We start from the raw sequence: 49,364 nt of genomic DNA, 5'->3' as shown, positions 1-49,364 counted from the left end.
AAAAGGCCCACCCGGACGTGTTCAACACGTTGCTGCAGATCCTCGAAGACGGCCGGCTCACCGATGGTCAGGGACGCATCGTCGACTTCAAGAACACGGTGATCATCCTGACCACCAACCTGGGCACCCGCGACATCACCAACAGCCTCCCCGTTGGTTTCCAGGCATCCACCGTCGATCACACGCACAGGGTCCACGACGCGCTGAAACAACACTTCCGGCCGGAGTTCCTGAACCGGATCGACGATGTCGTCGTATTCCCGCGGCTCACCCCAACCGACATGCTATCCATTGTGGACATGATGGTCGAGCGGATCGAGACCCGACTCCACGACAAAGGCATGGGCCTCGAGCTGACCGACGACGCCAAGAAGTACCTGGCAGCCAAGGGCTTCGACCCGGCGCTCGGCGCCCGACCGTTGCGGCGCCTCATCCAGCGCGAGGTCGAGGACGCGCTGGCGGAACGCATCCTCTTCGAAGAGCTGAAGCCCGGCCACATCGTGGTTGTCGACCTCGACAGCGACCGCCTGGCCTTCACCGTCCGTGACAAGGGCAAAATGTTGGTGTGAACCCGAAGCATCTGGCCGCAGCCGAGCTCACGTACCCCGAGCACGGCGCCACGCGTGCGGAGACGCTGCCCGCCGGGTACCACCACGTGCACCGCGACGTGCCCGTGGGTACCGGGCGGGCGGCGTTCACCACCGCGGCCGAGGCCCTGCTCTCCTGGCGGATGCACCGGGCCGCTGGACTTTCGGTGTCCGCTTCCGCCCCGACCGCCGAGCCCGGCGCGGTGGTCACCATGCGCTTCGGGCCGAAGCCGATCGGCCTGCTCGTGCCCTGCCGCGTCGTGTACCGCGTCGACGAGCCGGACGCGCGCGGCTTCGCGTACGGCACGCTGCCGGGGCACCCCGAGCGCGGCGAGGAGGCATTCGTCGTGAGGTTGGATGGCGACGGCACGGTGCGGCTGGTGATCAGAGCGTTCTCCCGCCCGGCCACCCTCCTCACCCGCCTGGGCGCCCCGGTAGCCCGCCGCGTCCAGTCCCTGGTAACCGACCGCTACGCAGCCGCCCTCCGCTCCCTCCTGTAGCGGCTACTCCCAGCGGGGGAACGCGGGGCCGGACGCTTTGCCGATCAGTTGGCGGCGTAGGCGCTCGGCTCCCGCGGGGAGGAACGGCGCCAGCTCCGTCGCCAGCACCCGGCAGGTGTGCAGCAGGGTGCCCAGCACGGCATCGACATCCTCAGCGCCTTCCCACGGCCGCCTCGCCTCGATGAGCCGGTTCGCCTCGTCGACGGTCGCCGTCAACGCCCGTGTCGCGGCGCGGAAGTCGTACCGCCGCAACGCATGGTCGATCCGCTCGGGCAGGCCGGTGCCCACACCCGGCACCTCGCGCACACCCCCACGCCGGCGCACAAGGCTGGTCGTGCGGTGGACCAGGTTGCCGATCCCGTGCGCCAGATCCTGGTTGGCGCGACGGATCAGGCGCTCGATCGTGAAGTCGGTGTCACCGACCGGAGCCACGTCGGCCAGTAACCACCACCGTAGGGCGTCGCCGCCGTACCGGTCGACCAGCGCGGCCGGGTCGACCGCGTTGCCGGCGCTCTTGGCTATCTTCGCGCCGTCGACGGTAAGGTAGTCGTGCACCACGATCGTCGTGGGCAGCGGCTGGCCCACCGACAGCAGCAACGCCAACCAATATACGGCGTGGAAACGGACGATCCCTTTACCTATGACGTGGACCCGCTCATCAGCGTCTGTCCACCATGTACGGTACGCGGCGTCTCCGGTGCCGTAGCCCAGAGCGGTGACGTAGTTGGCGAGCGCGTCCCACCACACATACACGACCTGCGACGGGTCGCCGGGCACGCCGATTCCCCAGCTACCGGCTCGGGCGGCCGGGCGAGACACGCTGAAGTCGACGAGTCCACTCCGGACGAAGGCGAGCACCTCGTTGCGCCGCGCCTCCGGCACGACCCGCACCCGCCCGGACTCCAGCGCCCCCAGGACCGCGTCCTGATAGCGGGACAGCCGGAAGAACCAATTCTCCTCCTCGACCGCCTCGGGCTCGGTGCCGTGCTCCGGGCACACCCCGCCGGCCAGCTCGTCGCGCTGGTAGAACTGCTCGCATCCTCCACAGTAGAGACCACTGTAGGCACGCCGGTAGAAGTCGCTAGCCTCCGCGCACTCGCGCCACAGCCGGCGTACCCCATCGGCATGTCGCCGATCGGCGCTGGTCGCGATGAAGTCGTCGAACGACAGCGCGAGCGGCTCGCGCAGCGCCGCGAAGCGCGCCGCGTTGGTCTTGACGAACTCGCCCACCGGCACGCCCGCGGCGCGCGCGGCCTGGACGTTCTTCACGGCGTTGTCGTCCGTACCGGTCAGGAACCGCACCTGCTGGCCGCGCAGCCGCCGGTGCCGGGCCAGCACGTCGGCCTGCACCAACTCCAGCGCGTGCCCGAGGTGCGGGGCGGCGTTGACGTACGGGATCGCGGTAGTCACATAGAAACGCATGATGCCTCCTGCGCCCCACGACGGCGGGAGGCCACGACCAGACGCCCGCCGAGCGGGGTCTGGTCGTGGTGAGTCGCGCTAGCGCACGCCGAGCAGGCCCCAGAAGGGGCCCATCATCCGTTCGTGGCGTGGCCGCATACCCTCATCGTGACACCGGCGCTCGCACCGGGCCAAGCGGATAACCGAACGTGTACGGCGTCAGGAAGCGCGGCACCAGGATGCGGGTGCGGGGCGCGAACTTGCGCACGGCGGCGAGAAACGTGTCCAGCCGGGCCTGGTCGTTCGGCGCGACGGTTGGCGGGTTCGTCAGCGCCGTCTCGAAGTTCTCCCAGTGCACCGGCACCACGGTCGCGGGCCGGTCGAGCGCGTCCAGCAGGCGCGGCACGTAGTCGTGGGTGGCGTCGGTGCTCGGTACCGCGATCATCGCGACATCGGGTGCCAGGCCGGCGAGGTTGCGCTCGGCGAAGTCGCTGGCGCCCATGAAGAACACGGACGGCCCGCCGCGCGGGGTCACCTGGAAGGCCAGCGTGTCGCCTTCGGGCAGGTCGGCGATCGTCTCCGGCTTGGCCGGCACGGCCACGCGGACGCCGGGGAAGGCCATCGAGTATGAAGGGTTGCGGCTGTGTAGCGACGACACCACCTCGACGGTGTAGTCGCCGAAGTCGAGCACCTCGCCGCCCTTGACCGGGCTGAGTTGGGAGGTGGGCAGACCGTAGGCCAGGCCGAGGTGGTACGCGGTGAGCGTGCCGAAAACCCGTGCGCCCGACTGCGTGGCGATGTGCGGAACGTCGTTGTAGTGGTCCCAGTGCGTGTGGGTGACCAGGATCGTCTGCGGTCTGCCTGGGTGGTCGGCGATTCGGATGGTATCGACGGTCAGCTTGGTGGCGGGTTTGAAAACACCGTCGAACAGCCCGGTGTCGAATCGGCTCAGATAGGGATCCACCAGTACCGTCTTCGCGCCGATGTCGATCCGCCAGCCGGAGGTGCCCAGCCACCGAAACGTGGCCGTGGGGCCGTCAGTGTCGCGGCGGCGGGGTGCGGCGTTCGCGGCGGACGGGATCGAAGTGGCCACGGTGGCCACGGCCGCGCTGGTGGCGACGCCCAGGAACCGGCGGCGGTCGAGTGGTGAGTCGGTCATGGTGCGACAGCGAAGCACCACACGACGCGGCGGGTCCAAGACGATGCGGCCACGGGCTTCATACGCGATCACGTATCGGTCCAGCCCAGCGGCGCCCGTCCGCACCGCCGTCTGAGGTGTTGATCACATCGCGCGCAGCGCCTCGACCGCCTCCCGGGCCGCCTCGCCCATCGCGAGGTCGACGTCGATCTGGCGAGTGTTCAGGCGCTGGGTCCGCGCGAAGACCGCGATCGCGTACCGGCCGCCGTCCGGGTACTCCGCGACACCGGCCTCGATGTGCAGCCCGGGCAGGGTGCCGGTCTTGCCCGCCACGCGCACCTCGGGCGGGAAGCCGGACGGCAGCCGGGTCCAGAACAGCTGCCTCGCCATCAGGTCCCGCACCATCGCGCACGCGGCGGGCGGTCCGGCCTCGTCCCGCCAGATCAGGGTCAGCAGCCGGGTGATCTCCCGCGCGGTACTGGACGTGGTGTGATCGGGATCGAAGACGCGCAGGCCCCGCACCCGCTCGGCGGGCAGGGTGGAGAAGGTGTTGGCGAACTCCGCGGCGTCCCGGACGTCCAGGTCGGCGAACATCGACTCCAGCACCTGCCGCGGCCCGCCGATCACCCGGGTACGCGTGAGCCCCAACTCCTCCGCGAGCAGCGCCATGACGTCCGGGCCGACCCGGCGCAGCAGCAGGTCGGCGGCGGTGTTGTCGCTGACCGACATGGCGAAGAACGCCAGGTCACGCAGCGAGATCTCCACGTCGTCGGCGCACCCGGCCGTGCCCCAGCCGCCCAGCCGGTCGGCGGCGCGCACGAGCACCCGCTCGGTGGGGTCGAGTTGCCCGGCCACGGCCTGCCGCGCGAACTCCAGGACCAACAGGATCTTGAACACCGACGCGATCACGACCTGTTCGTCCTGCCGCGTCCCGATGTCGCGGCCGGTGTCGATGTCGACCGCGTGCACGCGCGCGTCGACCCCCACCTCGTCGAAGATCCTGGTCAGCACGCCGCCACGGTAGCCGGTGAGGGTCGCGTACCGTCGGGTCGTGGATCTCTTCCGGCACCTGCGCTACTTCGTGGCGGTGGCCGAGGAGCTGCACTTCGGCCGCGCCGCCGAGGTGCTGGGCATCGCGCAGCCGCCGCTGAGCCAGTCGATCCAGCGGCTGGAGCGGGAATTGGGCGTCGAGCTGTTCGACCGCTCCCGGCGCCAGGTCGAGCTCACCACCGCCGGCCGGCTGCTCCTCGACGAGGCGCGCGGCCTGCTCGCCGGCGAGGTGCGGATGCGCGCGCTCATGCGCATGGTGCGCGACGGTGAGCTGGGCACGCTGCGCGCCGGCGTACCACCCGAAACACCCGCCGTCACGCTCCAGACACTCCTGCGGCGTCTCGCTGACGAGCTGCCCGGGCTCGACATCGACCTGCGAGAGCTGACCACCAGCGAGCAGTTGCGGATGCTCACAATGGGTCAGCTCGACGCCGGCCTCGTGCACCATCCGGTCGACGTCCCCGGCCTGCGAATCGGTCCCGCCGCTCAGGTCCGGCTCGGCGCGGTCCTGCCGCGCACGTCGCCGCTGGCGAAGCGCGCCGAGCTGGCGCTGGCCGACCTCGCCGGCCACGATCTCGTCCTGCCCGCCCGCGCCGCCGCGCCGGGCTGGCACGACCACCTCCTCGACGCGTGCCGGAGGCACGGCTTTACCCCGGCACGGATACGCCACGCCCGCAACACCGAGTTCCTGCTCGGCCTCGTGCTCGCGGGAGACGGCGTCGCGTTCGAACCGGAAAGCACCGCCCGCCGCGAGCCCCGCGTGGTCTGGCGCCCCATCGCCGGCGACCCGTTGCACCGCACCACATCCGCCGTGTGGCCGGCGCGGTCGCCTCATCCCGCGGCGGAGCGCTTCGCCGACATCGCCGCGGCGACGCTGGACGACGCGGCTCCGTCGATGGCCGTCCCGCAAGCAGACGCGGCCCGCCCGTGGAGCATCGTGTTCGCCCCACACGCGGCCGGCAGCGGCGGCTGAACCCATGGAGATTTAGAGCTGGAGATTTAGAGCTGCCGCGACGCTCGTCGCGGGCGAGACCGCTGCTCCCGCGGCCTCGCCCTCCGCGTCCCCACGCCCCAATCAGCAACCGGCCGCGGCGTATGGGGTTTCGATGTCGTTGGTTACCGGTGCCGCGTCGACCGTTCCGGTGACTTTTACGGTCAGCGTGCCGGCCGGCACGCTCGCCAGGCGCGTGTTGAACGACTGGTAGGCCGACTTGCCGGGAGCGACATCCGTCACCGTGCGCGAGCCGTACGGCGTGACAAGCTCGATGGTGAGCGGCACCTCGTCGGTGTTGCGCACACTCACCGACAGGTAGGCGTTGGCGCCAACGCATTGCGTGCGGGCCTGCACCTCGACCGCCCAGGTGGCCGGCGGTGCGAGTTCCCGGGCCGCGCTCGCGGCGCGGGCGACGACGGTGTCCTTTTCGGCCGTCGTGAAGACGCCAGCCGCGACGAACGCCTCGGCGACTTGGGTGACGGTCGCGACGAATACACCGTGGTTGGGGAATGGCGCATGGTCCCAGACCAGGTCGAGGAAGGTCGGTCCGTCGGTGCCGGGCGACGGGATGCCTGTCACGGGTACGTCGTAGTTCGGCAGGCCGTCATCGCGCTTGCGGTTCGGCACGCCGGTGTCGATGGAGCCGAACACGATCGTCGGTTCGACCCGCCGGAAGTACGAGGAGACGGGTTGGGTGTCGCTGATGTGGTACGGGCGCAGCGTGAACCCGTGCGTCGTGAAGTACGGATCGCCCGCCGCGGTGGTGCTCTGGTGCGTGATCGCCGCCCGGGCGTAGTCACCGTCGCGCTTCAGGTGGCGATAGAGGGTCAGCTCGCGGAAAGCGCCACCGCCCGGGTTCCCCAGTATCTGCAGGAGCACCGGCCCCCAGAAGACCGCCTGGGTGTCGGGGCGGTCGATGGCTCGCTCGATGCGGATGCTGAACGGCATCCGGACCTCGATGGTGTCGCCCGGCGCCCAGGTGCGGCTCAGCGTCAGGTAGCTGCCCGGCTGGGCGGCGACGGTCTGCGCCACGCCGTTGACGGTGACGAAGAAGCCCTTGCGCGCCCACCCGGGCACCCGCAGCTTGATGTCGAGCGGCCCGCTGCCGTCGACGGTCAGCTTGGTGCGATCCTCGCGCGGGTACGCCGTCTGCTGCGTGACGGTGAAGCCCTTCTCGGCCCAGGTGAGCGTCGAAGGCGCGTAGAGGTTGACCCACAGCGTCGCGCCGTCCGCCGACTTGAGGTAGATGGTCTCCTGGTACTTGGTGTGGTTTTCCAGGCCGGTGCCGCCGCAGCAGGTGCCGGTGTTGCCGTAACTGCGGGCGGCGCCCGGCGTCAGCGGCTGGAAGTACGTCAGCTGCGGGTCGCTGTTGGTGGCAGTGTCGGCCCGCGATCCAGTGATCATGTTGAGCAGGCCACGCTCGTAGTAGTCCATGTACGCCGGGTCGTGCTCGTGCAGGAACAGGTTGCGGGCCAGCTTGATGAGGTTGTACGTCGTGCAGGTCTCCGCGCCGCCCTGCGCCATGGCGTTGGCGACGTTGCCCCGGTTCTGAAACAGCTCGACGTTGTTGTTCGAGCCGGGGTAGTTCCCGCCCGCCCCGCCGTGCGCGAACATCCGATGTGGAACCACCATGCCGAAGAAGTTTTTGGCGGCCGTGAAGTACTCCCGGTCACCGGTGTGCTCGAAGACGCGCATGTACCCGATGAACTGCGGCACGTGCGTGTTGGCGTGCAGGCGTTCGGGGCGGCGCCGGCCGGGCCTGTTCTGCGGCGTAACCACGAGGATGTCGCGGTTTTCGACGCAGGCGCCGAACAGCGACTCCCGGTTGTCGAAGGCTTTGGCCGTCTCCAGGTGCTTCGCTTCACCGGTGAGCGCGTAGATCTCCGGAAACACCTCGTTGGCCCCGCCGAACTCGCCGGCGATGTAGAGGTCCCACATGTAGTTGAGGTTGTCGCGGGTGATGGGGCCGGTGTAGTCGGGGTGGTTCTTGTCGCCGACGGTCAGCGCGAGGTGAGCCCAGTCCGCCATCTTGACGACGACGTCGCGCGCCTGCGTGTTGCCGGTGTGGTAGTAGGCGTCGAGCAGCCCGCGCATGATCTTGTGCTGGGTGTACCACGGCGCCCAGGTGTTGGTGTCGGCGTTGCCGCCGTAGACGGCCCAGCGCGGCGGGCCGAGCCGCAGCACCGCGTCTTCCGGGATCGCGCCCACGTAGCCGGGGAACGTGGGGATCCAGTCGCCTTCACCACCCTGCTGTGCCGCCACGATGCCGCCGTCGCGGCGGTTGGGCGAGGCGTCCAGCAGCGTGGTGCCACCGGCCTCGTCGAAGCGGTACCAGGCGATGCTCCCGCCGCCGGTGCTGCCAGCCGCCGAGTCCATCATGGACAGCAGCTCCTGCTGACTGAGCGCACGGTCGAAGATGTGGAACTCGTCGACGGTCGCGTCCAGGAACGGGTCGCCGTACTGCGAGCGCCCGATCCACCGGTTGCCCGGGTTGCCGAGGCTGACCGGGTTGAGGGTCATGTTCGTGTTCGTGCCGACCGCCTGGCCGTCGACGTACAGCGTGCCGGTGTTCTGCGACAGCGTGACGGCCAGGTGCACCCACTGGTTGGTCGGCAGCGCGGCGGTGCCGCTGATTCGCTGTTCCTGGCCGGATCCCCCGATGGTGATGGCGAACCGGGGCACGTTGCCGGTCACACCCGCGCGCGGCGTCAGGAACATGTTGACCGTGGTGCTCTGTCCAAAGTCGAACAGCCGGCTCCAGGTCTGCGTCGAGGCGAGGTTCACCCAGGCGGCGATGGTGAAGTCGGTCAGCTGGTTGATCGCCTCCTGGGGCAGCGTCACGTACTGCGCCATGCTCGGCCCGTTGAGGCGCAACGCGCTGCCGTACCGGCCCGGCACCCGGTCGATCTGCGGCTCCGGCGGCTCTTCGCCACCCGGTCCACCGGTGCCCATCCGGGCGGTGATGGCGGCCTGGCACGCGGCGAGCTCGCTGACCATCCGGTCAAGCTTGTCCTTGTAGACGGCTTCGCCCTGGTCGGCGTACGCCTGCGCGAGCGCCGTCATGTAGTGGCCGGCCCAGTGTCCACTGAGGAGCCCGCCGTCTTCCCAGCCGCCCGGCACCGATACACCCGCCGGGTTCGGCCGGCCCGCCTGGTTGTTGAAGAGCACGAGGAAGCGCCGCTCGTCGTACTGCCGCAGGAAGTTCTTCATGCGGTCGCGCTTCTCCTGAAGCAGTCCGCTGCCGAGCCGCACCTCGCTCAGCTCGAACGGCCGCACCGGCGCGGTGGCACCGGGTCCGAGGGCGGCGACGCCCACGACAGCCGCCGCACCAGATGTCGCCGCACCAGAGTCGGCCGCACCGGAGTCCGGCGCCGCCTCGGCGGGTGTCGCGGTGAAAGCACCGGCGCCCGCGACCGCGCCGATGGCCGATGCCTGTAGGAGTTGACGCCGGTTGACCTTGACCTCGTCGAACTGAGCCACTGGTGGTCGTCCTTCCACGGAAGTTGTACCGACAAACCGCCCGGAGGTCGCCGCTACGTCAGGAGTGCTTTTGTTCTAGAGCCTTGTCGGAACGGGCCTCCGCCCGGCCCTCGTCGCGGGCGTCGGCGAGCAGGCGCGCGAGCCGCTGCCGGCGGCGCCGGTCGACGGCGCGGATGGCGAATGCCGCGGCGACGAGCAGGGCCGCGAGGAGCAGTTGTGACCACGGCAGCGTCCACACCGTCACGGATGCCGATGCCGGCCGGATCTCGGCGCCGCTCTTGTCGTCATCGAGGACAGCGGGCGTCAGGTCCACAGTGGTCCGCAGCCGTCCCAGGCCCCAGACGCCGTCGACTCGGATGTCGACCTGCCGGGTGCCACCCGGAAGCGTCTGTTCGACCTGGGACCGCGCGCCGCTCTCGGTCAGGCCACCCAGCTCGGCGGTGGCGACCTCGCCGGTACCGGTCACCGCGACGCTGCCGTCGTTCTTCGTGGTGTACCGGACCCGGACGCTGCCGGCGGCGAACGGGTTCCACGAGTGCCGGTACGTGGCGGTCAGGTCGTCGACGGTCAGCGCTGCGGTGACCGTGCCGCTGACCCGCATCATGACCCGGAAACCGACCCGGCTCTCGACGGCGACCGTACCCCCGGTGGCGGTGACCGTCGCCGCGATGCCGGCCGGGTGGTCGCCGGGTTTGGCGTCCCGCGGCACCGTGATGGTGAACGGCACCACCTTTGTCTCGTTGGCTCCGACGCTCACCTTGTCCTGGACCTGGATCCAGGTGCCGCCGTCGACCGACGCCTGGTTGGACGGGAGCATGTTGAAGCGCCCGTTGTCGGTGAGGTAGCCGTCGGCCGCCTTGAGGGAGAACACCGCGGCGCGGTTGCTGAAGTTGCGTACCGCCAGGCGCTCGGTCATCACCTGACCCGCGTCGAGCGTGTGCGTGATCCAGCGCCGGCCGTCTGGACCCTGCTGGTTGGCCGGCTGCACCGCCCAGGTGAGCGTGGGCGCGGTCGGTGTCGGGGCCGCCATGGCACCGGAGGGCGCGAGCGGCACGGCGGCGAGTACCGCGCCCAGCGTGGCGAGCAAGCTTCGGAACATGGCGAGTCCTTCGTGCCCGGGGGTGGTGAGGGCCGCGGTGCCGCGGCCCTCACCAATGTGTCACTCGAACAGGGAGAGCGTCAGGGTCGAGGTGTACGTGCCGGCCGCGACCTCCGCGGGGGCGCGCAGGAACAGGTTGGCGTTGACGGAGTACGCGTCACCGGCGACGGCCTCCGAGTCGAAGGTCGACACCAGCAGCTCCTGGTCGACCAGGCCCACGTTGTTGCCGGGCTGAGTCGGGTCGTCGAGGACGGTGACCACCTCTTCGCCTTCGGTGACCAGGCCGGTGTCGCCGCCGTCGATCAGGTTGGGCCGCCAGCCGAGGTGGCCGGCGCTGATCGGTGCCTGGCCGGCGTCGCCGACGAAGTCGGTCGCGCTGCCCAGTACGGCCCACGCGGCGCCGTCGGGCACCTCGTCGGCGGTACGGGTGTCGGTGATGGTCACCGTTGGCAGGGTGCCGACGAACTGGCGGACCAGCAGGGTCGAGCCGTTCTCAGCCAGCGCGACGGAGTCACCGGCGATCGACATGGCGAGTACGCCCGGTTCGTCGATCTCCTCGATGTCGACCGTCACGCGTACGTCGTCGCTGTCACCCGGCGCGGCCAGAGCCGGCGACGGCAATGCCATCGCCCCGGCCAGGACCGCGCTGGCGGCACCAGCCACGGTCAGCCGCTTGCGATTCAATATGCTCATGCGAGTGCTCCATTGTCCAATGTGGTTAATGATCAGGCGCAGGCCGCGCTGGAATACTCCGCCGTGTATACAGTCGTCACCTCCTTGCCACCCACCGTCCCGGTGGCGCGAACGGTGACCGAACCCGCCGCTGCCGTGGCCGCCCGCGTGGCGAACGACTGGTACGCGTTGGCGCCCGGCGCGACGGCTGGGAACGACCGCTCGCCGTAGCCGGTCTCGATGTCGATCCGCACCGGCCCATCGTGGTCGTTGCGGCCCTGCACCGCGACGTACGCCTTGCCGGCGATACACCGTGACTGGGCAGTGACGGTGACCGGTACGCGGGCCGGGTTGGTGCCCGGGTCGTCGGCGAAGACCCGCCATTCGGTGACCGCGACTGCGGAGTACGTGGTGCCGTTGCCGTTGGCCTGTATGGTGGCGCGCACCCGGCTCGTGGTGACCGGGTCGAAGGTGACGGTGTTGAAGGCGGTGCTGCTCGTGCCGTACCCGGACGCGCCGGGCACGTCTCGCCAGGCGGCCGTCGCCTCGTCCCAGTACCGCAGGATCCACCCGTCGGGTTCGGCGACGCCTTCGCCGCTGCCCTGATCGGCATCGCGCCAGAACTTCAGCTCGGTGCCCGTCAGGCGGACTGGCCGGGTCCAGTCGTACTGGATCCATTGGCTCTCCGGACGGGTGCCCGACCAGGTGCCCCAGATCTGCGCCTGCCCCGGACTCGGCGGGTCGGCGCCGTCGTTGAGGGCGGTGACGCTGTTCCATGGCGCGGTGTACGAGGCGGTCGGCGTGCCGATCGGCCCGATGTTGCCGGTGAGCGGCCCGGAGATGTCCGCCGGGATGGTGACGCTCTTGGCGGTCTCCAGGTTTCCAGCCACGTCGAGCGCCCGGAACGACACCGTGTGCTTGCTGGCGTCGGGTGCCGCGATCGGGCCGGTGTAGGTGGTCCAGGCGCCCGCGCCGATGGCGTACTCGATGCGGCCGACCCCCGAGGTGGCGTCGGTCGCGACCACCGTGACCGCCCTGGTGGCCGGGTCTACGGTGCCCGTGCTGGCCGGCGCGGTGGCGTCGATCCTCACGGTGAGGTTCGCCGGGGTGGAGACGTTGCCGGCGCGGTCGGTCGCGGTCGCCGTGACGGTGTGCTGCCCGTCCCCCGATACGTCGACGTCCGCGTACCTGACCTCGGTCGCGACGGCCGGTCGTCCTCCGTCCACGGTGGACTGGATGGTCATCCGGCCGCCCCGATCGTCGACGCCGGCGGCACGCACCCGCACGGCGGACCGGAACCAGCTCGCGCTGCCCGCGCTGCCGGTGGGCGTGAGCGTCAGCACCGGCGGGGTCACATCACCTTCGGTGTCACCCGGAGAGATGACCCGGACCTGCGCCGACACGCGGCCGGCGGCGTAGCCGAGCACGGTGCCCTGGATCGTGAACTGGCCGGGCGCCGCCACCTGCTCGGCGGTGACCGGGTCCCAGTACACCGGCACCTGGAGCGTGTCGGAGCCGAACGCGACGCTCACGGTGCCGGGCAGTTCGCGCTCTCCCACCTCGACCGTGATGGCCGGCGGTGTGACGGCGGTTGGCTGCGCGGCGAGGATCTTCCACTCCTCCACCGCCACCGCCGAATAGGTGCTGCCGTTGGTGGACGCGTCGAACGTCGCGCGTACCTGCGTGGTGGTGACCGGGTCGAAGGTGGTGTTCTGGAAGCCCTGCGTGCCGGTCGGATACCCGCTCGGGTTGGGCACGTCGACCCACTGTCCACTGTCGAGGTTCCAGTACTGGATGCGCCAGCGCGCCGGTGCCGCCACGCCCACGCCGGTGCCCTGCGGCTGGTCGTTCCAGAACTCGATCTGCGAACCGGTGATCCGCATCGGCTGGTCCCACCGGTACTGGACCCACTGCTGCGGCGGGTTGCTGCCCGTCCAGGTGCCCCACATGTCGGGCGGCAGCGGGTTGGAGCGCACTATCTCGTCGTTGAGCGCCTTCACCCAGTACTGCGTGGGCACCGGCTCGTTCGAGACGGTGACCGTCGCCTCCTGGGCGATGTTCGGTCGCGGGGTGAGGTCGCGGCCCTTGACCGGTGTCGGCGTGACGAGCTTCATCCGGGGCGGCGTCTGGGTGTCGTCCCACTCCAGCTTGTCGATCGCCACCGACCGGCGGAAGTGGCCGCCACCAACGGCGTCAGCGGTGTGGTACGCCAAATACCACTGGCCGTTGAACTCCAGGATGCCCGGGTGGCTCGTGGTCGAGGAGACCGGCCGCAGCACGGTCCCCCGGTAGGTCCACGGGCCTTCCGGCGCCGCGGCGGTCGCGTAGGCGATGCAGGCGTGGTAGTTCGCCGGGGTGCACGCCGAGGTCGGGCCGGCGTTGTTGCCGGCGTACGCCATGTAGTAGGTGCCGCCGCGCTTGAAGATCCAGGCCGCCTCGAAGAAGCCGGTCAGCCCGGTGACGGTGCGCTGGGTGCCGACCGGTGTCTTCATGTCGGCCTGGAACTCCAGCATCCGCAGGTTGCTGAACGAGCCCCACCACACGAAGACCCGCTGGCCCTCGACCAGGATCGTCGGGTCGATGTTGTGGATGTTGTTTGTCGTGGGCACCCGCTGGGAGATGATCGGGCCGCCGGCGTGGTCGGTCCACGGGCCGGTGGGGCTGTCGGAGACGGCCACACCGATCGCGAACTTGTCGGTTGCCGTGCTGTCCCGCTCGTTGATCGGGACGTACCAGTAGTAGCGCCCGTCGACGCCCCGCACGACCTGGCCGGCGTAGGCGCGTCCGGGTGTCGCCCAGGCGAAGACCTGTTCCGGGCGCATCAGCGACGGGTAGTGCGTCCACTGTCCGGCTTGGACGTCGTTGGTGCGGAACGCGCCCCACTCGTTCATGATGAAGTCGTTTGTGGACGGTCCGGCTTCGTCGTGTCCGGTGTAGATGTACAGCTCGTCGCGGTCACCGGTGTTGCCGGGGGCGCCGGCCGGCACCACGAGCGGTGCCGGGTCGGCCGAGTAGTAGCTGCCATCCCCGAGGATCGGGTTGGTGGTGTTGGTGAAGGTGACCGGGTCGGCGGCCTGAGCCGGGGTGCCGGCGCCCACAAGGGCGCCGGCGAGAAGCCCGGCGACCGCCGCGACTCTTGTGGCGATCTTCATGGGTCGGTCTCCTAACCACACGTGATCGCGGCGTAGGGTGCGGTGATCTGCGCCGTCACCGGCTGCTCGCCGACGGTCCCGGACACGTTCACCGTCGCGGTTCCGGCCGGCACCGAGGCGGTGCGCGAGTTGAACGACTGGTAGGCCGACTTGCCCGGAGCCACGCCCGGCACCGTCCGCGACCCGTACGGCGTGACCAGCTCGATGGTGAGCGGCACGTCCTCGTCGTTGCGGGCGCTGACGGCGACGTACGCCTTGCCGCCCACGCACTGGGTTCGTGCCGTGACCGTGACGTCCCACGCCGGGGCGCCCTGGCCAACGGTGAGGGTCAGCGTGGTCTGCGTGGTGCCGGCCTGGCTGACGTAGTCGGGGAGGATCAGGTCACCGACGATGGTGTACCGGCCGGGAACGTTGACGATGTTCTCGTCGAAGTCCCAGTCGACCCCGATGGCCTGGTTGTCCCGGGAGCCGTCGTTGTAGGACACCTCCACTCTGTCCGGTAGGTACGGCAGCTCGCCCACGTCGACGCTCTGCTGGAACGACTCGGCACCCTGGATAGAGATGCCGCCGGGCGCGGTCTCGGGCCGCACGTAGATCCGGGCCTCGGCGATGAGGCCGTAGGCGTCGTTCGTGCCGTAGACCACGAACGGGTCCACATTGGTCTCGGCGACCATCGCTGGCGTGATCTGCTGCCACTTGAAGCCAATCTTGCCGCGGGCGCCACTGGCATACACGCCGTCGAGCTCGGCCGGCAGGGCCGGCACCTGTCCCACGGTGGTGCGGATGAGCACCGGCGAGCGCACCGAGTCGACGGTCTCGCCGTTGGCCCGCCAGCGCAGGATGCCCGTGCCGGCACCGTCGCCCATGACGCCCCAGATGCGGACGCGCAGGTAGCTGGTCATGATCGGCTGGAACGTGAGGCGGTTGTAGGCGTTGGTGTTCAGCGCGTTGGCATACGCTGAGCCGTCGGTCAGGGCGACCGGGGTCCACGTAGCACCGTCCGTCGAGGACTCGACGACGTACGTGTCGGCGTTGGGCCTGCGGGTGCCGCCGTTGTCGTCGTACCAGTAGATGTCCGTCGACGACAGCCGCACCGGCGCGTTCCACTTGTACTGGATCCACGCCTCCGCCTCCGGGCTGGTGCCGTTCTGGGTCTGGCCCCACGTGCCCCAGCCGTTGCCGGCACCCGGGGCCGAACTCGCCGGAGTGGTGGCCTCGTTGACCCGCAACGGGTTCTCCCACGACGCGCTGCCGCTCGTGGTGACCGCCGCCGAGGAGCCGAACTCCGCGACGACCGCCTTCGCGGTGAGGGTCACCGCGACCGTCGCCTCGGTGCGCTTCTCCCCGTCGCCCGCGACGAACCGGAACACGTAGTCACCCGCGACCGTGCCGGTCACCCGGGTCGACAGGGCCTTCGCGTCGGCGAAGATGACGCCCGCGCCCGCCGGCTTGGAGACGGTCTCCCAGCCCAGGACGAGGTCGCTGTCGTACGGGATGCCGTCGTCGGTGGCCGTGCCGACCAGCCTGGTCGACAGGTTACCGTCCGCCGTTGCGTCGCGCGCGGCGGTGACGACCGGCGCCTGGTTGGACACCGGCGGCACATCCCGGCCGGAGTTGAACACCTGGATCTCGGCGATCGCCGTGTAGAAGGAGGGGTTGTTCGTGAACGCGACGCGCAGCTTGTTCGACGTGACGGTGCCGAACAGCGCCTCGTTGAACTTCGCCGACGTGACGGTCGGGTTCTTGAACTGGTTCGGAATCTCCTTCCAGCCACCGTTGCCGTCGGGCACCTGCACCCACCATCGGGCGGGTTCGCGGTAGCCGCCGGCCTGCCGGTCGCTGACGAACGTCACCTTCACGTTGTCGAACGCCTTGGCCGAGCCGAGGTCCAGCTCGATGTAGCCGTTCTTGTCGGTGGTGCCGTAGTTGCCCCAGTAGGGCTCGTTGGCGGTGACGCCGTCGGTGACCGCCGCCAGTGACACCGGCCGCTCGGTCTCCTTGATGGCACCGGGTGTGTAGTTCATCGTCGAGGTGCTCCACCCGGGCGTGTGGAACTGCCGCCACGGCGTGGGCCGCGCGCCCTGCTGGGTGTACGACGAGCCGAGGGTGGCGCCCGACGCCAGGTTCGGCGCGTCCTCGGTGAGGTCGATGCCGGCCGTCTTGAGGTAGTCGACGACCCGCTCGTCCTGGATCGGGGTGTTCACCGCGCTCGGGAAGTCGGTGCCGGTCGACGCGGTGAAGGTGACGTTCAGGCCGTCCTGCGCCTGGACCTGGTTGGTCTTCGGGTCGTAGGTGAGCTTGCCGAGCTTGTCGGTGCTGACCTTCTTCTGGCCGTTGAGGAACAGGCTGTAGCCGGCGCCGAGGCCGTACTTGCTGCCGTCCGGGTCCCAGACGATGGTGACGTCCTGGCCGTGGTACCGCAGGTTGTTGACCATGAAGTGGTCGTAGCCGAACGCGATCGGCCACAACTCGATCTTGTCGTCGGAGCGCGGCTGGATGCCCGCCATGTCCTCGACGAAGATGTAATTCTGGTTGCCCAGCATGATGTGGTTCGGGTTGTTGCGGTTGTACGTCTTGGTGGTCGGGTTCCAGCCGGAGTAGTACTCCGCCTGGTTCGCCACGCGCATGTCCGCGTTCGGGTAGACGCTCCAGGCCATCCAGTCCAGCAGCCGCTTGGCGTACGCCGGCGTGACGTACTTGTGCTCCGGGTCGTAGTGGCGCAGGGCCGAGCGGACACCGCGGTACTGCACGGTGAAGTTGATGTTGGAGAAGTTGTTCGAACCGCCGATCCCGTAGGCGGTCCGGTCGTACTGGTTCGCGGTGTAGAAGGGGAAGATCGGGAAGTTGTCGCCGTACGTCAGGAAGCGGAACCCGTCCACATAGGTCTGCCACTGGTCGAACGGGATGAGGTTCTGGGCGTAGACGTCGTAGAGGTTCGACTCCTTGGCCGGAATCAGGTCACGTGCCGACTCGGGCAGCGGGTTCGCCCGGCCGTTGGAGCTGGCCGCACTGGTCGCCCCGTGCGAGGTGCCGGCCAGGAACATGCGCGTGTCCGGGCTCCACAGGCGAGAAAGGACCGCGTCGCGGATGCCGTTGGCGCTGGACGCCATCTGGTCCACCTTGGACTGGTCGGCGCCGGAGATCTGGTACAGCTGCCGGGCAGCGTCGAACGCGCCCCACACGTAAGCCGACTCCGGGCGCTCGATCGTGTCGGCGCCGGGCGCTCCGGCGTTGACCTTCGGATAGCCGAAGGTGATCGCGTCGGCGTCGTTGCCCGGCATGAAGTTCGTGTCGTACGCGATGAGCTTGTCGTCGTTGCCGTCGTAGTGCTCGAGCTGGCCGACGCCGTCGCCCTCGAAGTAGTGCGCGAACTTGCGGGCGATGTCCGCACCGCCGCCGTGCACGTTGTACGCCTCGAGGCCGGCCGTGCCGATGTACTGCGAGTAGTGGTTGTTCCAGCTCGTGTGGCCGGGACTGTCCAAGAAGGCCGATGAGCCCGACAGCTCGCCGATGTTCAGGATCTGGCCGTACGGCAGGTATGGCGTGCGCAGCCACTTGGTGTCCTGCAGGTGCATGGGCTGGGTCAGCGCGACGGCGTTCTGGTAGAGGTTCACTCCCTCGATCGTCGTCGGGTACTGGTAGACGTGACCGGTCGCGTTCGCGTCGAGGGTGTTGTAACGCTCGCCCCACCAGCGGTAGACGATGGCCTTCTCCAGCGCCGGGTCGGGGACGTTGATGTACGGCACGTCCTGGGCCCAGCGGCGGTTGAACGCGGCGACGCCGGTGCGCACCGCCACGGCCGGCGAAAGCCCGGCGTAGTCGCGGTAGCTCGGCACGGTCGCCGGCAACGTGGCCGAGGAAACCGCGCCGACGACCGACAGCGACACCGAGCCGCCGGCGGGCACGGTGATTTCGCGGTCGAGGTTGGTACCGGTACGCGTGAAACCGGTGCCGGTCAGGTGGGTCCGGATCGTGTCCCACGGGGTGTCGATCGTGCCGTTGTTGGAACCGCTGGTGATGACGCGGGTACCGGTCAGCTCGGCCGTGCCTTCACCGGCCTGGGTGGCCAGCGGCGAGGCGGCCCGGACGGTGAACGTCGCCGCCGAGGCGCCGGGGTTGTTGAAGGTGAGCGCGGTGACGGCGACGTTGTCGTAGGTGATGAACTTCGTCAGGTCGGCGGTGACGCCGGTGCCGCCAATCGTGTACCGGCTCTTGGCGTGGCTCGGCGCGTTGAACCGGTTGGCGTTGACCTCGGTGACCGTCTGCCCAGGAACGGTCACCGTGTACAGGTTGCCGAGGTTGTTGGGGCCGCCCACGAAAGCGCTGCCGGCGAAGCCCATGACCGTGAAGTTGTTGTTGCTCGCGCCGCGCATGTAGAGGGAGCGGCCGCGGGTCATCAGCACCGGGGAGCCGAGCGCGCCGGACACGCCCAGGACGCGGTCGAGGTAGTAGTCGGTGCCGCCGGCGGCCAGGTCCTTGTCGAAAATGGACTGGTGCATGTTTCCGGCGGTGTAGGGGACGCCTGGCTTGAGCTGGTTGGCGACGTCGCCGGTGTTGCTGTAGGTCGGGTCTCCGATGTCCATGACGTGGCTCTGCCCATCGGTGTAGACACCGACGTCGCCCTCGTTGCCGGGAAGTATGGGACTGCCAGCGTGGGCCGGCGACGGCACGACGAGCACTCCTCCCACCAGCGCGGCGAGGGCGGCCCAAAGGCGCACCTTCATGTCGCTTCCTCCTCGATATATGGAAAGCGGTATATGTAATGTGAGCGCTAACACGACGGGCGGCCCTCAGGCCGTCGTCGGGAGCCAGACGCGCATCGTGGAGGGCCCGCGGTTGGCCCACGCGTGGTATTCCACGAGCGGCACCTCGTCGAGCACCTCGTCCGCCACCGGGGCGGACCCGTTCGGACCGGTCCAATATGGCCAGCCCCTCGCTTGCTCAGCGTTTTCGTCCGCGCGCACGTGCTCGCAGCGCACGGTGACCTGGCCGTCGACCAGGCGTGGTGCTTGGCTGGTGTCGACGCGCAGCTCGTCGACCGTCTCGATGCCCGGCACGTCCACGGATTCCAGCGCGTACACCAGTGGGCCGCGCTCGACCGCGACACAGCCGCGGACCGCGTCGATGCGGGCATGCGGGTACGTGAACCGCGGCGCCATCGGCAGGCACAGCACGACCTCGTCGCCGCGTTGCCAGGTGCGGCGCTCGGTGACGACCCCTGGCTCGACCGGGCGGGTCTCCCCCGCGACGGTCAGCGTCGCGCCCTCGGTCGCCCACCCGGGCACCCGCAACGACAGCGACCAAGGATCGTCGGAATCGCTCTCTGTCTCGTCTTTGTGGATACGCACCCGGATCTCGCCGTCGTACGGGTAACCGGTCACCACGCTCACCCGCAGGTCGCGCCCGTCGGCACGGCGGTGCGTGACGGTGCCCGGCATGTACTGGTGCAGTTGCAGGCCCTCGTCGTCGGACGTGGCGACGTACGCGGTGAGGCTCGCCAGGGTGCGTGCGACGTTGGTCGGGCAGCAGGACACCTCGAACCAGGGCGCGCGCAGCGAGGCGGCCGCGCGCAGGCTCGGCTTGTCGGCGTCGGGCAGGGTGCCGAGTTCGCGGCGGTGCAGCGTGTTGGTGTAGAAGAAGCTTCGCCCGTCCGCCGAGGGCGAGGTCGATACGACGTTGAACAGCGTCCGCTCGATGAGGTCGGCGTACCGGGGGTCACCGTCGGCCAGCAGCAGGCGCCAGGCGACCATCACCGACCCGATACCGGCACACGTCTCGGAGTACGCGCGGTCGGGTGGCAGTACCCAGTCTTCGCCGAACGCCTCGTCCTGATGCCGGGAGCCCTGCCCGCCGGTGACGTACGTGCGCCGGGCGACCGCGTTCTGCCACTGCGTGCGTACCGCGTCGAGCAGGCTGGCGTCCTTCAGCTCGACCGCCACGTCGGCGGCGCCGGCGGCGAGATAGTTCGCCCGCACCGCGTGTCCACGCAGGACGGTGGCGTGCCGGACCGGGCGCTCGTCCTGGAAGTATTCCCGGCCGAACTCCACGTCGCTGAGCCGCCCGTGGCCCCTGCGGTCGACGAAGAGGGCGGCCTGGGCAAGGTACCGGTCGTCTTCGGTGACGCGAGCGAACTCCACCAGCGCGGTCTCGATGCCCGCGTGCCCGCACAAGCCGTCGATGCCGTCCGGCCCGAACGTCTCGCACACGTTGTTGGCGGCCCGGCGAGCGACCTCGACAAGCCCGTCGTCGGCGCCCGGACGCGTGCGGGCACGGGCCACCGCGGCCTGCAGGAGGTGACCGACGCAGTAGAGCTCGTGACCCCATTCCAGGTCGGACCAGCGCGGCTCCTGCCCTGGCCGCCCGAACTTCGTGTTGAGGTATCCGTCCGGCTCCTGCGCCGCGGCAACCCGCTCCACAATGGAACGAAACCGCGATTCGATACCCTCGTCGCCGGTGCGGCCGATCTCCCACGCCATCGCTTCGAGGAGCTTGTAGATTTCCGAGTCGGAGAACTCGCGGCCGCGGCGCGCCTGGGCGATGTCGGCGTCACCGCCGGCGGCGAGGTCGAAGTTGCGGATCCAGCCTTCCCGTTCGAGCCAGTACTCGATGTGCGCGAGGCTCGCCACGGCGTTGACCGATTGCCGCTCTGCCCAGAAGCCGCCCGTGATCCGGACGTCGCCCAGCCCGAGCGGCCGGAGCCGGCCACGGATCGGTAGGACGGGCGCGGACATGGAGGCGGTGCGGCTCATGTTCATCCTTTCAGCGCGCCCGACATGAAGCCGCGCACGTAGTGTCGTTGAAGCAGCAGGAACAGCACGATGCATGGCAGGGCGAGAATGACCACGCCCGCTTCGGTCGCCCCGTAGTCGACGACACCCTGCACCTGGCCGCGCAGGTTGGACACGGCGAGCGGAAGCGTCATGCGCTCGGTGTCGTTGATGAGGATCAGCGGTGCGAAGAAGTCGTTCCACGCGGCCAGAAACGAAAACAGTCCAACGGTGATGAGGCCCGGCTTGACCGCGGGCAGCAGTACCCGCCACAGCGCGCCGAACGACGAGCAGCCATCCACCGTCGCCGCCTCGTCGAGCTCCCGCGGCACCGCCTCGAACGAGATGCGCATCAGGAAGGTCGAGAAGGGCAGCTGGAACATCGTGAGCACCAGGGCCACGCCGACCAGCGAGTTGGCCAGGCCCACCTCGTTGAGCAGCACGTACAACGGGATCAGCAGCGTCGCGTACGGCACCATCAGGATGGCGAGCGTGAGCAGGAACAGCACGTTCTTTCCCGGGAAGCGGAACCGTGCGAACGCGTAGCCGCCGAAGAACGAAATCACCAGCGTCAGCGCGACCGTCAGCAGGGACACGAACGCGGAGTTGAACAGGTAGCGCCAGATACCGGCCTGGTAGCGGGCCAGCGTCTCGTAGTTGCCGAAACCCCAGCCGTCGACCTGGTTGGTGCCGGCCTGCGGGGAGACCGAGGCGACCGCCGTCCAAACGAGCGGCGCCAGGAAGATCAGCGCCAGCGCGCCGGTGAACACCCAGTACGGCGTTCGCAGCGCGATGCCGGCGATGCTGACCCGACGCGCCCCGGGCCGGTGGCGCGGGGCTCCCGCTGGCCTGCGCCCGCCCCCTGCGGCCGTCGAGGTGGTACGTGATACGACGGTCATCGGGTCAGCTCTCCTCGGACCGGAAGGCGCGCAACTGCAGCGCGTTGATGACGACCAGCGCGACGAGCACGATGACCGAGATGGCCGCGGCGACACCGAGGTCGTTCTGTCCCTGGAACGCCACGCTGTAGATGAGCTGGACGACGGTGATGGTGCTGTTGTCCGGGCCGCCCTTCGTGAGGATGTAGAACTGCTCGAAGGCCAGCAGGGAGCCGGTCACGCAGAGCACGGTCGTGAGGGCAAGCGTGGGACGCAGCAGCGGCATCGTGACCCGCCAGAAGGTCTGCCAGCGGGTGGCGCCGTCGGATCGGGCGGCCTCGAACACGTCGGCCGGGATGCCCTGCAGGCCGACGAGCATGAGCACCATGTAGAAACCGGCGTAGCGCCACACGATCAGAAACGTCGTCGAGAACAGCGCCGCGTTCGGCGAGCCGAGGAAGGTGAAGCCCCAACTGTCCATCAGTGGTTTCAGCGGGCTCGCGTACGGCGAGTAGAACACGTAGAACAGCAGCGACGCCGAGGCCAGGCCGAGCGCGCTGGGAATCAGGAACGACGCCCGGAGCAGGTTGTTCCACCGGCTCGACTCCTGCACCAGCAGTGCCAGGCCCAAGCCCAGAACCAGCAGCAGTACCGTCGCCAGCACCGTGTACTTGAGGGTGAAGACGACGGAATCGGTGAAGAAGCGGTGGTCGACCGCCTTCTCGAAGTTGGCGGGGGCGTTGAAACCCTGGTCGCCGGTGAGCAGCGGCCACTTCGACACCGACATCTTGATAACGAGCAGCAGCGGGATGGCGAACAGCGCCACCACGAAGACCGCCGTTGGTGTCGCGTAGAGCCAACCGAGCAAGGCCTGACGGCCGCGTCTCATGGAAACGAAACCTCTCGTTCGGGCGGAGCGGGCGCGCACCAGCCACAAAGGACCATCGGTCGGTACGCGCCCGCGGCGGGACAGTTACTGCCCGAGTACAGCGGTGATTTCTTGGTTGTCCTTTTGCAGCTCGCCGCTCTTGCCTTCCAACACCTGGTTGCGCACCAGCGTCAGCCACGGGCTGTTCGGCGCGTTGAACGCCTGCTGGAAGTTCATCGCGACGGGCGTGTCACCCTTGCCGGCCACCTCGTTGATGGTGACGAGCCGCGGGTCGGTGGCGGCGTACTTGTTGCCCGCCAGGTCGGAACGGGACACCACGTCCTTGTTCTTCGCCAGCACCTCCACCTGAGCGTCCTCGGACATCATCCAGCTCAGGAAGTTCCAGGCCTGTGCCGCCTTCTTCGAGTCCTTCGAGACACCGATGCCGTCACCGCCGACGAACGTCGAGGCACCACCGCTGGGGCCGGGGATGCCGGCGACACCCGCGTCGAACGGCGTCGACGACAGCAGCGTGGCCGGGTAGAACATCAGGCCGACCTTGCCCTCGGTGAACGCGGCGGTCCACGTCGGGCCCGTCTCGCCCGACGAGGAGGGCAGCACGGCGCCGGACTTCCACAGGTCGTTCCAGGTGCCGTAGACCTTCTGCGCCGTGTCGCTGGCGAGCTCGGACGACTTGCCGTCGGCGCTCAGCACCTCGCCACCGCTGGCCCAGATCGACGGGAACCAGGTGAAGACCAGGCAGCCGCCGCAGTTCAGGCCGGCCGCCGTGCCGTACACCCCGTCCTTCTTCAGGGCCTGTACCTTCTTGGCGGCCGCGGCATACTCGTCAAGCGTGGCCGGGGCCTTCTCCGGGTCCAGCCCCGCTTCCTTGAACAGCTGCTTGTTCCAGAACAGCATCGACAGGTCGAGCACGAACGGCAGCACGTGCGCCTTGCCGTCGACGGTGCCGGCCGACAGGTGCCCCTTGTTGATGGAGTCCTTGAAGCTGAGGCCGTCGATGTTCTTGCTGATGTCCTGGAACAGCCCCTGGTTCACCCAGTTCGGCACGTACACGATGTCGGCGGCGAACAGGTCCGGCAGGCCGCTGGAGCCCGCCGCCGCGCCGACCTTCGCGACGTAGTCGTCGTTGGGGACCACGGTCAGCTTGACCTGGTTCTTGTGGCTGGCGTTGTAGGCGTCGACCAGGAGCTTTGCCTGCTTCTCCAGAGGGGCACGGGTCCACAGTGTGAGCTCGCTGCCGTCGTCTACGCCGTTGGGTCCGGCCTCGGCCGCGTCGCTGCCTTTCGGATCGTCGTCGCCGCACGCGGCCACGCCGAACGTCAACGTCGCCACGAGCACCCCTGCCAACGAACGCATGAGGGTGCGCCTACCCAAGATTCCTCTCATCGATGGTCCTCCCAGGTTTAACGGTCATCAGTTCAAATCCAGGCCGATCCACACGCGAACGGCGTCGAGGTCTCCCGCCGCTCCGAAAACCTTTTCGGGAATTCTGGCCGTCTGTTACGGCTGTGTCAACAGTTGGTTCCAACGCCTGGCTGCGGCGCTCGCAGACCATCGCCACCAGGGCCTACGCGACCACCGGCGGCGTCGAAAATGTTTTCGGAATGAACGAATAGACAGCTGACTAAATACGACGCCTCACTGGGCGGGCGCTGTGGAGTCCCGCATCACCAGGCGGCCGGGGTACTGGTCGGACCTCGGCAGGTCGCCGCCGTCGATGGCCGCGAAGAGCCGCCGGCCAGCCGCGGCACCGAGCTGCTCGAGGTTCATGTCGATGCTGGTCAGGCGCGGCCGGGAGTGCGCAGCGACGGCCTCCCAGTTGTCGAACCCGGCCACCGCGATGCTGCCGGGCACGTCGCGCCCGAGGTCGCGAAGCGTCTCCAGGACACCCCGGGCGATCTGGTCGCTGCCGCAGAAGATCGCGTCGACCTCGGGGTGCCGCTCGACGACGATGTGCGCCGCCGCCCGCCCCCAGGTCTCGTCCCACGACCCGTAGTACGGCTTGCCGTCCAGCATGGCCAGGCCCGCGTCGGCGAGCGCGGCCGCGGCACCGTCGGCGCGGTCCCGGGCCGCCTGGTAGCCGGCGTCGCCGGTGATGTGCGCGATGTTGCGCCGACCGCACGCCAGCAGGTGCTCGATCGCGAGCCGCCCGCCGCCCACGTTGTCGACCGTGATCGAGATGTCGTCCGGGTTGGCGGAGGGGGCGTAGACGTACACGACGGGCACGGGAATCGGGCCCGCCAGCGGCGGGCGAGGGTCGGTGCGGGAACCCACGACTATCAGGCCGTCTACGCGCCGGGACAGCAGGGCACGCACGTGGTACCGCTCCCGGATCGCGTCGCCGCGCGCGTCGCACAGGAAGACCGAGACCTGCCCAGCCCCGAAGGCGTCCTCCGCCCCCATCAGGATGGGGATCGAGAAGCGGCCCTCCAGGTCGCTGGTCAGCAGGCCGACGGTGCCGGTGCGGCCGCCGAGCAGCCCGCGAGCGAGGGCGTTGGGCGCGAAGGACAGCATCTCCGCCGCCTCCAGTACCCGTTGCCGCGTCGCCGCCCGGACGTCGCCGCGCCCGTTGATGGCCTTGGACGCGGTCGCCACCGACACTCCGGCGAGCTTCGCGACGTCGGTCAGGGTCGCCGCCCGGTTGACCGGGATCTCCGGTTCAGTGCTCATGTGACGCTCCCTCGGCGACCCGCATGCCCTGACGAACCACTCCTCACGGCGCTGCAAACGAAAACCTTTTCGAAAAGGTTTCAGCACGGCGTGCGACCTCGCCGGAGCCCTTCCGGTCTCCAGCTTGCAGCGAAGAGTACACCGAGGAGGCCAGGCCACTCCCCGTCCTCGACAGGTCGCGACCTGGCATCCAGAAGCTGGGCGGCCATAGCATCCGCCGCAACGAGATACAACATAGACCAGCATTAATAGATTGGGTTAGGATCTCAACGCCGTGGGACCGTCCTCCGAGGAGATCCGATGAACCCTGCCCGCCTCAATGACCTCGTCACCACCCTCTTCCGGTTCGTACTTGGCCTCCTGTTCGCGATCCATGGCGCGTCGTCGCTGTTCGGCGTCTTCGGCGGCAATCGCGGCTCAGGCGAAGCGATCGCGGTCGGCACGTGGCCCGGCTGGTGGGCGGCACTGATCCAGTTCGCCGGCGGCGTACTGGTCATGGCCGGCCTCGGCACCCGCATCGCCGCGATCGTCTGCTCCGGATCCATGGCGTACGCGTACTTTGTCGTGCACCAGCCGGACGCCCTGCTGCCGCTCAACAACGGCGGCGAACTGTCAGCGCTGTTCTGCTGGTCGTTCCTGATGATCGCGGTGCTCGGCCCAGGAAAGTGGTCTGTCGACTCGATTCTGGCTCAACGGCGTGAGGAGGCGACGGCAGCGGCGACCGTCTGAGCGGCTACTTCAATAGGTAGGCGCGATAGATGGTCTGTTCTACCCGGCCGCCGTTGCTGTCCGTGGCGACCGCGCGCAGCGAGACGTGCTGTGCGCCGGCCGGGTGGAGCACCGATGCCGTCCGGCGTGCGCCGGCACCGCTCAACGCCGCCGCCTGCCAGGTGACACCGTCGTCATAGGACACTTGTACGGTCAGGCCGGTGACCTTGCCGGCCGCCGAGTCCTGCTGGTGTTCCACCCAGATCGGGATCTGGAGTTGTTGCCCGGCGGCGGTCGCGTTGTTTTCGTCCAGGGCCGGGGCATACCGCACTGCCATCAGCGGCAAAGCGACGGGCACGCTGGCGTCGACGTGCGCCGAGCGGAAGGTCCAGGCCACGGCCACCTTGGTCGACACGGTCGCGAAGCTGCTCCGGTCGAGCTCGGATTCGAGCCGGTAGTTCGCCGCCGCGGCGGGCAGGTCTGCGAACAGGCGGCCGGGTTGCGGCGCTTCGGCAAGCAACTGCCCGTCGCGGAACAGTGCCGTGCGGGCGCTGTCGGTGACGTGATACGGCGCGCCGCCGTGACTGGGCACAGGGTCGACGAGTAGGCCGACGCTTGCCCAGAAATGGTCGTCGCGCGACCGGATCACCCCATCGCCGTATTCGGCTGTGCGCGAGCCGAAGGCGGGCCCGAAGACGGCCCCGTTCCAGGTTTCCTGATAGCCACGCCCGGATTCGTATCGGACGTCCACATTGTCGAGTACGGTCTGCGAGGGGGCTGGACGCGGGCCGGCGATCTGGTTGAAGAAGTTGTTCCAGCGGGCGTGCGGGCTGCCGTAGTAGTACTCGGTACGCACGGCCGGCAGCGACATCTCGGTGTCTGCCATGAAGCCGGTGGCGCCCCGTACGGCCGAACCGACCAGCGCGTGTCGCCCGGCCTGCCCGCGAAAGGTTTTCTGGACTGTAGCCAGGTCCGCTGGGCGCAGCTGCCGGGTGAAACCGGTCGGTATCTTCCCTGTACTGGTCCAGCCGAGGTGGTAGGCGTACGGACTGTTCAGGTAGGAGCCGGCGCCGTCCGGTCGTGCCCAGTCCGCGCTGATCTCCGACTGGAACGTGTCACTCGTCGCCGAGCCGAGTTGTCCCACGAACATGTTGTCGAAGCCGCGCCCCTCATTGGTCCAGTTGAACGTGATCGGGTATTCGGGGAACGTCGCCGGCAGCTGGTACCCCATCGAGGCGCCGACGAACGTCGCGGTCGGCTCGGGCACGGTGACCTGGATCGGGCGTCCGACGCGAGCGTCGAGCACGATGGTGGTGTCGGCGGCCAGGCGCAGCTTGGGCCGGGCCAGCAGGGTTACGGTCTCCTCATCCGTGTACGGGTCGGTGGCCACCAGCCCACCCACCGTGTAGTCGCCCGCCGGCAGCCTGGTCGTGTGCTCACCCGGTTCCCACTCGAAGACGCTGGAGTTGTCCGCCCACGAGGTGATCAGGCTGTTGTACGCCTGGGCCGGCTCTCCACGCCGATCCAGCACCTTGATGGTCAGATCGTGTTTCTCCACCTCCCGCACCACCGAGACGAGCGTGCTGACCGTGACCGAACCCGCCGTCGCGGTCACCTTTCCGGTGTACCTGCCGTCTGGTGTGGACACCGTTGTGTCCACTGTGACGGTGGCCGACGCGGTTCCGCCCGCCGGTACGGTGAGCTGGCTGGGTTCCACGGTGATCATGGAGGCCGGCGCTGTTCCGTCAGGCCCGGTCAACGCGCCGGTCAGGTTCAGCGGGATCGGATCGTTGCTGTCGTTGCGATACGTCACCGTCTTGACCACCGGCTCATCGTCGTCGTGTGGCCATTGCCGCACGCCCAGGTTGAGCACGCTGGTGTCCGCCGCCACCGGCGCCAGCACCGCTGCCGCCGCGTCGACCCGGCCGGCGCCCTGAGCGTCGATGTCCACATCGGTCAACTGGCGAGCGGTCCCGACCAGAGCGGCCTTGAGCTGGCCGCTGGTCCACTTTGGATGCTTCTGGACGAGCAGCGCCGCCGCCCCCGCCACGTGCGGCGAGGCCATCGATGTACCACTCAACTGGGTGTACTGGTCACCCGGACGCTCCGACGTGCTCGACCGCGCGGCCGTGATATCCACACCGGGTGCGGCGATCTCCGGCTTGACGGCCGCGTCGCCCGCCCGAGGCCCACGCCCCGAGAACGAGCCGACACCGTCGTCGCGGGTCCCCGCGGCCACGGACAGCGCGGCGTCGGCGGTGGATGGCGATCCCACCGAGCCCGATCCCAGGTCGCCGTCGTTGCCGGCGGCTACGACAAACAGCGTGCCGTGCTTCGCGCTGAGCTCGTCGATCGCCTCCTCGACCAGGTCACGGCCCGGCGTGTCCGCCTGAGAGATGCTGAGGTTCACCACCCTGGCGCCCTGCTCGGCGGCCCACTGCATTCCGGCCAGCAGTGCCGATTCGTTGCACTCGTCACCCGCACAGACCTTGCCGACCAGCAGCGTCGCCTCCGGCGCCACACCCTTGTATCGCCCGCCGGACGCCGCGCCGCTGCCGGCCATGATGGAAGCGACATGCGTACCGTGACCGTCCACATCCTTGCCGTCGGTGGACCCGGTGAAGTCACGGACCTCGGCGATGCGACCCGCGAAGTCGGGATGGCTGGTGTCCACACCGGTGTCCAGTACAGCGATCCGCACCCCGTTCCCGGTGAAGCCGGCCTGCCAGGCCGCCGGCGCACCGATCTGCGCGGTGCTCTTGTCGAGGCTGAGCCGCAGCTTGCCATCCAGCGCGATCGACGTCAGCCCGCCCGCGAGGTCGCGACTCTTGCTGCCGCCGGTCAGGTCTTTCCACCACGCGGCGGCGTCCCGCTTTGCCGTCCGCGCGGCGACCACGTTGAGCGCGGGCACCTCCCCGGTCACCGTGGCGTACCTGCCGACCCGATCCCGGACGCCGGCCCGTGCCGATTGCGCTTCGTACCGGACGATCAGCGGAACGTCGTCCCGCCGCTTGTCGTCGTAGCCGTCCGCGAGCAGCCGGGTGACGTCGAAGAGGGTCCGATCCACCCGACCGGCCGACAGCAGGCCCATCGCGTCGCCCGGCAACACATACTGATGGCCATTCAGACGCTGGGTCAGGAAGCCCACACCCTCGCGCCCTTTGCCTGGGCGTACCGAGACAATAGCGCCGTCACGAGCCTCGACGACGTCGCCCGTCACCAGCGTCACCACGCCGCTACGAGCATCCATGATGGACAATGGTGACACCGCCGTCGCCGCCGAACCCGCCCGCCATGGTGAGGCCGCCCACAGAACGGCAAGGCTGACTGGAATGGCCAGCCACCGCATTCTTTTCACAAAGCCTCCTTGCCAGAAGAACCGTTTGCTTTACGGGAAGAGGGTGAGGTCGGGAGTGAGGGCCAGTGCCAGTGCCTTCGTCTCGGCGATGGACAGCGGCAGGTGGCGAGGTGCCCCCTCGGCGAGGAGGGTGGCGTGCACCGAAATCTGGGTGTGGTCCGGCAGGTAGATGTCGACCGCGTGCGAAATCTGCTCGCGCGTACCGTCGAACACCTCGATGACCGTGCCGTCTGGCCGGACTTCGTGGGAGCAGCCGTCCTTGCACTCCCGCGCCGTGGGCACTGGCTGTGTCTGGGTCCGTACCATCACCGTCACGCGGCCGGCGCCCGACTTCGTCGTGATCGGGGTCGAGCTCTCGTACTGATTCGTGTACTCGTTGAGCACGAAACCCTTGGCGGTCACCCCCGGCACGACCGTGTCGAGTGCCGGCCGCAGCGCCGCGGTCAGCCGGGCGGTCGCGTCGGCACACGACTCGGTCAGGCGTGGGTCACGCGTGTATTCGGGGACTCCGTGCCGATCCCGGTCGCCGACCGATGCTCGCGGGCAGTCGGCCGCCACCGGGGCGAGCGCGCCGACATCCGGGTTCTCCACTGGGGCCGGCGCGTTTGGTGATACCAGAAAAGCGACAGCGACCGCCGCGGACAGCGCGGCGCCGCCGCCGGCCCAGCGCAACCGGCGGGTGCGGCGCCGTTCGGCGGTGATGAGCCGGTCGACGTCGATGCCGCTCGGCGGCGGGCCGTCCACGGCCGCCCGGAATTCGTCGGTGAGGTTGTGCACGGTCATGCCTCCTGGGTAAGGGATTTGGTGCCGACCATCCGGGCCCGCAGCGCCTCCAGCGCCCGGGCGGCCTGGCTCTTCACGGTTCCGGGCGAGCAGCCGAGCGCGGCGGCGGTCTCCTCGACCGACAGGTCGCAGTAGTACCGCAGCACGAGCACCGCGCGCCGGCGCGGCGGCACCTCGGCCAGCAGGGCGAGGATGGCCAGCCGGTCGGGGACGCTTTCGATCCGGGCGCCCCGGGCCTCGACGTGGTCCGGCAGCACGCTGGTGCTGTGCTCCCGCCGCCACGGCCTGCGACGCTCGTCCAGCCACACCCGCAACAGCACGCGCCGCGCATAGGCATCCCGGTTGTCCATCACGGACACCCGGCGCCACTGCCGGTACAGCTTCACGAGGGTGGTTGACACCAGATCGTCGGCGGTATGCCAATCACCGCACAGTAAGTACGCGGTACGTCGCAGCCCGTCCATCCGGGCTGTCACGTATTCGCGGTAGGACTCCACGTCCAAAGCCACCGTGGCCACCTCCCCTTCTCCGCCATGAAACGGAGCCGGACCCTCGGGGGGTTGCCCGTACCGGTCAGTTCGTCGGAGCCCTTGACCGCTCGGCCAGTATACTGAGTATCATACTCGGTATGAGCATCCGGCACGCCCTATTGGCCCTGCTCAGCGAGGGTCCGAAGTATGGCCTTCAGCTGAGGCAGGAGTTCGAGTCCAGGACCGGAGAGGTGTGGCCGCTCAACGTCGGGCAGGTCTACACCACTCTCCAGCGCCTGGAGCGCGACGGTTTCGTCGAGTCGGAGGGTTCCGGCGGCGCGGGGCCCCAGAACGTATTCACCATCACGCCGCCCGGCTCCGACGAGCTGACCGAGTGGCTGCGCACGCCACCGGATGTGATTCCGCCACCACGCGACGAGCTCGTCATCAAGCTGCTCGTGGCGATGCGGGTGCCCGGTGTCGACCTGGCCGAGCTGCTCCAGGTGCACCGGCGCCACCTCGTGCAGGCGATGCAGGAGTACACCCATTTGAAGGGTGAGATCGCCGAGGATGAGGTGGAGCTGGCGCTCGTCGTGGATTCGGAGCTGTTCCGGTTGGAGGCGATCGTCCGCTGGCTCGACACGGCGGACGCTCGGCTCAAGCGCCTACCGGCTCGCGCCGCAAGCAAGGACGCGCCGCGCGTCGGCCGCCGGATCGCGGGGATACGGCGATGAGCGCGGCCATCGAACTACGCCAGGTGTCCAAAGTGTACGGAGAGGGCCGCGCGGAGGTGCACGCGTTGCGCGAGGTCGACCTGTCCGTCCGGGGCGGCGAGCTGGTGGCGGTGATGGGTCCGAGCGGATCGGGAAAGAGCACGCTGCTCACGATCGCCGGAACCCTGGAGGAACCGACCAGTGGTGACGTCTTCATCGCCGGTCACGAGCTGGCGGGCATGTCCCGCAACGACCGCGCGCGGCTGCGCCGGCGGTCGATCGGATACGTCTTCCAGGACTACAACCTCCTCGCCGGGCTGACCGCCGTCGAAAACGTGTCACTCCCGCTCGAGCTCGACGGCGTGAAGGGCAAGGTTGCCCGGGCCGCCGCGATGGAGGTACTCGCGAAGCTCGACCTGACCGAGCGAGCCACCCGCTACCCGGATGAGCTGTCCGGCGGCGAGAGCCAGCGGGTGGCGATCGCACGGGCCGTCGTCGGGGAACGGCGGTTGCTGCTGGCCGACGAGCCCACCGGCGCGCTCGACTCGTTGAGCGGCGAGACGGTGATGCGCATGCTCCGCCTGGCCAGCCAGCAGGGCGTGGCCGGCGTCGTGGTGACCCACGACGCCCAGATGGCTTCCTGGGCCGACCGCGTGGTGTTCCTGCGTGACGGCCGGGTGGTCGACCAGACCGCACCGAGCGCCGGCCCGGAATCCCTCCTGGCACCGGGAGCGGGCAAGTGAGCCGTAACGGCGGCCTGCCGGCCCGGCGCGCCGTAGTCCGCTGGGCGTGGCGGCTGTTCCGCCGCGAGTGGCGCCAGCAGGCCGCGGTGCTGGCGCTCCTGAGCGTCGCCGTCACGGCGGCCGTCGTGGGCGTGTCGGCCGGGTACCACTTGACGCCGCCGGCCAGCGCCAGGTTCGGCTCCGCCAGCCAGTGGTTCACGGTGTACGCCGGCGCGGAGCGGCCGCTGGAGCCCCAGATCGCGGAGGCGCGCGAGTGGTTCGGCACGATCGACGTGGTTGGGCACTGGCACCTGCCGGTCCCCGGGTCGGTGGAGACCATCGAGGTGCGGGCGCAGGATCCACGCGGCCCGTACGGCGCGCCGATGCTGCGGCTGCTGTCGGGGCGCTACCCGACCAAGCCCGGCGAGGCGGCGATCACCGACGACGTGGCGACGGAACTGGGGGTGCGCGCCGGCGGCGTACTGGCGCTCGGCGGCCGCAGCTGGACCGTGGTCGGCCTGGTCGAGAACCCCGGTGATCTGGGCGCGGAGTTCGTCCTTGTCGCGCCGGCGCAGCCCGAACCGCCGGAGTCGGTCACCGTGCTCACGGCCGCCGATCCGGCACGGTTCGCGGAGTACCGCGCGGGGCACGGCCAGCCGGTGTACGAGCTGCGCCCTTCGGGCGCGTGGATGGAGGCGGCCGCGGGCGTGTTCAGCGTCTTCGCGGTGAGCATGCTGCTCGTCTGCCTCATCGCGGCGGCCGGCTTCGCCGTCGTCGCGCACCGCAGGCTGAGGCAGCTCGGCCTGCTCGCCGCGGTCGGCGCGACTCCACGGCACCTCCGTCTCGTGCTGCTGACGGAAGGCGCCGCGGTCGGTGTCGCGGCGTCGGCGGTCGGCGCGGTCGCGGGTGCCCTGGTGTGGATCGCTGTGACGCCCCGGTTCGAGGCGGCGGCGGGGCACCGCATCGACCGGCTGGACCTGCCGTGGTGGCAGATCGCCTTCGCGGTACTGCTGGCCATCCTGACGGCGACCGTGGCGGCGTGGCGGCCGGCGCGCACCGCTGCCCGGGTGCCGATAACGCTTGCCCTGTCGTCCCGGCCGCCGCGGCCCAAGCGGGTACGCCGGTCGGCGGTGGCCGCGGCAGCGTTTCTCGGGCTGGGCATCGTGTCGCTGCGGCTCGCGCAACGGAGCAACGCGGCGGGTCGCAACGCGTTGGAGCTCGCCGAGGTGGCGCTGATCGTCGCTGGCACGCTGGCCATCGGGCTCGCGCTGCTGTTCGTCGGGCCGTTGGCGATCCGGCTGCTCGCCGCCATCGGCGCCCGGCTCCCGGTCGCGTCCCGGCTGGCCTTACGTGACCTCGCCCGCCACCAGGCACGGTCGAGCGCCGCGCTGGCGGCGATCAGCGTGGCACTCGCGGTGCCGGTTGCGATCGTGGTCGCGGCGGGAGTGCTCGAGCAAACCGCCGCCGAGGGCAACCTTTCCGATCGCCAGCTTCTCATCTGGACCGACTCCCCCGGCCTGCGCGTTCCCGACCGCACGCCGGCTCAGCTCGCGGCGATCGAGACCCAGGTCCGGCGGTACACGGCCACGCTCGCCAACCCGACCGTCATCCCGCTCGAAGTCGCGATAGACCCGGCCGAGGCACCGCGCGCGGATGCCAGCGGTGGGCGGATCGGGCGGCTGCCGGTCGATGCCAGCGAGCAGACGGTACCGCTGGTTGCCACGCCTGAGGTGCTGCGTTACTTCAGCGTCGATCCCGCCGGCGTCGGCCACGCAATGGATGTGCTGACCACGCGACCGCACTTCGAGTCGCTTCCGAAGGTGTTTCTCACTCCGGCGGCGCTGCGACGCCACAACTGGGAGCCGGTACGCGTCGGCTGGCTGGTCGAGGCGCCGCAGCCGTTGACCGGGAAGCAGCTCACGGCAGCGCGGGAACTCGCGCTCGACGCCGGACTCGTCATCGAGGACCGCAACATGCGCGGCGGGCTGCTGGCACTGCGCGCGATCGCGACGGGGGCGGGAGCCGTACTCGCGCTCGCGATCCTCGCCATGACCGTCGGGCTGATCCGCGCCGAGGCGGCGGGCGACCTGCGCACGTTGACCGCGACGGGCGCGACGAGTCGCATCCGGCGCACGCTCACGTCGTCGACGGCCGGCGGGCTCGCGCTACTGGGCGGCATCCTGGGTATCGCCGCCGCGTACACCGTCATCGTGGCTGGCTCATCCCGCAACCAGTTGGGCGAGCTGGCGCGCGTACCGGTCGTGGAGCTGCTCGTGATCGCTGTCGGCGTACCGGTGGTCGCGGCGGGTCTTGGCTGGCTGCTCGCCGGGCGGGAACCGCGATCCCCGCTCAGCCGCGGGTCGTGGAAACGCGCGGGGTGAGGCCGCGGGAGCAACGGCCTGTGCCGCGACGGGCGTCGCGGTAGCTCGTTGCAGCTGTTTCTGACCTATGTGGACTGTCCAGCGTGTCCGGTGGTCGGGTCCTCGGGCCAGGCGTGGCGCGGGTATCGGCCGCGTAGTTCGGCGCGCACTCGCGGGTATCCGTTGCGCCAGAAGGACGCCAGGTCGCTGGTGATGGCGACCGGGCGGCGCGCGGGTGAGAGCAGGTGCAGCAGGACGGGTACCCGGCCATCGGCTATCACTGGTGTCTCCTGCCAGCCGAACGCCTCCTGCACCCGCAGGGCCAGCACGGGCGCCTGCGGATCGCTGTAGTCCACCCGCAGTCGCGAGCCGCCGGGCACCGGTAGGCGCTCCGGCGCGACGCGGTCCAGGGCGGCGGCCTGCGGCCAGGGCAGTAGCCGGCGCAGGGCGGTGGCGACATCGGCGCGTTCCAGGTCGGCGCGGCGCCGCGCCGCGTGCAGTTCCGGACTGAGCCACTGCTCAGCCGCGTCGAGCAGGGTGCCGTCTGAGACGTCCGGCCAGGGTGCGCCCAGCGCGTGCCGGCAGAACGCCAGCCGCTCGCGCAGCGCACGCGCGTCGCGGTCCCACCTCAGCAACGCCAGGCCCTCACGGCGCAGGCCTTCGAGCAGGGCACGGTCGAGTGCGGCGCGGTCCGGGTCGCGCAGCGGACGTTCGACGAGCGTCACCGTGCCGAGCCGCTCGTATGCGCGGGCCACCACGTCGCCACCGGACCAGGCCACCTCCTGGCCGCGGGTCAGGTGGTCGGCGCCCGCGATCCGCGCGATCGCCTCGTCGATCGCCGCCGCCACCCGGATGCGGGCGGCGGGGCGGCTCGGGTCGCGGTCCGCGGCGGCGATCGCCAGCCACGCCGCGCCCGCCAGTACCGACCCCGGCGCGAGGTCCGCCGCGGTCCCACCGACCATGAGGTACGCCGTGCCGCCCGGTTGCCGGGCCCGGGCAAGCCTTTCCGGGTACGCCAGACCGACCACCAGCCCAGCGGCCAGATCGTCGGGCAGATCCGTGCTCGCCACGTCACCGGCTTCGGCACGCAACCGGCGTACCTCCGTCTTCCAATGGTGGTCGGCGCTGGACCGCTGCCGGCGCCACGCCGCGACCAGGTCCTCGCCCGAGGTCTGCTCGGTGAGCAGCGCGACGATCTGCGCGGCGCGGTCCGCGCCGACCGCCGGTGCGCCGTCGAGCAGGGCCCGGGCCAGCCGCGGGTGCGCGCCGACAGCGGCGATGGCACGCCCGCGCGCGGTGACCCGACCGCCGGCGTCGACGGCGCCGAGTGCGCGCAGCGTCTGGGTCGCGACCCGCATCGCCCCGGCGGGCGGCGGGTCCGGCAGCGCCAGCCCAACGCCGTCCGGGTCGCCCCAGCAGGCCAGGTCGAGCGCGAAGCCGGTCAGGTCGGCCACCGCGATCTCGGGCTCGGGCTGGGCCGGCAGCCGGTCGTGCTGCGCCTGCGACCAGCACCGGTAGACCACTCCCGGCGCCTCCCGCCCGGCCCGACCGGCGCGCTGGTCCGCGGTCGACCGCGACACCGGCACCGTGACCAGGGTGCCCAGACCGCGGGCGTGGTCGGTGCGCGGCACCCGGCTGAGCCCGGCGTCGACGACGACCCGGACCCCGGGCACGGTCAGGCTGCTCTCCGCGACCGCACTGGCCAGCACCACGCGGCGGCCGGTGCCCGGTCGAAGCACCGCGTCCTGGGCGGCGGCGTCCTGGCGGCCGTGCAGGCTCAGCACGGTGACCTCGCGCAGCCTGGACGCGACCGCGGTGATCTCGCCAGCACCGGGCAGGAACACCAGCACGTCGCCATCGTGTTCGGCCAGCGCCCGGCGCACCGTCGCGGCGACGTGGTCCAACAGCCTCGGGTCGACCCGCAGCCCGTGGGGCGCGGCGACCGGCCGGGGCGGCGGCGCCCACACCACCTCGACCGGATACAGCGCCTCGTCGGCGGTGACGATCTCTTCGGTGGCCAGCGCCCGAGCCAGCAGGGCGGTGTCCGCGGTCGCCGAGGCGGCCAGCAGCCGCAGGTCGGGCCGGATCGTGGCGCGTACGTCGACACAGAACGCGAGGGCCAGATCCGAGTCCAGGTGCCGCTCGTGGCATTCGTCCAGGATCACCACATCGGTGCCGGGCAGCTCGGGGTCGCGTTGCAACCGCCGCACCAGCACGCCTGTCGTGACCACCTCCACCCGCGTGGCGGCGCTGACCCGGCGATCCCCGCGAACGGCGTATCCGACCCGGCCGCCGACCCGATCGCCCAGCATGGCCGCCATCCGGCGCGCCGCCGCGCGGGCGGCGACCCGGCGCGGCTCCGCGACCACGATCCCGCCCGGTACGCGATCCATGAGCGCCAGCGGCACCACCGTCGTCTTACCGGTGCCCGGCGGCGCCACCAGGACGGCCGCGCCCGCACTCTGGAGGGCGTCGCCGATCGCGGGCAGGACCTTCTCAACGGGCAGCACCCCGCCATCCTGTCGCATCACGTCCCATTTTCGACGATGACCGCGTCTCTGCTGCTGCTCACCGGTGTGGCCCTGCTCGTCGCATTCGGCCTCTGGTTGGTGTTCTACAACTTCCCGCAGCTAACGATCCTTTTCGGCCTCATCGCGCTCGCCCTGGCGTTCACGCTGCGCCCGCGCCTCGGCCGCCTGGATCCCACGGTGGACGTTCTCTCCAGAGACCGCGCTCCCACCCTGTTCGCGCTCGTCGATCAGGTCACCGCCGCGATCGGCGCACCGACGCCGCACATCATCGCCGTCGACGAAACGGTCGGCGCCTACACCACGTCGATCGGGATACGGCGGCGCCGCGTGCTCTGCCTCGGGCTGCCGCTGTGGGCGGTACTTCAGCGGCAACAACGCGTCGCGTTGCTCGGCCACGAACTGGGCCATTTCGTCAACGGCGACCTGCGCCGCGGGCTACTCACGCAACCCGCCTACACGATGCTGGGCACCACAGCCGACCTCATCCGACCGGTCGACACCGTCAACGGCGGTATCGCAGAGATGATCGTCGCGGTCGCACAGAGCATCGCCGCCCGCACCCTGTACGTGCTGCACCTGCTACTGGTCTGGACCGGACAACGCGACGCCCAACGCGCCGAGTACCTCGCCGACGAACTGGCGGCCAGCACCGCCGGCTCCACCGCCGTCGCCGACCTGATGGACACTCTCCTCGCCGCGGAAACGATCGACATGGTCATCCGTCGCGAAGCCCGCGCCGGACGCGGCCTGGCCAACTGGCGGACCGCCCTCGCCGAGGCTCGCACCGCCACAACCCAGTTGCCACTCCTGCGCCAACTGTCCATCCGCGACGAGACGTCCCTGTTCGCGTCACACCCACCGACCGGGCTGCGCGCCCGCATGGCGACCACCCGCCCGCACCACGAACCCACCGTCACCCTCACCGCGGCCCATGCCGAACAAATCGACATCGAGCTGACCAAGCACTACCAACGCCTGCAACGCAACCTCAGCATGGAGTGATGAGTGGCCATCCTGGACAGTTGACCAGCGCGGCTAGTCACGGCGTCAGCTTGGTGTATTGACCGTCCGGACAGGACAGTGTAGACACATTCTTGCGGCACATTGACCAATGTCGCTACTGGGCGGTCATCGTCGCCCGCCGAGACACCGCACGACAGACAGCAACGGGGGAAGCATGTCATTACGTCGTTCGTTTACCCTTGCCCTCCTTACGGCCGGCACCGTTGCCGCCGCGAGCAGCACAGCGCTCGCGGCGCCGCCAGTCGAGGACGACACCCGCCGGGTCGACCGCGCCGGGGCCCCAATCCGCGATACCCACCGGAAGGATCCAGCAAAGGACACTCCGCGCGATCGGCTGCTCATGGGGCCGATCATGTCTGGGCACTACGAGCCGCTGGAGACGATCACCACCGGGTCCTGGCCGGAAAACGTCGCGATCGGCGACGTCACCGGCGACGGCCGCAACGACGTGCTGCTCACGACCAGCTACTACTTCGACGAAGAGAATGACTACAAGCTGTTCGTCTACTCGCAGCGACCAGACGGTTCGCTGCGCCCCGAGGTCAAGTACCAGACGCGGATGGCGTACGGGGACGCCGGCGGGCTCGCCGTGCTCGACACGAACGGTGACGGCCGGCTGGACGTCGCCGTGGCCACGAGCAGCGGAGTGGAGATTTTCGCCCAGAGCGTCGCTGGCACCCTCGAGAGCCGGGGCGTGCTGGCCGGTTCGCCGGTGAACGCGTCCCAGGTGACCGCCGCGGACCTCGACGCAGACGCGGACGCCGACCTGCTCGTGGCCGGCAGGGCCGGAATCGCGCAGCTCACCCAGGGCGACGGCGGGACGTTCACCAGGTCGCCGGTGACCACCGAAAACACCACAGTGGTGCGTGTCGGTGACCTCGACAGTGACGGGCGCTTGGACGCGGTGGGATTCCGCGGTTACTACGTGACCGTGTACCGCAACCTCGGCGACTACTGGCGTCGCGAGGTGCCGCTGGTGCGTGACGTTTCCGTCAACAGCGTCGAGGTCGCCGACGTCACGGCCGACGGCCGCGCCGACCTGTTGGTCACAGAGGGCGGCAACCGTCCTTCCTCGCAACTGGTGGTGTTCCCGCAGACCGACACCGGCACGCTGGCCAAACCCACGACCTACCCGGTCATGGACATCCCGCAGCCGGTCCGAGCGGCGGACATCGACGGCGACGGCCGCAACGACGTGGTCACCGTGCACGGCGGTTGGGAGCGGGTGAGCACACTGTTGCAACGAGCCGACGGCACCCTGGCCCCGGCAGGACTCGATGAGGTGCCGTACGCGACCAACTACAACGACGACGGCCTAGCGGTCGGCGACGTCAACGGTGACGGCCGCACCGACGTCGTAATCGCCGATTACAACCACGGCGTGGTCATTCTCCGCAACGCCGGCTGATACACCAATCGGCGCGCACCGCCGCGCGGATGTCTCATGGACGCTCGTCGACGAACGGCTGGGGCGACTCAGCCGTTCGCATCTCGGTGGCGAGGGCTCTACCGGAGGTAGGCACGCTCGTCGACCGCGTACGGCGGCTGAGCCAGGAACGCGTCGGTCGCGATCTCGCCGTGGGCGAGGCTCAGCGTGTCGAGCCGGTACGACCATTCGTGCCCGCATGGACAGGTGCCCGACGAACGGTAGTTGATCTGCCACCGCACCCACTCGCCGCGACGCAGGTAGATGACCGGAGGGCGGCGGTTTCGGCGCGGCATCATCGAGGCGTCGGGTACGAGCTGGACGCGTAGCCGCTCGCCGACCTGCCGCAGCTCCACCTGGTCAGCGGCGGGCAGCTCCGCTCGGGTTTCGCCGTGTGGCCTGAAGCCTTCGTGCTCATGCATGAAAACCTGGTGAATGAGCGGCGCACCGGCCGCCGGCAGGTGGAAGGCGAACGGAACAGCGTTGCGGCGGGCAGCGGCGTCGCCGCCGCGGGACCGCTTGGTCCAAGACGTGCGTACCCACTGAACGACAGGCTCCATACACCAGATGGTCGGCGCGCCCGCGCCACCCCGCAACGCGAATTACGACGCGTGTGGAAGCACGGCATCGATCGTGGCGACGTGGCGCGGGCGGTGCCGGCTCAGATCTTGCCGACGCCGGCACCCGCCGTGACCAGCGACGGCACGGATGCGGCGCTGTCTGCCCGGTAGGAATAATAGGCGCTCGGCTCACCGACCGTGCCTCCGGTCTCGCAGGCACCGGAGCGTACAAACGCGTTGCCGCGCTGGACCAGCCGGCCCGGTGCCGACTCGGCATAGCCGCTGGCGGAGTGGCAGGGGAAGGCGGTGTCCTCGAAGTAGTTGGCCTCCACCAGCACGCCGGCGTTCTCGGTCGACGCGACGCCATACGAGCCGACGCCCCGGTAGTAGTTGTTGTAGACGTGCACCGGGTCGCCGAACCGCACGCGCGGATGCCGCTGCGTGGAACCGTCGAACAGGTTGTGGTGATAGGTGACCTTCAGGTAGCCGATGTCGGCGGTGTGCGTGTCTGAGTGACCCAGCAGCATGCTCTTGTCGGTGCCATGGAACCGGTTCCACGACACCGTGACGAATGTCGACTTGTGCTTGACGTCGACCGATCCGTCGTACGCCGGGTAGAAGTCGTTGTGGTCGATCCACACGTGGTGCGCACCATTGTGGACACTGACAGAATCGTCAGACGCGTTACGGAACGCGATGTTGCGGATGATGACATTGTTGCCGGGTCGGGTGGTGCTGCCGAGCACCAGACCGCCACCGGTAATCTCCGCAGTGGCCCCGACGCCGAGAATCGACTTGTTGGCCACCACCCGCACCATGCCGCTGACCTGGATCCGGCCGGAGATCAGGATCGTGTACGGGGTGTTCGCGCCGGCGTACTGGGCCAACTGTGCGCTGGTGGTGACTGTGACGGTGGGGCCCGCGGCGCCGCCGGTGGTGCCGTTGATGCCGAGCGCGGAGACGCTCGCATAGCCGTCTGCCGTATCGGCCATCACCTGGATGTCGTCGCTTGCGGCGGCCCGCACGCCGCCGACGGAGCCGGCGAGCACGGCGGTGAACACGCCTGCGAGGAGCGCGATGAAGCGTCGTCTGAGCATGATGGGTCCCGCCCTTCCGGACTGTGACACAGTCGGGGTGGCAGACCCCCAAGCATCTTGGAAAGCGCTTTCCAGCGAGCTTACGAGTCACTTCCACAAATGTCAATGAACTGACAAATCCGCCCCCGGCATCGGCGTCAGCGGCATCAATCTGCGGGCTGCCGCGACGTTCGTCGTGGTCCATGCCGTTGCTCCCGCGGCCTCACCCTCCGCGTGTAGTCACGCTCTCCGCTCGTCGCCGCCTCGCCATCCGGCCATGGCTGAGGCGACAAAAACCCTGTTTTTGTCGCCTCAGCGGCATCCGGAAGCCGCAGTATCAGGGATTTTGTTGCTTCGCCCGCGTGGGTTGTGGGTGCGCGGTGGGTGAGGCCGCGGGAGCTGCGGTCTTGCGCGCGGCGGGCGTCGCGGTAGCTCGGATTTCGGTCCTGGTCTTGGGCTTGCCCTTGTCCCGCAAAGAGTCGTCGATCAAGGCCATGTGCGTGGATCAAGGGCGAATGCACGCGGTTTAGAGATCAAAGCGCGTGCATTTGCCCTTGATCGGCGTGCAGGGCGGGGCTACGTGCTGTCGCGGGCGGGGTGGCGCTGGCTATAGGCAGGTGCCGCAGTTGGGCCAGGTGTTGCTGCCGCCCGGGAGCACGGTTATCTGGACCCGCACGCGTGGGTCTGTCACCGGCACCGGTGTCACCGTCGGCGTGTCGTCACCCAGCTCGACTATCAGGCAGGCGAGTCGGGTGGTGGTGTCGCGGACGAGGCAGATCGCCGCCGCCGCCCCGTCGCCGACGGACTCGGCCGCGTCGAAGTTGAAGTGCCCGGCGAACTCTGTCGGCTCGGTCGCCGCCTTGTACGGCCGCAGCTTCTTGTCGTACAGCCGACCGGCTGGCACCACGGGCGGCAGCTGCTGCCCCGGTGACATCACCGTCGTCCAGCCCACGTATGCGAACCCGAACCGGCCGCTGACCCGTGGGTCAGGGTCCTTTTCGGACTTCGGGCACGGTCCCACCCGGCCGCGCAGCTCCAGGACCGGCCCAAACTCGTCAGGTGGCCCGACGACCACAGCGGTGAACTCGCCGACGGCGCAGGCGGCGGTGTCTGGCCACAGCTCGTCACCGACCGCCGCCGTGACGGGGCCGGCGACGACCAGCAGCAGACCGGCGGCGCCGCTGATAACCGCCCGGATGAACCTCTTCATCGGGTCTCCTTCCCTTCGGTAGTTGTCGGGGCCGTGCTGTAGGGCGGCCGCACCGCGTACAGCGCGCCGAGGACGAGGCCGAGCTGGAAACGGTTCTGCACGCCGAGCCGATCCATCAGGGCACGCAGGATGTTGGTGACCGAGCGGGAACTGACCTGGAGGTGGCGGGCGGCTGACTCATCCGTGTGTCCCGCCGCCAGCAGGGAGACCAGAGCCCACTCGCGAGGGCTGAGGGGTGGCAGGCCCCGCTCCGCGGGTGGTGTGGACGCGACGTCCCAGTTGCGCTCGAAGAGGGATACCAGCGCGTCGACAACGGGCCGCTGGGCAACCTCCAGGTAGCCACGGCCGAAGTCGCCAGGGTCGACGGGAAACAGCGCCACCGTGCGGTCCACGACGATGAGCTTCATCGGTACGGCCGGCATCCGCCGGTAGTCGGGCATCTTCTCCGGAGGGCGGCGGCCGTGCGGGGCCAGGGGATCCAGATCGGCCGGGTGTACACCGAGCACCCGCATCCGCACCCCGCGGCTGAGCAGGATCCGGTCCAGTGGGGCGGCTGACTGGGTGGCCTGCGGTTCGAACGCGGGCTCGGGGTTCATGGCCAGGTGTTCGCAGCGGGTCATCCCGACCAGCTCAGCCATCCGGGTCCGGGCGGCGGCCCGGGTGGGTAGGTGGCGCAGTCCCTCGCCCAGCGCGAGGCTGACCAGCTCCGGCAGGACGCGGTCGGGGCGGCTCGGGGCCGCGCTGGCCCGCGCCTGTGGCCGTGCCCGGCTGTGGCGCAGCGCGGGCACGACCGTGGCCGGCGGATGAGCGCGCCACACGGCTGTCTCCGGGCGGGCCGCCGGCGCCAGAGACGCCGCGTTCCGATCGGCCAGCTCGTCGAGCGCGTCGAGGACCCGCCGGCGTGGCAGTCCGAGCCCCCGAGCCAGCTCCACCGCGCACCCGGCGCCGAACGTGACAAGGGTCCGGTAGACCAGGTCGGCGTCGGGTGACAGGCCGCAGGACACCAGTGACGGTACGGCGGCACCGACGACGACCGTCCCTGCCCCAAGCACCATGCGTCATCACCCCCGTGACAAGGCATCGAATCTCATCTTCCCGGGTGCCCGCCACCCCTGTATCCATTCCGTGTCGTCGGATTTCTGGATCGCGCAAGATCAGTGAGATCAGGGTGGGCAGATGAACAGTGTCTCCGGGGAGGTGCTGAGCACCAGCGGGATGGTGAGGAACCGGCCGCCGGGTGCCGTCTTCTCCTTCGTGGTGCTGTCGTAGGTAGCGCTGGTGATGTCGCATGAGCCGTACATCGCGCCCAGCACGTTGCCCTCCCTGCCGTTGGGCACCTCGTCCACCCATTTGAGGGTGGTGCTCACCGGTGAGAGGTCGTGGTTGAACTCGTCCCACCTGCCGGCGAGCTCGCTGGAGTAGTAGGGATACTCATCGCACTGGTGGGTGGGGGAGGGTTTTGGATTTCGGGAGCACCCGTTGGGCTGCCGGCCCTGTTGCGTGTACCAGTTTCTGCTCGGCAGGATCTTCGCCATCTCGTCGTTCTTGGCGCGGCGCAGCAGGACCCACAGTGGATTCTGCTGGAGACCTTCGTTGTCGTTGACGGCCGCGTCACCGGCATCGGTCACCGAGGGGAAGAACACCGGCAGGGTCATGCACGGGTCTCCCCCGACACCACCGATCCGGGTCAGCTCAAGACATCGTTCGGCCGCATAGGTGGCCTGGGACGGCGACAGTGTGATGCCGCGTGTCGCGGCCCTGCTCTGGAAGTAGGTGGCGACCGTGGAGACCGAACTGGGCTCCATCAAGGCGACGCTGGCTAGCACGCCCAGCGCGGCGTGCCCGGCCTCCTTGGGGTGGAAGCTGCCCGCGCCCGGGATCTCCCGGCCGCTCCACGGTTCCGCGACGGCGATGACCATGTTGGTCCACGAGCCGGCCGAACCGGTGGGGCACGCCCAGCGCGAGGTCGCACCGCCGCCGTTGCGCCAGGTGTCCGTCGGGTCGACGTACTTGATGTTCATGCCCCCGAGCGCGAGATCGGCGACCGCGTCGGCGGTGATCAGGCCGAGCATGCCGCTGAAGTTGTTCAGCAGACGCTGGGTCGTCGGGCTCACGCTCTGGCACGTCTGCCATGGATGGTCCGGGAACAGTTGCGGATAGCCGACCACGACGATCTGCGCGTTGGGCGCCTTTTCGTGTATCGCGCGGTAGGCCGCTTTCAGCTTGGCCGGCAGCAAATTGAGGATGACCGTCATCTCGAAGGTTCTCAACGCCGACGGATCGACGGCACCGTTGGAGCGCCGGGTCAGGCGATGGTCGGCGCCGTAACACCCGTTCAAGGGGTTGACGACCATGCAGCCGTGCATCACGTCGGCGAAGCGCGCGTCGTTGCCGCCGATGGAGATCGTCACGTGGGTGGTGTCCACGTCCAACCAGCCCTGGTCGACTTGTGGCAGCTCGCCGAACCGGTGGTCGGCCCGGCCCCAGTCGGTGTATCCGGCCTGGTCCGTCACGGCCGGCGGTGAGTTGACCGCGGTCTCCGTCACGCTTGTCGTGTTCGCCCCCGAGCAGGCGATGAACCCGAACGACGCGCGCCCGGCGGCCGCCTCCTGCTCGATCGTCGCGCTGCTCCCCGGCAGCTTCACGTGGTAGGGGTAGGCGCGGATCGACCGGTGGCAGGCGTTCTTGTCGTTGCCGTCGCGCTTGTGGTCGCTGTCCGGCAGGTAGTAGTCGATGCCCTCGCCGGAGCTGTACGAGTCACCCATCGCCACGTACTGGGCCACCGGCGTACTCGCCCGTTCGAAGGCGACCGCGTCCCAGGCGATGCTCTCCTCGCCGATGCCGTCGCGGGTGACCGTCGACAGCGAGACGCTCCCGCGGCCGTTGAAGTTGAACAACCCGAGATCCACCCACGTGTTCGCCTTGCGCACCTGGCCGATGACGCGATGCCGGGTAACCCCGTTGCCCAGGTTGATCACGTAGTCGGCCTGCCTGGTGAAGGCGCGGTGGTCCGGTACGGCCACCTTCACCTTGTACCAGCCGCTGATCGGGTTGCTCAGCCGCCAGGTCCCGTTGACGCGCAGCCTGCCGCCGTGCATCGCGCTGGTGCGGGTCCGCCCGAAGAAGAAGTGGCCGCTGAAGCCGCCACCGATCTGATGAAGGTCCACCTTGGACGGATAGTTGCCGCTGCCGTCGGGGGCGAACTCGAACCCGAACGAGCCAGCGTTGCTGAATGTTCGAGCGCAGTCCGGTCGCACCGACGGCGTGCCGTCGAGCTGGTCGTCGATGATCAGCCAGGTGCTCGGCATGGTGCCGCAGTTCGGCGGGTAGCTGACCCCGTCATCCTGGTACGCGTAGCCGGGGTCGAAGCGCACCGACTCGTTGCCGCAGGTGCCGCAGGTGGTACCCGGTCCGCCTTTCCACTGCACCGACTGGTGGTACCAGCAGCGCAGGTCGAAGCGGTCGTGGTCGTCGGTGTGCAGGCACGGCCCGGGCGGTTCCTCCTCCATACCGGGCGCGTCCGGCTCCACCTTCATGCCCGGTACACAGTGGTTGCTCTGGTCGCAGAAGAGGTTCAGTGGCGGTTTCACCGCGGTCCGGTTGATCGGACCCTGGACGTCGCCACCCGGCCACCAAGCGGCGTTGTACCCGCGGACGAGCGTCGTCGGCGACTCGTTGATCTCCACCGGGTGGCCGGCCCAACCCATGATCTTTTCCGGGTACGGCCACTTCTGCGGCGTACGCGCGTCCTCGTATGTCGTGTCGAGGAACGCCTTGCGCTGCGGGTCGTAGCGCGGGTTGATGGGATTGTTCGCCCAACCCACACCCCACGGCTCGCCGTTGCCGAGGTTGGGATAGAAGCCTGTGTTGTACGCCCACGCCGCCATGAACCAGTTTTCGATCTTGAGCGGATCGCCGTTGTTGACGGTGATTCCCGCCGCCCGGACCTGGTTCCACTTGTTCTGCAGGATCTGCACGCCGGCCGCGATGTTGGTGACGAAGTCCAGCGCCACCGCACGCTGCATGTTGTACGGATGCGAGGGCTGCTCATCGGGCTTTTCCTTGCCCGCCAAGCGCATGCGGTCGGTCACCTGCGCCACGCCGTATCCGCAGTCGGCGTCGGCCCAGTTGATATTCCAGTCGTCGGAGGAGTCGACGTTGTAGATGTCGCGGCCGTAGAAGTTGCCGATGAGTGGGTTGCCGGTGGCTCCGGGCAGCACGAAGCCGGGCGCCTGCCACATGTTCGACTCCTGGGCGAGGATGCCGAGCATCACCTGGGCCGGCACCCGTCCGCCGCCGATCAGGTCGACCGGCGGGAAGTACGACATCGGGCTGTACGGCGGCATGCCGAGGTTCTTCCAGTTCGCCGGCCGGGACACGGTCAGCGACCTGGTGATCACCTGGTCGACGGCCCACTCCACCTGGCGCGGCTTGGGCTGCATCGCCTGGTTGCGCGGATCGTTGCGCGGCACCGAGCAGTACCGTTCGTCCGTACCCTCGACCGGGTCGGTGGGTGAGCCCTGCACACGGGCGGCGGAGCCGCTCTTCTTGGCGGCGTTCAGGTTCGGGTGCGTGCTTCGCGCCGACCCGGCCGCGGCCCCGGACTGCGAGGCGTCGGGCGACACGCGAAACGTCAGGTTCGCCTTCCGGGCGACGGACCGCGCCTCGATGTCAAGGGTTCGCGCGGCGCCGCCGGTGTCGACGGGAACCCGGGGATCGGCCTGACCGGCCCAGGCCACCCGGGTCAGCGCGAGCGCGCCCGTCGTGGACACGGTGCTGGAGTTCGGCACGTCGAGGCGACGGACCGTCCCGGGCAACGCCGTCACGTTGGTGGCGGCGCCGGTCAGGAACACCTGCCCGGCGGTGCCGGTGGCCAGGCCGACGCTGGTGAGGCCGCCCTCGGCGAGAGTGGCGGGCGTCGCGTTCGCCCGTGGCATCGTCCGTCGTACCCGGACGCTCTCGCCCTGCCGGTCCAGGAACACGACGCCACCGTCGCGATCGGCGGCGAGCCGGAAAGCGGTGCCGCGCGTGGGGACCAGCCCCTGCATCCTGCCTCGACCGTCCACGCGCACGAGCCGGCCCGCGCCCGCGGCGACCACGGCGTCACCGACCGGTACCGGCGAGCTCAGCTCGGTGGGCAGCAGCAGCGGCTTGCCGATCGTGCCCTTGGCGGCGTCCACTGTGATCAGTCTGCTGTGGACGCCCTTGACCTTCGGGTCGTCGATGCGCTTGCCGCCGTACTGGCTGAGCACCGCCCTCTCTCCGGTGCCGCAACCCGGATTGAAGTACGCCAGCGAGCTCTGCACCGGCAGCTTCTTCACCGCACCCGAGTGCAGGTCCACCACCGCGGTGAACCCGCCACGGTCGAAGAGGTCGGGGTCATTGGTGAACGTGCGCGGCCCGTAAACCACCACGAGCCGGCGACCAGAGCCGGTGATGCACGCGTTACCAATCCACAGGTCGGCGTCGAAGCCCGGCTCGGCCAGCGACGCCACGGTCTTCCAGCCGTACCCGCCGCGGGCGGTGGCGACGAGCACGTGCAGGCCGGTGCTGTCGCCCGAGGTCGTCCAGACGAGATCGTCGGACTTGTGCCAGCCCGGCGCCAGTACCCGATCCCGCTCTTTGGGGTCGACCGTGTCCGACGGCGGAGCGGCCACTTTCGACGCTCCGCCCCCCGGGTCCAGCGCCCGCGCCTGGGCTGCGGGCGGGCTGAGCGCGACCGCGACCACCGTCGCGCCAACGGCCACTACAGCTATCGTGGAGCGCAGCCGCCTGCGCAGTCTGGATGTAGCCATCGTTCCCCCGGTCTCATCGGTTCGGCGTTGCGAGAATCAGCACGCGCGGAAGCTCAACATGAGACGCGTTTTCATGGAAGCTCGTCGTTGCCCCAAACATCCGTGCTGCCCGCATTTGAGGGCACGGATTTGCGGAGTTCAGCACGGCGCCTTTCGGAAAAGGGAACGGCAGTGGGGGCTACGCTGGCGGGCGACATGGCTCCTAGCGTGACGGGCGCAGGAATCGCGCTGGGGCGAAACTGGTGAATGCCGGAGGCATGATCTTGTCCTCGAACGTGCCGAAGTCCAAAACCCGGTGGAACGGGTCGGTGAACTCGCCGGCGGCCGCGTTGAGCCGGCGTGGAGTCAGGTTTGGCCAACGGCCGGTGTCGATCCGCTCAAACAGGGCCCGGAGAATCACCAGCTCCTCCGCGTCGCTGAACGCGCAGTGCATGCCGCGGTCCACATAGACCTGTCGCAGCTTCGCCGGGTCGCCGTGCTGGCGGACCTGGCCGGCGTACCACCGCTCGTGTTCGGCGACGGCGCCGCCGTCCTGCACGGTGTGAACGGTGATGAAGGGCATCGAGATCCGCCCCGTCGGCAGCGCGAACCGGTCCATGTAGGAGAGTGCGGCCGGGTCGGCGGCGATCCGCGGCGTGGCGTTGATCCGGTTCAGGTCGGCGTCGAGGTCCACACCCGGCGTGGCTTGGTAGGCGCGGCGTACCAGCTCGGTCTGGCTGGACCGGCTCAGCAGGCGCCGGTAGTCGATGCCGGTGTTGAACGACGGATTGCCGCCGGCGCGGCGTTCCAGATCGGCCCGCTCCTTCGGTCCGCCGAAGAAGACGTAGCCCATGATCCAGTCCGCCTGCTTGCGGACCCAGTCCTCCGTGCCCGGCCGCGGCGCCGGCTCGTGCGCGGAGAACGCGCCCGGGATGTTGCCCAGCGCGGCGATCAGGGCGATACGGGCGCGGCCCTGCGGTGTGGTCACGGCGTCGCGGACCGCGTTGGTCAGGACCTCGTTGCCGCGATCCGGGTCGCGGGATCGGACCAGCTCGATGTCCTGCTGATCAGCCGGTACCAGCAGGGCCTTGACCGCGAACAGCATGTCCAGCGCCGAGTTGAGCGTTCCGGGCGGGTCGAACTCACCGCACGCGGTCGCCACCCCGGCGAACCGGTGCGGGTTCCGCTCGGCGAGCAGTGCCGAAATGGCCGCCCCGTTCGAATGCCCGGTGGCAACCGTGCGATGCGGCTGCCCGATGTTCGCCTCGAACCAGTCCAGCAAGGCGATCTGGTCTTCCAGCGCGTCCTTCATCGCGAAACCGGTGACGCCTTTGAAGTTCGACGCCGCAAGCGCGTAACCGTTGTCGAGCAAC

General features: G+C 69.5%; 32 protein-coding genes (1 of these 32 only partly in view). 9 read left to right on the top strand and 23 right to left on the bottom strand.

All coding sequences use genetic code 11. From position 1 onward, the window contains the following. Together QMG73_RS26525 and QMG73_RS26520 are read left to right on the top strand one after the other, a co-directional pair. Positions 1 to 569: AAA family ATPase (locus QMG73_RS26525; protein ID WP_281900083.1), on the top strand; the 569-nt coding region annotated here is incomplete at its 5' end. Beyond that, positions 566 to 1,087, top strand: a complete 522-nt coding sequence (locus QMG73_RS26520; protein ID WP_281900081.1) for a DUF1990 family protein — start codon at positions 566 to 568, stop codon at positions 1,085 to 1,087. The genes QMG73_RS26525 and QMG73_RS26520, both read left to right, overlap by 4 nt. A gap of 3 nt (positions 1,088 to 1,090) precedes the next feature. On the opposite strand, the gene QMG73_RS26515 is transcribed toward QMG73_RS26520, so the two are convergent. From QMG73_RS26515 to QMG73_RS26505, 3 genes are all read right to left on the bottom strand, one after another. Next, complete coding sequence (locus QMG73_RS26515; protein WP_281900079.1) at positions 1,091 to 2,509, bottom strand: methionine--tRNA ligase; 1,419 nt, start codon at positions 2,507 to 2,509, stop codon at positions 1,091 to 1,093. Between the two features lie 142 nt (positions 2,510 to 2,651). After that, positions 2,652 to 3,647: an MBL fold metallo-hydrolase gene (locus tag QMG73_RS26510; protein ID WP_281900077.1), complete on the bottom strand. Its 996-nt coding sequence runs from the start codon at positions 3,645 to 3,647 to the stop codon at positions 2,652 to 2,654. Between the two features lie 123 nt (positions 3,648 to 3,770). Next, positions 3,771 to 4,637 carry a serine hydrolase gene (locus tag QMG73_RS26505; RefSeq protein WP_281900075.1) on the bottom strand — a complete coding sequence of 289 codons (867 nt, stop codon included), beginning with the start codon at positions 4,635 to 4,637 and terminating at the stop codon, positions 3,771 to 3,773. 40 nt (positions 4,638 to 4,677) lie between these two features. Between QMG73_RS26505 and QMG73_RS26500 the strand changes: the two genes are divergently transcribed. After that, positions 4,678 to 5,649 (top strand): LysR family transcriptional regulator, encoded by a 972-nt coding sequence (locus tag QMG73_RS26500; protein ID WP_281900073.1) that lies wholly within the window; start codon positions 4,678 to 4,680, stop codon positions 5,647 to 5,649. A 102-nt stretch (positions 5,650 to 5,751) separates the two neighbouring features. On the opposite strand, the gene QMG73_RS26495 is transcribed toward QMG73_RS26500, so the two are convergent. From QMG73_RS26495 to QMG73_RS26450, 10 genes are all read right to left on the bottom strand, one after another. Next, positions 5,752 to 9,150: a beta-L-arabinofuranosidase domain-containing protein gene (locus QMG73_RS26495; protein ID WP_281900071.1), complete on the bottom strand. Its 3,399-nt coding sequence runs from the start codon at positions 9,148 to 9,150 to the stop codon at positions 5,752 to 5,754. 58 nt (positions 9,151 to 9,208) lie between these two features. After that, positions 9,209 to 10,249 carry a WxL protein peptidoglycan domain-containing protein gene (locus QMG73_RS26490; RefSeq protein ID WP_281900070.1) on the bottom strand — a complete coding sequence of 347 codons (1,041 nt, stop codon included), beginning with the start codon at positions 10,247 to 10,249 and terminating at the stop codon, positions 9,209 to 9,211. 60 nt (positions 10,250 to 10,309) lie between these two features. Next, positions 10,310 to 10,942 carry a hypothetical protein gene (locus QMG73_RS26485; RefSeq protein ID WP_281900068.1) on the bottom strand — a complete coding sequence of 211 codons (633 nt, stop codon included), beginning with the start codon at positions 10,940 to 10,942 and terminating at the stop codon, positions 10,310 to 10,312. A 32-nt stretch (positions 10,943 to 10,974) separates the two neighbouring features. Beyond that, complete coding sequence (locus QMG73_RS26480) at positions 10,975 to 14,073, bottom strand: OmpL47-type beta-barrel domain-containing protein (protein ID WP_281900066.1); 3,099 nt, start codon at positions 14,071 to 14,073, stop codon at positions 10,975 to 10,977. 11 nt (positions 14,074 to 14,084) lie between these two features. Further along, entirely contained in the window at positions 14,085 to 18,797 is a 4,713-nt protein-coding gene (locus QMG73_RS26475) for a discoidin domain-containing protein (RefSeq protein WP_281900063.1), read from the bottom strand. A 66-nt stretch (positions 18,798 to 18,863) separates the two neighbouring features. Further along, positions 18,864 to 20,822 carry a glycoside hydrolase family 127 protein gene (locus QMG73_RS26470; protein WP_281900061.1) on the bottom strand — a complete coding sequence of 653 codons (1,959 nt, stop codon included), beginning with the start codon at positions 20,820 to 20,822 and terminating at the stop codon, positions 18,864 to 18,866. 2 nt (positions 20,823 to 20,824) lie between these two features. After that, complete coding sequence (locus QMG73_RS26465; RefSeq protein WP_281900059.1) at positions 20,825 to 21,739, bottom strand: carbohydrate ABC transporter permease; 915 nt, start codon at positions 21,737 to 21,739, stop codon at positions 20,825 to 20,827. A gap of 4 nt (positions 21,740 to 21,743) precedes the next feature. Further along, positions 21,744 to 22,607 carry a carbohydrate ABC transporter permease gene (locus tag QMG73_RS26460; RefSeq protein WP_281900057.1) on the bottom strand — a complete coding sequence of 288 codons (864 nt, stop codon included), beginning with the start codon at positions 22,605 to 22,607 and terminating at the stop codon, positions 21,744 to 21,746. Positions 22,608 to 22,691: 84 nt separating this feature from the next. After that, entirely contained in the window at positions 22,692 to 23,963 is a 1,272-nt protein-coding gene (locus QMG73_RS26455; RefSeq protein ID WP_281900055.1) for an ABC transporter substrate-binding protein, read from the bottom strand. A 282-nt stretch (positions 23,964 to 24,245) separates the two neighbouring features. Beyond that, the gene (locus tag QMG73_RS26450) at positions 24,246 to 25,277 is read right to left on the bottom strand and encodes a LacI family DNA-binding transcriptional regulator (RefSeq protein WP_281900054.1); all 1,032 of its coding nucleotides are present in this window, start codon (positions 25,275 to 25,277) and stop codon (positions 24,246 to 24,248) included. A gap of 300 nt (positions 25,278 to 25,577) precedes the next feature. On the opposite strand from QMG73_RS26450, the gene QMG73_RS26445 reads away from it, so the two are divergent. After that, positions 25,578 to 26,006 (top strand): DoxX family protein, encoded by a 429-nt coding sequence (locus QMG73_RS26445; RefSeq protein WP_281900052.1) that lies wholly within the window; start codon positions 25,578 to 25,580, stop codon positions 26,004 to 26,006. A 4-nt stretch (positions 26,007 to 26,010) separates the two neighbouring features. Here the strand turns inward: QMG73_RS26445 and QMG73_RS26440 are convergent, their stop codons facing one another. From QMG73_RS26440 to QMG73_RS26430, 3 genes are all read right to left on the bottom strand, one after another. Further along, on the bottom strand, positions 26,011 to 29,235 hold the full coding sequence (locus QMG73_RS26440) for a S8 family peptidase (RefSeq protein ID WP_281900050.1): 3,225 nt from the start codon (positions 29,233 to 29,235) through the stop codon (positions 26,011 to 26,013). A 138-nt stretch (positions 29,236 to 29,373) separates the two neighbouring features. After that, positions 29,374 to 30,126 carry a hypothetical protein gene (locus tag QMG73_RS26435; RefSeq protein WP_281900048.1) on the bottom strand — a complete coding sequence of 251 codons (753 nt, stop codon included), beginning with the start codon at positions 30,124 to 30,126 and terminating at the stop codon, positions 29,374 to 29,376. Next, entirely contained in the window at positions 30,123 to 30,635 is a 513-nt protein-coding gene (locus QMG73_RS26430) for a SigE family RNA polymerase sigma factor (protein ID WP_281900047.1), read from the bottom strand. The genes QMG73_RS26435 and QMG73_RS26430 overlap by 4 nt, the downstream gene beginning before the upstream one ends. A gap of 119 nt (positions 30,636 to 30,754) precedes the next feature. On the opposite strand from QMG73_RS26430, the gene QMG73_RS26425 reads away from it, so the two are divergent. The 3 genes from QMG73_RS26425 to QMG73_RS26415 are packed head-to-tail and all read left to right on the top strand — an operon-like array spanning position 30,755 to position 34,412. Further along, complete coding sequence (locus tag QMG73_RS26425; protein WP_281900046.1) at positions 30,755 to 31,330, top strand: PadR family transcriptional regulator; 576 nt, start codon at positions 30,755 to 30,757, stop codon at positions 31,328 to 31,330. After that, on the top strand, positions 31,327 to 32,052 hold the full coding sequence (locus QMG73_RS26420; RefSeq protein WP_281900044.1) for an ABC transporter ATP-binding protein: 726 nt from the start codon (positions 31,327 to 31,329) through the stop codon (positions 32,050 to 32,052). Before QMG73_RS26425 ends, QMG73_RS26420 begins: the two co-directional genes overlap by 4 nt. Then, entirely contained in the window at positions 32,049 to 34,412 is a 2,364-nt protein-coding gene (locus QMG73_RS26415) for an FtsX-like permease family protein (RefSeq protein WP_281900043.1), read from the top strand. Before QMG73_RS26420 ends, QMG73_RS26415 begins: the two co-directional genes overlap by 4 nt. Positions 34,413 to 34,477: 65 nt before the next feature. Here the strand turns inward: QMG73_RS26415 and hrpB are convergent, their stop codons facing one another. Continuing rightward, a complete protein-coding gene (gene hrpB / locus QMG73_RS26410; protein WP_407676861.1) occupies positions 34,478 to 36,919 on the bottom strand; it encodes an ATP-dependent helicase HrpB in 2,442 nt (813 codons plus the stop codon). 18 nt (positions 36,920 to 36,937) lie between these two features. Here hrpB and QMG73_RS26405 point away from each other — a divergent pair, with 18 nt between their 5' ends. Further along, positions 36,938 to 37,924, top strand: a complete 987-nt coding sequence (locus QMG73_RS26405) for a M48 family metallopeptidase (protein WP_281900040.1) — start codon at positions 36,938 to 36,940, stop codon at positions 37,922 to 37,924. Between the two features lie 373 nt (positions 37,925 to 38,297). Further along, positions 38,298 to 39,353 carry an FG-GAP repeat domain-containing protein gene (locus QMG73_RS26400; RefSeq protein WP_281900038.1) on the top strand — a complete coding sequence of 352 codons (1,056 nt, stop codon included), beginning with the start codon at positions 38,298 to 38,300 and terminating at the stop codon, positions 39,351 to 39,353. A 98-nt stretch (positions 39,354 to 39,451) separates the two neighbouring features. On the opposite strand, the gene QMG73_RS26395 is transcribed toward QMG73_RS26400, so the two are convergent. The 6 genes from QMG73_RS26395 to QMG73_RS26370 all read right to left on the bottom strand — a co-directional run. Beyond that, positions 39,452 to 39,931: a hypothetical protein gene (locus QMG73_RS26395; protein WP_281900037.1), complete on the bottom strand. Its 480-nt coding sequence runs from the start codon at positions 39,929 to 39,931 to the stop codon at positions 39,452 to 39,454. Positions 39,932 to 40,032: 101 nt separating this feature from the next. Next, on the bottom strand, positions 40,033 to 41,028 hold the full coding sequence (locus tag QMG73_RS26390; protein WP_281900036.1) for a pectate lyase family protein: 996 nt from the start codon (positions 41,026 to 41,028) through the stop codon (positions 40,033 to 40,035). Between the two features lie 586 nt (positions 41,029 to 41,614). Further along, positions 41,615 to 42,217 carry a hypothetical protein gene (locus tag QMG73_RS26385; RefSeq protein WP_281900034.1) on the bottom strand — a complete coding sequence of 201 codons (603 nt, stop codon included), beginning with the start codon at positions 42,215 to 42,217 and terminating at the stop codon, positions 41,615 to 41,617. After that, entirely contained in the window at positions 42,214 to 43,272 is a 1,059-nt protein-coding gene (locus QMG73_RS26380; protein WP_281900032.1) for a helix-turn-helix transcriptional regulator, read from the bottom strand. The genes QMG73_RS26385 and QMG73_RS26380 overlap by 4 nt, the downstream gene beginning before the upstream one ends. A gap of 108 nt (positions 43,273 to 43,380) precedes the next feature. Further along, positions 43,381 to 47,964: a golvesin C-terminal-like domain-containing protein gene (locus tag QMG73_RS26375; protein WP_281900030.1), complete on the bottom strand. Its 4,584-nt coding sequence runs from the start codon at positions 47,962 to 47,964 to the stop codon at positions 43,381 to 43,383. A gap of 250 nt (positions 47,965 to 48,214) precedes the next feature. Next, positions 48,215 to 49,364, bottom strand: partial view of an alpha/beta hydrolase family protein gene (locus QMG73_RS26370; protein ID WP_281900028.1) — the 3' portion only. It continues 281 nt past the right edge of the window; the window shows 1,150 of its 1,431 coding nt (coding positions 282-1,431); its start codon lies beyond the right edge, outside the window — the gene reads right to left on this strand; it ends in the stop codon at positions 48,215 to 48,217.

The sequence above is a fragment of the Phytohabitans aurantiacus genome (genome assembly GCF_027923225.1).
GTDB lineage: Bacteria > Actinomycetota > Actinomycetes > Mycobacteriales > Micromonosporaceae > Phytohabitans > Phytohabitans aurantiacus.
The sequence above is the reverse complement of the archived record's forward strand: the minus strand, read 5'-3'. Positions and strand labels throughout refer to the sequence as shown.

Excerpts from the sequence above, each read along its gene's own strand:
- QMG73_RS26515 (WP_281900079.1), bottom strand. The coding sequence starts at position 2,509 with ATGCGTTTCTATGTGACTACCGCGATCCCGTACGTCAACGCCGCCCCG.
- QMG73_RS26510 (WP_281900077.1), bottom strand. The coding sequence starts at position 3,647 with ATGACCGACTCACCACTCGACCGCCGCCGGTTCCTGGGCGTCGCCACC.
- QMG73_RS26490 (WP_281900070.1), bottom strand. The coding sequence starts at position 10,249 with ATGTTCCGAAGCTTGCTCGCCACGCTGGGCGCGGTACTCGCCGCCGTG.
- QMG73_RS26485 (WP_281900068.1), bottom strand. The coding sequence starts at position 10,942 with ATGAGCATATTGAATCGCAAGCGGCTGACCGTGGCTGGTGCCGCCAGC.
- QMG73_RS26480 (WP_281900066.1), bottom strand. The coding sequence starts at position 14,073 with ATGAAGATCGCCACAAGAGTCGCGGCGGTCGCCGGGCTTCTCGCCGGC.
- QMG73_RS26475 (WP_281900063.1), bottom strand. The coding sequence starts at position 18,797 with ATGAAGGTGCGCCTTTGGGCCGCCCTCGCCGCGCTGGTGGGAGGAGTG.
- QMG73_RS26470 (WP_281900061.1), bottom strand. The coding sequence starts at position 20,822 with ATGAGCCGCACCGCCTCCATGTCCGCGCCCGTCCTACCGATCCGTGGC.
- QMG73_RS26465 (WP_281900059.1), bottom strand. The coding sequence starts at position 21,739 with ATGACCGTCGTATCACGTACCACCTCGACGGCCGCAGGGGGCGGGCGC.
- QMG73_RS26460 (WP_281900057.1), bottom strand. The coding sequence starts at position 22,607 with ATGAGACGCGGCCGTCAGGCCTTGCTCGGTTGGCTCTACGCGACACCA.
- QMG73_RS26455 (WP_281900055.1), bottom strand. The coding sequence starts at position 23,963 with ATGCGTTCGTTGGCAGGGGTGCTCGTGGCGACGTTGACGTTCGGCGTG.
- QMG73_RS26450 (WP_281900054.1), bottom strand. The coding sequence starts at position 25,277 with ATGAGCACTGAACCGGAGATCCCGGTCAACCGGGCGGCGACCCTGACC.
- QMG73_RS26445 (WP_281900052.1), top strand. The coding sequence starts at position 25,578 with ATGAACCCTGCCCGCCTCAATGACCTCGTCACCACCCTCTTCCGGTTC.
- QMG73_RS26440 (WP_281900050.1), bottom strand. The coding sequence starts at position 29,235 with ATGGATGCTCGTAGCGGCGTGGTGACGCTGGTGACGGGCGACGTCGTC.
- QMG73_RS26435 (WP_281900048.1), bottom strand. The coding sequence starts at position 30,126 with ATGACCGTGCACAACCTCACCGACGAATTCCGGGCGGCCGTGGACGGC.
- QMG73_RS26425 (WP_281900046.1), top strand. The coding sequence starts at position 30,755 with ATGAGCATCCGGCACGCCCTATTGGCCCTGCTCAGCGAGGGTCCGAAG.
- QMG73_RS26420 (WP_281900044.1), top strand. The coding sequence starts at position 31,327 with ATGAGCGCGGCCATCGAACTACGCCAGGTGTCCAAAGTGTACGGAGAG.
- hrpB (WP_407676861.1), bottom strand. The coding sequence starts at position 36,919 with ATGCGACAGGATGGCGGGGTGCTGCCCGTTGAGAAGGTCCTGCCCGCG.
- QMG73_RS26405 (WP_281900040.1), top strand. The coding sequence starts at position 36,938 with ATGACCGCGTCTCTGCTGCTGCTCACCGGTGTGGCCCTGCTCGTCGCA.
- QMG73_RS26400 (WP_281900038.1), top strand. The coding sequence starts at position 38,298 with ATGTCTGGGCACTACGAGCCGCTGGAGACGATCACCACCGGGTCCTGG.
- QMG73_RS26395 (WP_281900037.1), bottom strand. The coding sequence starts at position 39,931 with ATGGAGCCTGTCGTTCAGTGGGTACGCACGTCTTGGACCAAGCGGTCC.
- QMG73_RS26390 (WP_281900036.1), bottom strand. The coding sequence starts at position 41,028 with ATGCTCAGACGACGCTTCATCGCGCTCCTCGCAGGCGTGTTCACCGCC.
- QMG73_RS26385 (WP_281900034.1), bottom strand. The coding sequence starts at position 42,217 with ATGAAGAGGTTCATCCGGGCGGTTATCAGCGGCGCCGCCGGTCTGCTG.
- QMG73_RS26380 (WP_281900032.1), bottom strand. The coding sequence starts at position 43,272 with ATGGTGCTTGGGGCAGGGACGGTCGTCGTCGGTGCCGCCGTACCGTCA.